At 69.3% G+C, this 56,380-nt stretch carries 54 protein-coding genes (2 of these 54 running past the window's edge); 13 read left to right on the top strand and 41 right to left on the bottom strand.

The window, feature by feature from the left end; translation table 11 throughout:
• On the top strand, positions 1-2,032 hold the 3' portion of the coding sequence (locus tag ACZ5VC_RS06845) for an FtsX-like permease family protein (RefSeq protein ID WP_469119055.1). Its footprint begins 317 nt before the window's first position; only the last 2,032 of its 2,349 coding nucleotides appear in the window; its start codon lies off the left edge, out of view; the stop codon is at positions 2,030-2,032.
• Between the two features lie 49 nt (positions 2,033-2,081).
• Here the strand turns inward: ACZ5VC_RS06845 and ACZ5VC_RS06840 are convergent, their stop codons facing one another.
• Positions 2,082-3,047, bottom strand: a complete 966-nt coding sequence (locus ACZ5VC_RS06840; RefSeq protein ID WP_469119054.1) for a LysR substrate-binding domain-containing protein — start codon at positions 3,045-3,047, stop codon at positions 2,082-2,084.
• Positions 3,048-3,166: 119 nt separating this feature from the next.
• On the opposite strand from ACZ5VC_RS06840, the gene ACZ5VC_RS06835 reads away from it, so the two are divergent.
• A complete protein-coding gene (locus ACZ5VC_RS06835) occupies positions 3,167-3,721 on the top strand; it encodes a peroxiredoxin (RefSeq protein ID WP_468711915.1) in 555 nt (184 codons plus the stop codon).
• 2 nt (positions 3,722-3,723) lie between these two features.
• On the top strand, positions 3,724-4,257 hold the full coding sequence (locus tag ACZ5VC_RS06830) for an alkyl hydroperoxide reductase (RefSeq protein ID WP_468711916.1): 534 nt from the start codon (positions 3,724-3,726) through the stop codon (positions 4,255-4,257).
• A gap of 58 nt (positions 4,258-4,315) precedes the next feature.
• On the opposite strand, the gene ACZ5VC_RS06825 is transcribed toward ACZ5VC_RS06830, so the two are convergent.
• The 5 genes from ACZ5VC_RS06825 to ACZ5VC_RS06805 form a co-directional block, all read right to left on the bottom strand.
• Positions 4,316-5,008: a hypothetical protein gene (locus tag ACZ5VC_RS06825; RefSeq protein WP_469119053.1), complete on the bottom strand. Its 693-nt coding sequence runs from the start codon at positions 5,006-5,008 to the stop codon at positions 4,316-4,318.
• Entirely contained in the window at positions 5,005-6,381 is a 1,377-nt protein-coding gene (locus tag ACZ5VC_RS06820; protein WP_469119052.1) for an AI-2E family transporter, read from the bottom strand. The genes ACZ5VC_RS06825 and ACZ5VC_RS06820 overlap by 4 nt, the downstream gene beginning before the upstream one ends.
• Positions 6,382-6,492: 111 nt before the next feature.
• Positions 6,493-7,191 carry an aggregation-promoting factor C-terminal-like domain-containing protein gene (locus tag ACZ5VC_RS06815; protein ID WP_469119051.1) on the bottom strand — a complete coding sequence of 233 codons (699 nt, stop codon included), beginning with the start codon at positions 7,189-7,191 and terminating at the stop codon, positions 6,493-6,495.
• Positions 7,192-7,606: 415 nt separating this feature from the next.
• Positions 7,607-8,929, bottom strand: a complete 1,323-nt coding sequence (locus ACZ5VC_RS06810) for a PhoH family protein (protein ID WP_468711920.1) — start codon at positions 8,927-8,929, stop codon at positions 7,607-7,609.
• 377 nt (positions 8,930-9,306) lie between these two features.
• Positions 9,307-10,068, bottom strand: coding sequence for an isoprenyl transferase (locus tag ACZ5VC_RS06805; protein WP_468711921.1), 762 nt, complete (start codon positions 10,066-10,068; stop codon positions 9,307-9,309).
• Between the two features lie 212 nt (positions 10,069-10,280).
• On the opposite strand from ACZ5VC_RS06805, the gene mgrA reads away from it, so the two are divergent.
• Positions 10,281-11,318: an L-glyceraldehyde 3-phosphate reductase gene (gene mgrA / locus ACZ5VC_RS06800; RefSeq protein WP_469119050.1), complete on the top strand. Its 1,038-nt coding sequence runs from the start codon at positions 10,281-10,283 to the stop codon at positions 11,316-11,318.
• A gap of 244 nt (positions 11,319-11,562) precedes the next feature.
• On the opposite strand, the gene ACZ5VC_RS06795 is transcribed toward mgrA, so the two are convergent.
• From ACZ5VC_RS06795 to ACZ5VC_RS06780, 4 genes are all read right to left on the bottom strand, one after another.
• Positions 11,563-11,928 (bottom strand): winged helix-turn-helix transcriptional regulator, encoded by a 366-nt coding sequence (locus tag ACZ5VC_RS06795; protein WP_469119049.1) that lies wholly within the window; start codon positions 11,926-11,928, stop codon positions 11,563-11,565.
• A 119-nt stretch (positions 11,929-12,047) separates the two neighbouring features.
• The gene (locus ACZ5VC_RS06790) at positions 12,048-13,619 is read right to left on the bottom strand and encodes a DUF2079 domain-containing protein (RefSeq protein ID WP_469119048.1); all 1,572 of its coding nucleotides are present in this window, start codon (positions 13,617-13,619) and stop codon (positions 12,048-12,050) included.
• A gap of 28 nt (positions 13,620-13,647) precedes the next feature.
• Positions 13,648-14,046 carry a cupin domain-containing protein gene (locus ACZ5VC_RS06785; protein ID WP_469119047.1) on the bottom strand — a complete coding sequence of 133 codons (399 nt, stop codon included), beginning with the start codon at positions 14,044-14,046 and terminating at the stop codon, positions 13,648-13,650.
• Between the two features lie 54 nt (positions 14,047-14,100).
• Positions 14,101-15,153: a prepilin peptidase gene (locus ACZ5VC_RS06780; protein WP_469119046.1), complete on the bottom strand. Its 1,053-nt coding sequence runs from the start codon at positions 15,151-15,153 to the stop codon at positions 14,101-14,103.
• 70 nt (positions 15,154-15,223) lie between these two features.
• Here ACZ5VC_RS06780 and ACZ5VC_RS06775 point away from each other — a divergent pair, with 70 nt between their 5' ends.
• On the top strand, positions 15,224-15,577 hold the full coding sequence (locus ACZ5VC_RS06775) for a DUF192 domain-containing protein (protein ID WP_469119045.1): 354 nt from the start codon (positions 15,224-15,226) through the stop codon (positions 15,575-15,577).
• 66 nt (positions 15,578-15,643) lie between these two features.
• Here ACZ5VC_RS06775 and ACZ5VC_RS06770 read toward each other — a convergent pair whose 3' ends face one another.
• The 8 genes from ACZ5VC_RS06770 to ACZ5VC_RS06735 all read right to left on the bottom strand — a co-directional run bounded on the left by ACZ5VC_RS06770 (position 15,644) and on the right by ACZ5VC_RS06735 (position 21,643).
• Positions 15,644-16,435: a hypothetical protein gene (locus ACZ5VC_RS06770; protein WP_469119044.1), complete on the bottom strand. Its 792-nt coding sequence runs from the start codon at positions 16,433-16,435 to the stop codon at positions 15,644-15,646.
• An 83-nt stretch (positions 16,436-16,518) separates the two neighbouring features.
• Complete coding sequence (locus ACZ5VC_RS06765; RefSeq protein ID WP_469119043.1) at positions 16,519-17,625, bottom strand: hypothetical protein; 1,107 nt, start codon at positions 17,623-17,625, stop codon at positions 16,519-16,521.
• 19 nt (positions 17,626-17,644) lie between these two features.
• Complete coding sequence (locus tag ACZ5VC_RS06760) at positions 17,645-18,127, bottom strand: hypothetical protein (protein WP_469119042.1); 483 nt, start codon at positions 18,125-18,127, stop codon at positions 17,645-17,647.
• A 19-nt stretch (positions 18,128-18,146) separates the two neighbouring features.
• Entirely contained in the window at positions 18,147-18,416 is a 270-nt protein-coding gene (locus ACZ5VC_RS06755) for a hypothetical protein (RefSeq protein WP_469119041.1), read from the bottom strand.
• A 120-nt stretch (positions 18,417-18,536) separates the two neighbouring features.
• Complete coding sequence (locus ACZ5VC_RS06750) at positions 18,537-18,977, bottom strand: hypothetical protein (protein WP_469119040.1); 441 nt, start codon at positions 18,975-18,977, stop codon at positions 18,537-18,539.
• Positions 18,978-19,003: 26 nt separating this feature from the next.
• Positions 19,004-20,440: a polymorphic toxin-type HINT domain-containing protein gene (locus ACZ5VC_RS06745; protein WP_469119039.1), complete on the bottom strand. Its 1,437-nt coding sequence runs from the start codon at positions 20,438-20,440 to the stop codon at positions 19,004-19,006.
• Between the two features lie 174 nt (positions 20,441-20,614).
• Positions 20,615-21,142 (bottom strand): hypothetical protein, encoded by a 528-nt coding sequence (locus tag ACZ5VC_RS06740; RefSeq protein ID WP_469119038.1) that lies wholly within the window; start codon positions 21,140-21,142, stop codon positions 20,615-20,617.
• Between the two features lie 138 nt (positions 21,143-21,280).
• A complete protein-coding gene (locus ACZ5VC_RS06735) occupies positions 21,281-21,643 on the bottom strand; it encodes a hypothetical protein (RefSeq protein ID WP_469119037.1) in 363 nt (120 codons plus the stop codon).
• A gap of 367 nt (positions 21,644-22,010) precedes the next feature.
• Between ACZ5VC_RS06735 and ACZ5VC_RS06730 the strand changes: the two genes are divergently transcribed.
• From ACZ5VC_RS06730 to ACZ5VC_RS06720, 3 genes are all read left to right on the top strand, one after another.
• Positions 22,011-23,906 (top strand): hypothetical protein, encoded by a 1,896-nt coding sequence (locus ACZ5VC_RS06730; protein WP_469119036.1) that lies wholly within the window; start codon positions 22,011-22,013, stop codon positions 23,904-23,906.
• Between the two features lie 11 nt (positions 23,907-23,917).
• The gene (locus tag ACZ5VC_RS06725; protein WP_469119035.1) at positions 23,918-24,511 is read left to right on the top strand and encodes a hypothetical protein; all 594 of its coding nucleotides are present in this window, start codon (positions 23,918-23,920) and stop codon (positions 24,509-24,511) included.
• Between the two features lie 82 nt (positions 24,512-24,593).
• Entirely contained in the window at positions 24,594-25,049 is a 456-nt protein-coding gene (locus ACZ5VC_RS06720; protein ID WP_469119034.1) for a DUF3592 domain-containing protein, read from the top strand.
• 77 nt (positions 25,050-25,126) lie between these two features.
• Here ACZ5VC_RS06720 and ACZ5VC_RS06715 read toward each other — a convergent pair whose 3' ends face one another.
• The 16 genes from ACZ5VC_RS06715 to ACZ5VC_RS06640 form a co-directional block, all read right to left on the bottom strand.
• Positions 25,127-26,173 carry a hypothetical protein gene (locus tag ACZ5VC_RS06715; protein ID WP_469119033.1) on the bottom strand — a complete coding sequence of 349 codons (1,047 nt, stop codon included), beginning with the start codon at positions 26,171-26,173 and terminating at the stop codon, positions 25,127-25,129.
• Between the two features lie 19 nt (positions 26,174-26,192).
• The gene (locus ACZ5VC_RS06710) at positions 26,193-28,718 is read right to left on the bottom strand and encodes a Flp family type IVb pilin (RefSeq protein WP_469119032.1); all 2,526 of its coding nucleotides are present in this window, start codon (positions 28,716-28,718) and stop codon (positions 26,193-26,195) included.
• Between the two features lie 988 nt (positions 28,719-29,706).
• Positions 29,707-30,357: an OmpA family protein gene (locus ACZ5VC_RS06705; protein WP_469119582.1), complete on the bottom strand. Its 651-nt coding sequence runs from the start codon at positions 30,355-30,357 to the stop codon at positions 29,707-29,709.
• An 8-nt stretch (positions 30,358-30,365) separates the two neighbouring features.
• Positions 30,366-30,962 carry a hypothetical protein gene (locus ACZ5VC_RS06700; RefSeq protein WP_469119031.1) on the bottom strand — a complete coding sequence of 199 codons (597 nt, stop codon included), beginning with the start codon at positions 30,960-30,962 and terminating at the stop codon, positions 30,366-30,368.
• 28 nt (positions 30,963-30,990) lie between these two features.
• Entirely contained in the window at positions 30,991-31,665 is a 675-nt protein-coding gene (locus ACZ5VC_RS06695; protein WP_469119030.1) for a pilus assembly protein TadG-related protein, read from the bottom strand.
• Positions 31,662-31,910, bottom strand: coding sequence for a hypothetical protein (locus ACZ5VC_RS06690; protein WP_469119029.1), 249 nt, complete (start codon positions 31,908-31,910; stop codon positions 31,662-31,664). Before ACZ5VC_RS06690 ends, ACZ5VC_RS06695 begins: the two co-directional genes overlap by 4 nt.
• A 242-nt stretch (positions 31,911-32,152) precedes the next feature.
• Positions 32,153-33,265, bottom strand: coding sequence for a response regulator (locus tag ACZ5VC_RS06685; protein ID WP_469119028.1), 1,113 nt, complete (start codon positions 33,263-33,265; stop codon positions 32,153-32,155).
• Positions 33,266-33,305: 40 nt separating this feature from the next.
• Positions 33,306-34,646, bottom strand: coding sequence for a sensor histidine kinase (locus ACZ5VC_RS06680; protein ID WP_469119027.1), 1,341 nt, complete (start codon positions 34,644-34,646; stop codon positions 33,306-33,308).
• 61 nt (positions 34,647-34,707) lie between these two features.
• A complete protein-coding gene (locus ACZ5VC_RS06675) occupies positions 34,708-35,592 on the bottom strand; it encodes a DUF5936 domain-containing protein (RefSeq protein WP_469119026.1) in 885 nt (294 codons plus the stop codon).
• Positions 35,593-35,606: 14 nt separating this feature from the next.
• Positions 35,607-36,545 carry a type II secretion system F family protein gene (locus ACZ5VC_RS06670; RefSeq protein ID WP_469119025.1) on the bottom strand — a complete coding sequence of 313 codons (939 nt, stop codon included), beginning with the start codon at positions 36,543-36,545 and terminating at the stop codon, positions 35,607-35,609.
• Positions 36,546-36,555: 10 nt separating this feature from the next.
• Complete coding sequence (locus ACZ5VC_RS06665) at positions 36,556-37,890, bottom strand: CpaF family protein (protein WP_468714527.1); 1,335 nt, start codon at positions 37,888-37,890, stop codon at positions 36,556-36,558.
• A 42-nt stretch (positions 37,891-37,932) separates the two neighbouring features.
• Positions 37,933-38,307 carry a TadE/TadG family type IV pilus assembly protein gene (locus ACZ5VC_RS06660; RefSeq protein ID WP_469119024.1) on the bottom strand — a complete coding sequence of 125 codons (375 nt, stop codon included), beginning with the start codon at positions 38,305-38,307 and terminating at the stop codon, positions 37,933-37,935.
• Positions 38,308-38,310: 3 nt separating this feature from the next.
• The gene (locus ACZ5VC_RS06655) at positions 38,311-38,745 is read right to left on the bottom strand and encodes a TadE family protein (protein ID WP_469119023.1); all 435 of its coding nucleotides are present in this window, start codon (positions 38,743-38,745) and stop codon (positions 38,311-38,313) included.
• Positions 38,746-38,748: 3 nt separating this feature from the next.
• On the bottom strand, positions 38,749-40,032 hold the full coding sequence (locus tag ACZ5VC_RS06650) for an AAA family ATPase (RefSeq protein ID WP_469119022.1): 1,284 nt from the start codon (positions 40,030-40,032) through the stop codon (positions 38,749-38,751).
• Between the two features lie 7 nt (positions 40,033-40,039).
• Positions 40,040-40,744, bottom strand: coding sequence for a Flp pilus assembly protein CpaB (cpaB, locus tag ACZ5VC_RS06645; RefSeq protein WP_469119021.1), 705 nt, complete (start codon positions 40,742-40,744; stop codon positions 40,040-40,042).
• 154 nt (positions 40,745-40,898) lie between these two features.
• Positions 40,899-41,747: a hypothetical protein gene (locus ACZ5VC_RS06640; RefSeq protein WP_469119581.1), complete on the bottom strand. Its 849-nt coding sequence runs from the start codon at positions 41,745-41,747 to the stop codon at positions 40,899-40,901.
• A 481-nt stretch (positions 41,748-42,228) separates the two neighbouring features.
• Between ACZ5VC_RS06640 and ACZ5VC_RS06635 the strand changes: the two genes are divergently transcribed.
• Positions 42,229-43,953, top strand: a complete 1,725-nt coding sequence (locus ACZ5VC_RS06635; protein WP_469119020.1) for a chitinase — start codon at positions 42,229-42,231, stop codon at positions 43,951-43,953.
• A 112-nt stretch (positions 43,954-44,065) separates the two neighbouring features.
• Here the strand turns inward: ACZ5VC_RS06635 and ACZ5VC_RS06630 are convergent, their stop codons facing one another.
• Positions 44,066-44,617: a hypothetical protein gene (locus ACZ5VC_RS06630; RefSeq protein WP_469119019.1), complete on the bottom strand. Its 552-nt coding sequence runs from the start codon at positions 44,615-44,617 to the stop codon at positions 44,066-44,068.
• Between the two features lie 71 nt (positions 44,618-44,688).
• On the bottom strand, positions 44,689-46,620 hold the full coding sequence (locus ACZ5VC_RS06625; RefSeq protein WP_469119018.1) for a hypothetical protein: 1,932 nt from the start codon (positions 46,618-46,620) through the stop codon (positions 44,689-44,691).
• 253 nt (positions 46,621-46,873) lie between these two features.
• Between ACZ5VC_RS06625 and ACZ5VC_RS06620 the strand changes: the two genes are divergently transcribed.
• Positions 46,874-47,326, top strand: coding sequence for a DUF3592 domain-containing protein (locus ACZ5VC_RS06620; protein WP_469119017.1), 453 nt, complete (start codon positions 46,874-46,876; stop codon positions 47,324-47,326).
• Positions 47,327-47,406: 80 nt separating this feature from the next.
• Here ACZ5VC_RS06620 and ACZ5VC_RS06615 read toward each other — a convergent pair whose 3' ends face one another.
• Positions 47,407-48,684, bottom strand: coding sequence for an Nramp family divalent metal transporter (locus ACZ5VC_RS06615; RefSeq protein WP_469119016.1), 1,278 nt, complete (start codon positions 48,682-48,684; stop codon positions 47,407-47,409).
• A gap of 329 nt (positions 48,685-49,013) precedes the next feature.
• Between ACZ5VC_RS06615 and ACZ5VC_RS06610 the strand changes: the two genes are divergently transcribed.
• Together ACZ5VC_RS06610 and ACZ5VC_RS06605 are read left to right on the top strand one after the other, a co-directional pair.
• Positions 49,014-50,348, top strand: coding sequence for a M14 family metallopeptidase (locus ACZ5VC_RS06610; RefSeq protein ID WP_469119015.1), 1,335 nt, complete (start codon positions 49,014-49,016; stop codon positions 50,346-50,348).
• A 146-nt stretch (positions 50,349-50,494) separates the two neighbouring features.
• Complete coding sequence (locus ACZ5VC_RS06605) at positions 50,495-52,444, top strand: serine/threonine-protein kinase (protein ID WP_469119014.1); 1,950 nt, start codon at positions 50,495-50,497, stop codon at positions 52,442-52,444.
• 60 nt (positions 52,445-52,504) lie between these two features.
• Here ACZ5VC_RS06605 and ACZ5VC_RS06600 read toward each other — a convergent pair whose 3' ends face one another.
• The 4 genes from ACZ5VC_RS06600 to ACZ5VC_RS06585 all read right to left on the bottom strand — a co-directional run bounded on the left by ACZ5VC_RS06600 (position 52,505) and on the right by ACZ5VC_RS06585 (position 56,230).
• Positions 52,505-53,962 (bottom strand): GntP family permease, encoded by a 1,458-nt coding sequence (locus ACZ5VC_RS06600; protein WP_469119013.1) that lies wholly within the window; start codon positions 53,960-53,962, stop codon positions 52,505-52,507.
• Positions 53,963-54,053: 91 nt separating this feature from the next.
• On the bottom strand, positions 54,054-54,464 hold the full coding sequence (locus tag ACZ5VC_RS06595; RefSeq protein ID WP_469119012.1) for a RidA family protein: 411 nt from the start codon (positions 54,462-54,464) through the stop codon (positions 54,054-54,056).
• Positions 54,465-55,223 carry an IclR family transcriptional regulator gene (locus ACZ5VC_RS06590; RefSeq protein WP_469119011.1) on the bottom strand — a complete coding sequence of 253 codons (759 nt, stop codon included), beginning with the start codon at positions 55,221-55,223 and terminating at the stop codon, positions 54,465-54,467.
• Positions 55,220-56,230, bottom strand: coding sequence for a sugar kinase (locus ACZ5VC_RS06585; RefSeq protein ID WP_469119580.1), 1,011 nt, complete (start codon positions 56,228-56,230; stop codon positions 55,220-55,222). Before ACZ5VC_RS06585 ends, ACZ5VC_RS06590 begins: the two co-directional genes overlap by 4 nt.
• 126 nt (positions 56,231-56,356) lie before the next feature.
• Between ACZ5VC_RS06585 and ACZ5VC_RS06580 the strand changes: the two genes are divergently transcribed.
• A protein-coding gene (locus ACZ5VC_RS06580) for an amino acid deaminase (protein ID WP_469119010.1) crosses the window boundary here: on the top strand, positions 56,357-56,380 show its 5' portion. Its footprint extends 1,299 nt past the window's final position; the window shows 24 of its 1,323 coding nt (coding positions 1-24); the start codon lies at positions 56,357-56,359; the stop codon falls past the right edge of the window.

The raw sequence follows: 56,380 nt of genomic DNA, 5'->3' as shown, positions 1-56,380 counted from the left end.
CGCGGCCGCCATGCCGGGCCCCGGCGAGATGGTCGTCTCACCCGCGCTCGCGCGCCTGCTCGACTCCCCCGAGGGCGCCCTGCTGAAGGACCGCCTCCCGTACGAGACCGTCGGTCGCATCGGTGACGCCGGGCTCATCGGGCCCGCCGAGCTGTCGTACTACGCCCACACCCCCGCCCTCACCGGGACGACCGCCGAGGGCCGCAGCGACACCTTCGGGCACAACGTGGGGGCCGACCGGATCTCCAGCGCGTATCTGCTGCTGCTCATGGTGATGGCCTGCGTGGTGCTGCTCCTGCCGGTGTTCGCCTTCGTCGCGACCGCCGTGCGCTTCGGCGGCGAACAGCGCGACCGGCGTCTGGCCGCGCTGCGCCTGATCGGCGCCGACACGGCCATGACCCGCCGGATCGCGGCCGGCGAGGCCCTCGCCGGGGCGCTGCTCGGACTGGCGGTGGGCGCCGCGCTGTTCGCCGTGCTGCGGCAGTTCGCCGGCCGGGTGACGGTGTGGGACGTCAACGCCTTCCCGTCCGACCTGACCCCCGACCCGCTGCTCTGCGCGCTGGTCGTGACGGCCGTTCCGGTGTCGGCCGTCGTCGTGGCGCTGATCGCGCTGCGCGGGATCGCCATCGAACCGCTCGGTGTCGTACGGACCGCGACGCCGCGCCCGCGCCGGGTGTGGTGGCGGCTGCTCCTGCTCGCCTCCGGGCTCACCCTGCTCGCGCTGGCCGGTCCGGTCGACTTCTACGACACCTCCCTCGCCGTCCAGCAGGTGGCGGCCGGCGCGCTGCTGGCGCTGACCGGTGTGACGACGCTGCTGCCATGGCTCGTCGAGACGGCGGTGGCGCGACTGCGCGGCGGGCCCGTGCCATGGCAACTCGCCGTGCGCCGACTTCAGTTGAGCAGCGGTACGGCCGCCAGGGCGGTCAGCGGCATCGTCGTCGCGGCGGCCGGCGCCATCACGCTGCAGATGCTCTTCGGAGCCGTACAGAGCGACTTCATGCGGCCCACGAACATGGACGAGGCGCGGGCGCAGCTGTCCATGTCGACGTTCCGGGGCGACGGGCGCGGGGCAGACGCCGCCGGCGCGGCGCGGAAGCTGATCGACGCCCTGTCGGCGGCGAAGGGCGTCACCGGTGTGACCGCGACGACGACCGGTTCCGCGCAGCGCCCCGGCCCCCGGCGCGGGAGCGAGGACTTCGTCCCCATGACCGAGCTCACGATCGCCGACTGCCCGTCGCTGCGCGAGCTCGGCGACCTGCCGTCCTGCGCGGACGGGGACGTCTTCATCGCCCGGGCCCACGGCCGCGAAGGTCCGGACGACGAGTACCTCGCGCAGACGGCCCGGCCGGGCGCGCAGGTCGACCTGGGCATCACGGCGGGCTCCCGGCCGCGGCTGTGGCGCATCCCGGCCACGGCGCGCACGGTGGAGGCACGGCGCGACCCGATGGGCTGGATGGCGTTCGGCATCCTGGCCACGCCGTCCGCGGTGGACGCCTCGTGGCTCGACGCCCCGACGACGACGGCCATGGTCGTGCTGGACCCGGCGGTTGCGGACGCCGCGGAGTACGCGCGGAACGCCGCCGCGCGCGTCGACCCGCTGATCGATGTCCGCACGATCCAGAACCTGGAGCGGGACGAGCACTTCACCAGCGTGCGCAAGGGGGTGTTCGCCGCCGCGACGGCGACGATGGCCCTGGTCGCCCTCTCGCTGCTGGTCACCATGGTCGAGCAGCTGCGCGACCGCAAGCGGCTGCTGTCGATGCTGGTCGCCTTCGGGACCCGCCGCTCGACGCTGAGCTGGTCGGTGCTGTGGCAGACCGCCGTGCCGATCGGGCTCGGCATGGTGCTGGCGGTGGCCGGCGGCCTGGGTCTGGGGCTCGTACTGCTGCGGATGATGGGCAAACAGGTGGCCGACTGGTGGGCGTTCCTGCCGGTGGTCGGTGTCGGCGCGGGGATCGTCCTGGCGGTGACGGTCCTCAGCCTGCCGCCGCTGTGGCGGATGATGCGGCCGGACGGTCTTCGAACGGAGTGACCGACGCGGAACGACCGGAGCGGCCGGAACGCCCTGCGCGGAACCACCCTCACGCGTTGGCGGGCACCATCCGCACCGGGAGCGTGGCCATCGCCTCCCGCAGCGAACGGGCGAACTCCTCGAACTCGGCGTGCCGGGCCGCTCCCGTGCGGATGGCGAGGGCGATCCGGCGCGAGGGCGCCGGGGCCGCGAACCAGCCCGTGAACAGGGCGGCGTTGCGGGCCGTCTCCACCGTGACCGCGGTCCTCGGCAGCAGCGTCACGCCGAGGCCGCCCGCCACCAGTTGGACCAGGGTGGACAGGCCGGCGGCGGTCGTCGTGACCGGCGCCCCCTCCGTACGGCCCGCCTCCCGGCAGATGTCCAGAGCCTGGTCGCGCAGGCAGTGGCCCTCGTCGAGCAGGAGGAGGTTCAGCTCGCGCAGCGCGTCACGGGGGATGTCGGTGCGGCCGGCCAGCTCATGGCCGTCGGGGGTGACCAGGACGAAGTCCTCGTCGAAGAGCGGGAGTTCGGTGACGCCGGGGACGCCCAGCGGGACGGCGAGCAACAGCAGGTCGAGGCGGCCGGCGGCCAGGCCCTCCAGCAGCGAGGAGGTCTGCTCCTCGTGGACCTGGAGGTCCAGCTCCGGATAGCGGGTGTGGACCAGGCGCAGTACGGTCGGCAGGAGGTAGGGCGCGACAGTCGGGATCACGCCGAGGCGCAGCACGCCGGTGAAGGGCGCCTGTGCGGCCTCCGCCTCCTCCATCAGCTCGCCGACGGCGTCGAGGACGGCCTTGGCCCGGGCCGCGAGCCGCTCCCCCGCCGGTGAGAGCAGGACCTTACGGGTCGTACGCTCAAGCAGCTGGACACCGAGTGCCTCTTCGAGTGCCGAAACCGCGCCCGAGAGCGCGGGCTGGCTCATCCCGATCGCGGCCGCCGCATCCCGGAAATGGAGATGCTCCGCCACTGCCGCAAAGGCTCTGAGCTGGGCCAGGCTGGGTTGCTTCACCCTCTGTGACGGCATGACTGATAACCCCATTCGATCAACTTGACCCAGTCTAGCTATTTCACTGATCAATGCACTCCGTGCCATGCTGATCTCACGTCCAACCCCCACGGAAAACCCCACGAAGGATTTCCGCTGTTCAAGGAGAGCGTGTGCTCACTGTCGGTGACAAGTTCCCCACCTACGACCTGACCGCCTGCGTGTCGCTGGAGAGCGGCAAGGAGTTCGCGCAGATCGACCACAAGTCCTACGAGGGCAAGTGGCGCGTGGTGTTCTTCTGGCCGAAGGACTTCACCTTCGTCTGCCCCACCGAGATCGCCGCGTTCGGCAAGCTGAACGACGAGTTCGCCGACCGCGACGCCCAGATCCTCGGTGTCTCCGGCGACTCCGAGTTCGTCCACCACGCCTGGCGCAAGGACCACGCCGACCTGCGTGACCTGCCCTTCCCGATGCTGGCCGACTCCAAGCACGACCTGATGCGCGACTGCGGCGTCGAGGGCGCGGACGGCTTCGCCCAGCGTGCCGTCTTCATCGTGGACCCGAACAACGAGATCCAGTTCACGATGGTGACCGCCGGCTCCGTCGGCCGTAACCCCAAGGAGGTCCTGCGGGTCCTCGACGCCCTGCAGACCGACGAGCTGTGCCCGTGCAACTGGAAGTCCGGCGAGGACACTCTCGACCCGGTCAAGCTCCTGGCCGGTGAGTGACCATGGCCCTCGATGAGCTGAAGTCCGCCATACCGGACTATGCCAAGGACCTGAAGCTGAACCTCGGTTCGGTCATCGGCAACAGCGAGCTCCCGCAGCAGCAGCTCTGGGGCACGGTCCTCGCCTGCGCGATCGCCTCGCGCTCCCCGAAGGTCCTGCGTGAGCTGGAGCCGGAGGCGAAGGCCAACCTCTCCCCCGAGGCATACACCGCTGCCAAGTCCGCCGCCGCGGTCATGGCGATGAACAACGTCTTCTACCGGACGCGCCACCTGCTGTCGGACCCGGAGTACGGGACGCTGCGGGCGGGCCTGCGGATGAACGTCATCGGCAACCCGGGCGTGGAGAAGGTCGACTTCGAGCTGTGGTCGCTCGCCGTCTCCGCGATCAACGGCTGCGGCCAGTGCCTCGACTCCCACGAGCAGGTGCTCCGCAAGGCCGGCGTGGACCGCGAGACGATCCAGGAGGCGTTCAAGATCGCCTCCGTGCTCCAGGCGGTCGGCACGACGCTGGACGCGGAAGCGGTCATGGCCGAGTAGGTCGCGTACGAAAGACAAGGGCCCCGGGGGACATCGTCCCCCGGGGCCCTTCTCGTCCTCACTTCTTCAGTGCGGCCATCAGCGCCTTCATGTCCTGCGTGAGGAGCTGGTCGACATCCGACAGATCGGTCTTCTTCGTCCGCTGGACCGGCTCCGGGACGCCTGCCTGATACGACTCGCTCGCGGTCAGGGAGATCTCCAGCACCGCCTGGCCGTCCAACACACGCAGCCACGCACCGGAGTTGTCCTCGTCCCGGCCGAAGAACGCCGTCTCTCCGATCCCTTCGACCCGCTTCTTGGCCCCGAAGACGCTGTCGGCCATGAGCGCCTCGAACTCCTCACCGGGGTCGGTCACCTTGTGCCGCGTGTACGAGACGTAGACGGAGTAACCGGTCTCCGGCGGCCCCAGCGTCACCGAGCAGCTCGCCTGGTCGAGCGCGCTGTGCTCCCTCGTCTCCGGAGCGGTGTCCGTCGCCTTCTCGCCCAGGCCCGCCGACAGGGCCTTCAACTCCGCGGCCGCGCACACATCGCGGCTGATCCGGTAGCCGCCGAGGTCCGGGCCCCGCTGCTCGTGCGCGTACAGCCCGCCGGCCCACACCGCCGAGGCGACCACCGCGCCGCCGAGCGCCCACAGCCAGGGGCGCGAAGGACGCGGGGGACGCGGGGAGGCCGGCTCGGTGGTCAGGGTCTCGGCCCCGGGGCGCGGCGCCGGGAAGTCGACGCCTCCCACCAGCTCAGGTTCGGAGATCATTCGGCGTCCTTCACGGAGGGGCCCGGCGTGAGCCGGGGCGCCACGTCCAGGGCGCTCGCCCCGCGTGGTTCGGGAGCGAGGCGCAGCGCCTGTTCCTGGCCGTACGCGCGGAGGTAGCCGACCACCGTGTTGGTCACCGCCACAAGCGGCACCGCCACCACCGCGCCGCCGATCCCGGCGGTCAGCCCGCCGGCCGCGACCGCGAGGACGACGGCGAGCGGATGCACCCGGACCGCCCGGCCCAGGATGAACGGCTGGAGGACATGGCCCTCGATCTGCTGCACGGCAAGGACGACGGCCAGCACCATCAGGGCCGTGAACACCCCCTGGGTGACGAGGGCGACGACCACCGCGAGCGCGCCCGAGATGACGGCGCCGACCAGCGGGATGAAGGCGAAGAGGAAGATGAAGACGGCGAGCGGGACGGCCATCGGGACATCGAGGAAGTAGATGCCGAGGCCGATGAAGACCGCGTCGATCAGGGCCACGATCACCGTGCCGCGCACATAGGCGGTCAGGGTGCGCCAGGCACGCGGTCCTGCTCCGGCGACTCCGGGCCGAGCCTGGGCGGGCACCAGTTTCAGCACCCACTGCCAGACCTTCTTCCCGTCGTGCAGCAGGAAGAGCGTCGAGAACATCGCGAGCAGTATGCCCGTCAGCGCCTCGACGACGACGGTCACGCCCTGCAGGCCCGCGGTGGTGATCTGCTCGGTGTTGGCGCCGATGGTGTCGCTGAGGTTCTTGGCGATGTCGTTGATCTGCTGCTCGGTCACATGGAAGGGACTGTCGAGCAGCCAGCGCTTGAGTTCCTCGATACCGTCCCGGACGCGGTCCGACAGGTTGTCGATGTTGTCCATGACCTGCCAGACGACGAACCAGCCGACCAGCCCCATGATGACGAAGCCGGCCACCGCCGTGACCGCCGTGGCGAGTCCGCGCGGCAGCCCCAGGCCGCGCAGCCGGGTCACGCTCGGCTGGAGCAGGGCCGTGATCAGCAGGGCGGCCACGAAGGCCAGTACGACGAGCTGGACCGCGCTGATGACCTTCATCAGGACCCAGAGGGTCCCCGCCAGGACCAGCAGACGCCAGCCGGCCTCGGCGGCGACGCGCATCCCCCAGGGGATGGCGGCGACGGGGTCGGGCCGGGCCGCGACGGCGGGGGCGTAGGCGGGCGGGGGCGGTACGCGGGCTTCGTCGTCCTCCCCCTCCTCGGCCTGGAAGGCGGCGACCTTGGTCCGGGACGGTACGAGCGGCGCGGGCGGGCCGACGAGGTCGTCGTCCGCCTCGGCCTCGGCCCTGCGCTCGTCCAACCGGCGGCCCATACGGGACAGTCCGGCACCCAGGCGGTCCAGCCACCCTGGCAGTCTCGACATGCTCTTCTCTCTTCCCCCCACCACTCCCCCGGGAGTCTGGGGACCCCTGACCGTACACGCACGGAGCCCCTCACCGTAGGACGGTGAGGGGCTCCGATGAGTTGAGCGGGCCTAGTACCAGTGGTTGGCCTGCCAGAACGACCACGCGCCACAGGGGCTGTCGTAGCGGTTGTTCATGTAGTTGAGGCCCCACTTGATCTGGGTGGCCGGGTTGGTCTGCCAGTCGGCGCCGGCCGACGACATCTTGGAACCCGGGAGAGCCTGGACGAGACCGTAGGCGCCGGAGGAGGCGTTCACGGCACGGTAGTTCCAGCCGGACTCGTGGTCCACGATGTTGCTGAAGCACTGGAACTGGTCGCCGGCCATCATCTGGCGGGCCATCGCCTTGACCTCGGCGACGCTGTAGGAGCCCTTGGCGGCGAAGCTCGAAGCGTCGCGCACGGAGGAGCGGTTGGCACGCTCCTTGGCGTCCGCCTCACGCTTGGCCTTGTCCTCGGCGGCTTCCTTCTTCGCCTTGGCGTCCTTGGCGGCCTGGAGACGGGCCGCTTCCTCCGCGGACTTCTGCGCGGCCGAGTCGGCAGCCGCGGCCTGCGCTTCGGCCTGCTGCGAGAGCGACGAGACCTGTACCTGGGCCTGCTGGCCCCCGGGGATGTCCGCGAGGAGCGTCGTGTCGGCTGCGGTCGCCTCGAAGGTGTCGCCCTGGGCGTCCGCGGCCTGGGTGTTGCCGGCGGCAACGCCCACTACAGCTCCGACAGTGGTGACCGCAGTGGCAGATGCCACGGCGAATCCCCGGACCGAGATCCGGCTCACACGGTTTCCTTCCAGCATCGCCCACACGGGTGACCTCGCGGGCGAAATCGTGCCCCTGGCGCTGGTCTCCGACGTACATGGGTCACTGAAGACACGGGCCCGTGGGAACTTCCGCAGAACGGAAGCGCCGCGTGGTGCTTCGGGCGGCATACGGCGATCGGTTGTTGAGTTGTGTGGTGCCACACCTCTGGAGGTGCACGTGTGCCGTATGCGGGGCCTGACGGAAGCAAGACTCTGCCGGAAGGCGACGCCGCAAGGCAATTATTCGTTGCGTGTGAAAGCTCACACGCCGTTCGTCACAGGGATTTTGGGGAATGGGGCGCGCAGCACGGCGCCGCCCGGCTAAGCTCCTGCGCTTCGCCGGGCGGCGCCAACTCCCATAGCGGGCTTGCCCTGTCGGACCGGGTGATATCCGTCAGCCGGTGACGTCCTCCAGCATTTCGGTCACGAGCGCGGCGATCTGCGAGCGCTCGGAGCGGGTGAGGGTGACATGCGCGAAGAGCGGATGTCCCTTCAGCTTCTCCACGACGGCGACGACGCCGTCGTACCGGCCGACCCGGAGGTTGTCACGCTGGGCCACGTCGTGGGTCAGAACGACCCGGGAATTGGCCCCGATCCGGGACAACACGGTCAGCAGCACGTTCCGCTCCAGTGACTGCGCCTCATCGACGATGACGAACGCGTCGTGCAGCGAGCGGCCCCGGATGTGGGTGAGCGGCAGCACCTCCAGCATCCCGCGGCCGAGCACCTCCTCGATCACTTCACGGCCCGCCACGGCGGACAGCGTGTCGAAGACCGCCTGGGCCCAGGGGCTCATCTTCTCGGCCTCGGTACCCGGCAGATAGCCGAGCTCCTGGCCGCCGACCGCGTACAGCGGTCTGAAGACCATCACCTTCTGGTGCTGCCGGCGCTCCAGGACCGCCTCCAGGCCGGCGCAGAGCGCCAGCGCGGACTTGCCGGTGCCGGCCCGGCCGCCCATCGAGACGATGCCGACGTCCGGGTCGAGGAGCAGATCGAGCGCGATGCGCTGCTCGGCGCTGCGGCCATGGATGCCGAAGGCCTCGCGGTCGCCCCGCACCAGCCGGACGTTCCCCTCGGGGGTGATCCGTCCGAGGGCCTTGCCGCGCTCGGACTGGAGCACCAGACCCGTGTGCACGGGAAGCTCGGCGGCCTCGGGGACGTACAGCGTCTCCTGGTCGTAGAGGATGTCCACCTGATCGGCGGACAGGGCCAGCTCGGACATACCGGTCCAGCCGGAGTCCGTGATGGCGAGCTCGGCGCGGTACTCCTCGGCGAGGAGGCCGACGGACGAGGCCTTGATCCGCAGAGGCAGGTCCTTGGAGACGACCGTGACGTCGTACCCCTCGGCCTGGAGATTGCGCGCTACCGCCAGAATCCGTGAGTCGTTGTCCCCCAACCGGTAGCCGGCGGGGAGGACGCCGGGATCGGAATGGTTGAGTTCGACGCGCAGGGTCCCGCCCAGGTCCCCGATGGGGAGGGGGGCGTCGAGGCGGCCGAACCGGATCCGGAAGTCGTCCAGCAGGCGCAGTGCCTGCCGGGCGAAGTATCCGAGCTCCGGATGGTGCCTCTTGGCCTCCAACTCGGTGACCACGACGATCGGGAGCACGACCTCGTGCTCGTCGAAGCGGGCCATCGCATTGGGGTCGGCCAGCAGGACGCTGGTGTCGAGAACGTAGGTGCGCCTGTCGGGCATGCGGCGCTTTGTGCTGGTCACCACGGAAGGACAGACCCCCTCTGATAGAGGCGCTGAGGTCGTGCTGCGACTGCGACGGTGTCGCAGGGGGATGGGGCCGGGCTCGGGCCACGATGCGCGGGCCGGGCGCCGGCCCTCCGCTTCATCCGTACATGTCCTGCACGGTCGTCCTGGTGCAAAGGGCCTCCCGGGTGGGCGGACTCCGTGCCGCTCACTCTGGAAGGGGTATTCCCTCGAACGAGCTCCGCCATGCCATGGCATATGACGACGCGTTGGTGAACGGACGGTGACCTGCGCCGCGGGGGACGCTCCGGGGCCCGTGGAGGCGGTCGTGCCGGTGGTGACGGCGGTTCCGATGGTGACCGGTGGTAACGGTGGTGGCAGTGGTGCGCCGGGGGCTGTCAGGTGCCGTAGCGGCGGTGGCGGGCGGCGTAGTCGCGCAGGGCACGCAGGAAGTCGACCTTACGGAAGGCCGGCCAGTGGACCTCACAGAAGTAATACTCCGAATGCGCGCTCTGCCACAGCATGAATCCGGACAGCCGCTGCTCACCGCTGGTGCGGATCACCAGGTCCGGGTCGGGCTGGCCGCGCGTGTAGAGGTGCTCCGAGATCCGGTCGACGTCCACGATCTCGGCGAGCTCCTCGAAGCTCGTCCCCTTCTCCGCGTGCTCCAGCAGCAGTGAGCGGACCGCGTCCGCGATCTCCTGGCGGCCGCCGTAGCCCACGGCGACATTGACGAGTATCCCGGTGTTGCCGCGCGTGGACTGCTCGGCTTCCTTCAGTACGGACTGCGTGCGGGCCGGCAGCAGGTCCAGGGTGCCGACGTGGTGCACGCGCCAGCGGCCGTCGGAGGCCAGGGCGCGCACGGCGTCCTCGATGATGCCGAGCAGGGGCACCAGCTGCGCCTCGGGCCGGTTCAGGTTGTCCGTGGAGAGCATCCAGAGGGTGACGACCTCGACGTCCGTCTCGGCGCACCAGCCGAGAAGCTCCTGGATCTTGCTCGCGCCGGCCTTGTGTCCCTGCTCGGGGGTGCCGCCGGAGGCCTTCGCCCAGCGGCGGTTGCCGTCGAGGATGACGCCGATGTGCTTGGGCACCTGGGCGTGATCCAGGCGGCTCTCCACCCGGCGTGCGTAGAGCCCGTACACCAGGTCGCGCAAGTTCACTGAGTTCACCTCTCGGTCCGTGCGGGCCCGCCCCGCCCCCTGCCGGGCATCGGGTCCGCCACGCGATGGTGGGCTGCATCGTGCCCTCGGGGGGATGCGGCACTGGTCCGGCCCCTCATATGCCGCTGCAGTCCCCGAAGCCGCCACATTACTGCGCAGGGGCGGCAGCCACCCAACCCGGCCTGTCACAAGTCCGTGATAAGCAGGGTTGCGTGACTGATTCCCCTTCGTACCGCGCCGCCGCCGACCGCTACGACTCCATGGAGTACCGCCGCAGCGGCCGCAGCGGGCTCAAGCTGCCCGCCATCTCTCTCGGCCTCTGGCACAACTTCGGCGACGACCGCACGCTCGACTCGCAGCGCGCGATCCTGCGCCGGGCGTTCGACCTCGGGGTGACCCACTTCGACCTGGCGAACAACTACGGACCGCCGCCCGGGTCGGCCGAGCTGAACTTCGGCAAGATCTTCGCCCAGGACTTCGCCGCATACCGGGACGAGCTGGTTCTTTCGACCAAGGCCGGCTATCTGATGCACGCCGGGCCGTACGGCGAGTGGGGATCCCGCAAGTATCTGATGTCCTCCCTCGACGCCTCCCTCAAGCGCATGGGCGTCGACTACGTCGACATCTTCTACTCGCACCGCTTCGACCCCCACACTCCCCTCGAGGAGACGATGGGTGCGCTGGCCTCCGCCGTCCAGCAGGGCAAGGCGCTGTACGTGGGTGTGTCCTCGTACAACAGCGAGCAGACCGCCGAGGCGGCCCGGCTGCTGATGGACATGGGCGTGCGGCCCCTCATCCACCAGCCCTCGTACTCGATGATCAACCGCTGGACCGAGGACGACGGCCTGCTCGACACCCTGGAGGAGGCCGGCATGGGCTGCATCTCCTTCGTGCCCCTCGCCCAGGGGCTGCTGACCAACAAGTACCTCGAGGGCATCCCGGAGGGCTCGCGGGCCACCCAGGGCAAGTCCCTCGACCCGAACCTGCTCTCGGACGAGGTGCTGCGCAGGCTGCGCGGCCTCGGCGAGATCGCGCAGCGCCGGGGCCAGTCGCTGGCGCAGCTGGCGCTCACCTGGGTGCTGCGCGACGAGCGGATGACATCGGCGCTGATCGGGGCGTCGAGCGTGCGCCAGCTCGAGGAGAACGTGGCGGCGCTCGCCGGACCGCCGCTCACCGCCGAGGAGTTGAAGGAGATCGATTCCTTCGCGGTGGACACGGCCGGCACCAACATCTGGGCCGGACGCGGCTGAAGACAGAAAACGGGCCGGTCCGTGGGGGGGATACGGACCGGCCCGAGGGGGGGTTTCCACCATAACCCTTCATAAGTGATGCTGCGTGCCACCGTGCGCCGTCAATACGCTCTGGTTGGGGCACGGGCCCCTGCGCACAAGGCGTTCCGGGCCTGGAAGAGGGACCCGCGCCGGGCGTGGCGGGCCGTTCGTACCTCCCAAGAGGGACCCGCCGCGATGGGCGCGCTGTTGACGGCCGGATACCTCAGAGCACCGGCTCGGCGACCTGCTCCTTCTGCTTCGCCGCGATGATCTCGGCCATGAAGGTGTCGCCCCACAGGCCGAGCGGCTCCAGGGCCCTGTTGAGCGCCTCGCCCAGCTCGGTCAGGGAGTACTCGACGCGGGGCGGGACCTCCCGGTAGACCTCGCGGTGCACGACACCGTCGGCCTCCAGCTCCCGCAGCTGCTGGATCAGCATCTTCTCGCTGACCCCGGTCATGTGCCGCCGCAGCTCACCGAAGCGCATCGTGCCGGTGTGCAGCACCCACAGGATCATCGGCTTCCACTTGCCGCCGACGACATCGACCGCCGCGTCGAGACCGCATGTGTACGCGACCTTGCCCTTCGCCATCCTCAACTCCCCTGTGTGCGAATGCGCTTACCGAATCGACAGTACGGCAGCGGGTGGGCGTACGACGCAGGCTCCATGGAGGGCGCCGGGGTACGGGCGGGTGCCGGGCCGGGCGGCGCTCAGCGGGCGGTGCGCCGGAGCAGGGTGATGCCGTCGCGGCGGGCGACGACCCGGTAGCCGTACTTGTGGCGGGCGGCGGCGAGCTCCGCCTCCTGCCGCTCGATCGGGTAGGGCCAGTGCCCGGTTCTGTACGGCCAGGCTTCCGGGGCCTCCCGGTCGTGGACGATCCACTCGGTGGTCGGCGGCGGGAACTGCTTGAGGTCGTAGCGGTAGAGCTTGCTGTCGACCGGGAAGGTCGGGAAGACGACCACCGTGCAGCGCGAAGTCAGCTGCGGCACCAGGTGGTTGGAGGCAGCAACGCTCGCCCCGTCGGGGATCTTCGCCAGCAGCGCGCGGGCCGCCACGATGTGCGGGGTGGTGCGCCAGGTGGCCCGCTGGGCGAGCTGGGCCAGCGGGAACGACGGCAGCGTGACCAGCGTGACGCCGAGGACCGTGGCGAGCGAGGCGCGGATGTGACGGACGGCGAGCGGATGACGGGTGCGGCGCCATCCGCTCAGCGCGTCGATGAGCCCCGCGAAGACGATGGGCATGAGGATCGCGCTGTAGTGGAAGGCCGTGCCCCAGTGGAAGGCGTTCTGCGACACCATGCGCCAGCCGAGGGTGGGGATCGCGATCAGGGAGAGCGGTGAGCGCAGCGCGAGCAGCGCGGACGGGGCGAACACCAGTACCAGGGTCATGGCCTTGATGTCGGGGCGGAGCGCGTCCAGCGGGGCGTGGGCCACCATGCTCAGGAACGAGCCGTAGTGGTCGGAGAGGTTCTCGCCGTGGGCGTACGAACCACCGGGGTTGAAGGCGGGCAGCAGGAGCTCGATCTCCACGAGTGAGCCGAGCAGGCCGGCGACGGCGGTCGCGATGCCCAGCAGGCGGGGACCCTTGGGCCCGCCGGGCCGGCGTGCGGGACCGCCCGCCTTCAAGGCGATGTAGACCCCGATGGCGGCAAGGGTCAGCCCCAGGTCCTCCTTGACGAGAAGGAGCGGCGCCGCCCAGGCGACGGCGCGCCCCCACCGCTGCCGGCCGAGCGCTTCGAGGGCGAAGGCGACGAGGGGTACCGCGAGGGCCACCTCGTGGAAGTCGAAGGCGACGGCCGAGGCGATGCCCCAGCTCAGTCCGTACCCGGCGGCGACGGCGTGGGCGGCGCGGCGGCCGAGTACCCGGGCGGCCCAGCGGGCGAGCGGGACGACGGCCACGGCGAACAGCGCGGACTGGGCGGTGAGGAGACAGAGCGGGGACGGCCAGACGCGGTAGAGCGGAGCGAGAACCGCCAGCAGAGGGTGGAAGTGGTCGCCGAGGAGATTGAATCCGTCGCCGCGCAACGGGACGACGGGCGCGCGGAGTTGAGAGTAGGCGCGCACGGCCTGCTCGAAGATGCCGAGGTCGTAGCCGGTGGTTCTGAGCAGGAGGTGGCGGCGTACGGCGACGGTCGCGTACAGCGCGAAGAGCAGGGCGGCCCATCCCCAGGGGAGGAGGGCCGAGGAGAGGCGGGCGCCCGGACGCTTCGAGGGGGAGCGCGGGGCGGGCGCTGTGACGACCGCCCCGCTCGGTTCCGCCTCTTTGTCAGTAAATGTCCGCATACGCCCCGATGCTATGCGGGCGGCTCCCTCAGATCAGTTCATGTCCCGTGGTGCTGTCCACATTGGTCGGAATCTCCCCCTCGTGGCGGTCCCCGGTGGACACCGTCCCGGACGGTTCGAACATCAGGATGGAGGCGCCTTCCGGGGCGGACGGCTTGTGCTCGGTGCCCTTCGGTACGACGAAGGTGTCACCCTTGTGGAGGCTCACGGAGGTCTCCGTGCCGTCGGCGGCGCGCAGCGCGATGTCGAAGCGGCCGTCGAGGACGAGGAAGAACTCGTCGGTGTCCTCGTGGACATGCCAGAGGTGGTCGCCCTTGGCGTGCGCGACCCGCACGTCGTAGTCGTTCATCCTGGCGACGATGCGCGGGCTGTAGATGTCGTCGAACGTGGCGAGGGCTTCGGCGAGGTTCACGGGCTTGGTGTCCATGATCCGATCCTGCCCCGGGGCAACGCCGGACGTCGCGGGAATTTCCCGCGCGGGCTACGCGGAGGGGAGCGCCGAGAAGGCGCCGAGGAGCAGCCCGGCCAGCGCCCCGCCGAGCATGAAGGGCCCGAAGGGGATCGCGCTCTTGCGGTTCGCCCGGCGCAGCAGGACCAGGCCGAGCCCGTACACGGAACCGAACACGAACCCCGCGAAGGCGCCGACGAAGAGGATGCCCCAGCCGTACCAGCCCAGTACCGCGCCCAGCGAGAGGGCGAGCTTGACGTCGCCGAAGCCCATGCCGTTGGGGTTGATCAGGAAGAGCACGAAGTAGGCACCGCCCAGGGCGAGTCCGCCGAGCAGCGCGTGCACCCACGATCCGGCCTCGGCCGGCAGCAGTTCGGTCGCACCGAGGAGTGCGGGGGCGGCGACGGCGAGCGGGAGCGTGAGCTGGTCGGGCAGCCGGTGGACGCGGCGGTCGATCACGGCGAGCAGCACGGCGAAGGGCGCCAGCAGCAGCCAGACGGCCAGCTCGGGGCGGGGCCCGGTGGCGGCGGCGAGGGCGGCGCAGGCCAGTGCGGTGACGAGCGGGATGAGAAGGGAGGGGGTGAGGGCGGCCTCGGGGGCGGGGGCCGCGGTGTCCGGCATGGCCTCGGGGGCGGCCGGGTCCGGCGTGGTGACCGTCGCGGCGGGGGCGTCCGGCGCGAGGGCCTCGGGAGCAGGGCCCTCGGGAGGGCTCGGCGCGGCTGCGCGGGTCGTGGGGGTGTGCGCCTCGGGGGTGTGCGTCTTGGAGGCGTCGGCCGCCACGGCGTGCGTCGCCCGGGTCTCCCCCGCGGTGGCCGGGGTCGCCGGTGCGCCGGCCGGGACCGGGGCGGTGACCGGCGCGGTGGCCTCGCAGCACGCGCAGCGCGCGCGGCCGAGCCAGCCGCGCGCGGGCCCCGCGAACGGATGCCCGGCGGGGCACGTGTCCCGCCACCGGTCCTCCGGCTCGACGGAGAGCCGGTACGCGGCGCGGGGAACGAGCAGCCCGGTGGCGGCGCCCCACAGGGCGGCGGCGGCGATCAGCGAGACGTACACATGACCGACCCTAGACGGGGTCGCACCGCAGGTCATGGGCCCAGGGGCCCACTCCCCGCGGACCGGGGCCCAGAGCTTCCGACCGGACCCGCTACCTTCATCACCCATGGGTACTTGGCGCAATGGCATGGGCACGATGACCGTTCCGGGACGGGACGAGCCGGTGAAGGTGGAGATCGCGGCGTCCTACCGGGCCCGCACCCGGGGCCTGCTGGGCCGTGACGGGATCGACGGGGCGATCATGCTGACCCCGTGCAACAGCGTGCACACCTTCCGGATGGGCTTCACCATCGATGTGGCCTACCTGGACAAGGACTTGCGGGTCCTCGGCGTCGTCACGATGAAGCCGGGCAGGCTCGGCATGATCCGGCTGCGCTCCCGCCATGTGCTGGAGGCGGAGGCGGGAGCGATGGCGGAATGGGGCCTGCGGCCGGGCGTCCAGCTCACGATCGAGCCGTGAGCCGTGAGCCGTGAGCCGTGAGCCCTGAGCCGTAAGGCGTTGGGCTTGCGGCGGACCGACCGAGTGCTACTTCTTCAGCTTGGTGACCTGCGCGGTGACCAGGGCGACCGGGATCACGGGCGTGGCCGGGCCCTCGAAGTTCGCCGTGTAGAAGGTGGCGACGGTCGGTCCCGAGCGGACGACCTGGAAGACCAGCGGCACGGCCTGACCCTCGAAGTCCGCGGTGAGCTGGTACGCGAAGCTGTCGTCACCCGCCTTGGGCAGCGGCAGTTCCTTCACGGCCTTGTACGTGGAGGTGGTGGAACCGTCGCGGGTGAGGAAGCCTCCCTCGCACGCCGTCGCGGCGGCGCGGAGCCGGCTGAGGACCGTCGCCGCGCTCGGCCCGTGGCTGGTGAGGAACTCGGACACGGCGGGCCGGCCGTTCTTCACTCCGACGGTCTGCCGGTACGCGGACGCCTGCGCGAGCGGCTCCGGCTTGCCGTTGAGCACGGCGATGAGCGGCGCGCACTCGGCCTTCTCGGAGATCTCACCCTCGCCGGGCGGACCGTCCATGGGCGTGACCGTGTAGCCGGGCACGTCGGCGGCGGCGAGAACGGCCTTCTCCAGCTCGGCCTTTGTCAGGGGCTTCCCGGTGGGAGCGGCCACCGGCGTGGACGGTGCCGCGGCGGGGGGTGTCGAGGAGGCGGGGGGCGCGCTGGACGGCTTCCGCTCGGCGGCGCCCTTGCCGCTGTCGCTCGTACCGGCGGCGTTCTCCTTGTCGTCCCCGTCCTCGCAGCCGGCCGTGAGCCCCATGGTGAGCGCGACGGCCACGACCGCCGTGGTGATCCGTGTCGTCATGGTGGTCATGCGTCGTGTCATACGTGGCACGCTAACAGCGGTGCTCACGCCGGTGCATGGGTCCACGGACCCATCCTCCGCGCCCTGCCCCGTGTGGGGGTCCGTCAGGGCGGCCCGGAGCCGAGCAGGGTGAACGCCCCGTACGCCCCCGATGCGAGCGCGAGACCCGCGAGGACCAGCAGCCGGACGCGCGGGCGGAGCCGTACCAGCGCCACCGCCGGGGGCAGCAGCAGGGAGAAGGCGGGCATCATCAGGCGCGGCCGGGAGCCGAAGTAGGCGGCGCCGATGAGCGAGATGACGACGATGCCGATGGTGTAGATGAGTACGGGTAGCGGCTGCCCCTGCCGTGCACAGAGCACCACCAGCCACACGAGCAGCGCGAGCGCGGCGCAGAGCCCGAGCGCGGCGAGGGGCGGCAGGCCCCAGATGAAACGGGCGAGGGCGACACCGCCATCGATGCTGTTGCCCCAGGCGGCCTGGACGTCGAAGTAGGCGGTGGGGCTGCCCTGCCGGACGCCGACGTAGACCACGTACGCGAGCCAGCCCAGCGGCGCGAGCAGTACTCCGGCCGCCATCCGCGCGGAGACCCGGCGTTCCTCGACCACGGTCGCGAGCGCGGTGATCCCGAGGGCGGCGATGAGCGCGGCGGCGGACGGACGGGTGAGACCGGCCAGGGCGCAGAGGGCTCCGGCCCAGATCCAGCGCGCGCGGAGCACGGCGTACAGCGACCAGGCGGCGAGCGCGGTGAAGAGGGTCTCGGTGTACGCCATCGACTGCACGAACGCCGTCGGACCGACCCCCCAGAGCACGGCGAGCACGACTCCGGCGGGCCGCCCGGCGACATGGACGCCCACCGCGTAGATCCCCCAGGCGGCGCCGAGCGAGGCCGCCCAGGACACCAGGAGCCCGGCGGTCGAGGCGTCGACCCGCAGGACTTCCGAGAGCCCGCGCTCCAGGGCGGGCAGCAGGGGGAAGAACGCGAGGTCGGAGTGGACGCTGCCGTCGGCGAGCGTGATCTGGTACCCGTATCCGTGCTCGGCGACCCGGACGTACCAGACGGAGTCCCAGCGTCCCTTGAGCAGACGCAGCCCGTCCTTCCCGGCGACGGCGGCGGCGACCGCGAACACCGCCATCCCGACACCCCGCACCGCGGCGTACCCGTACAGCGCGGGCGCGGCTCGGCGGAGGCTCGGTGCCTGGTCGTGGGACATACGGTCGATTATGTCGGGGTCACACCCAGGCCCCGCCCCGCCCCTCGGGAAACGCGACCACCCGAGCCCCGGGCAGCTGCGGAACCGGCGCGCCCACGGCCTCGACCGTCAGAACGGGCTCCTCCTCGTCCGACTCCTCCAGCCGTGCGCGGGTCACCGTCCCCTCGGGGGTGGCGGCCCAGTAGGCGGAAGGCGCCGGCGCATCCACCGCCGGATACAGGACGGTCGTCCCGGTGGCCGCCGCGACCAGCAGTGCGGCGATCGGCTCGTCGGGCGCGTCCGGTACGGCATCGGAGACGTACACGTCCCAGGACAGAGCGAGATCACCGGTGACGGGCCGGTGGCCACACAGGACGGGCGCCTCCCAGTCGCGCTCCTCCGGATCGACCTCCGGCCCGGCCGCGTCGACCCGGTCGACCGGCACGCCCACCGCGAGAGCGAGCGCCTCGGCGACGGCGCGGGGGGCGGGACGGTGGACGGTCAGGAAGTTGTAGACGCGCACAGGCCGGTGCGACCTCTCCTCATTCGACCGGGGTCTTCCCGTAGTAGGGCCGGACGGTCTTCCCCAGCTTCCGCTGGATGGACCGCAGGGTGCTGAGGGTCCCCGCGTCGTCGAACCCGGTGGCCGTCCGCCATTCGGATCCGGTGCCCGCGAGGTCGCTGACGAAGACGATCTCGGTGGCGAGGAGGGTGCGGGCCCAGTCGACCGGGGCGAGGGGGGCGTCTTCGGCGAGCGCGGCGCGCAGTCTCCGTCCCTGGTCGAGCAGGTCCTGCATGGACGCGAATCCCATGCCGACGGCAAGCTGATCGCCGCACCGCGCCGGCCCGCCCCACTCCAGGAGCGCCCGCCGCAATAGTCCGACCTCGTCCGCCGTGAGCAATTCGCTCGGTACCACTGCTTCTCCCCGCAGTCAGAGAGCGGCGAGCCGGTCTCGGTAGGCGGTGTACTTATGGGCTTCGCCCGGCAGCAGCCGTTCGAGCTCTTCGAAGAAGAGAGTGCCCGCCCGCCCCAGGGCGGGCAGCAACTCAGCAGCAGGAGCCATGGCCTTGTTCTCCCCGCAGGCGACCAGAATTCGCTCGCCCATGCGCTGCATGGAGAACTCGAGCGGCTGGTCGGGGAACGTCGTCGAGACCTTGGCCGACGCCCCCTCCAGCTGCTCCGCGAGGTCCGCCAGGTAGGCCCACAGCTGGTCCACGAGGTCCCATTCCTCGAACCCCACGACCTCTTTCCCGTCCACGACCAGTCGAATGCATCCCTCGATGTAATGAGGGTTTTCGGGAGCCGTGACGCAGTCCTGGACAGCGGTGAACCGCCCGTCGCCGCTCTTCAGGAAAGATTGGACTTCTACCATTGCCGGCACTCCAGTGATGACACTCGTTACTTCTTCGGGTACAGCTGGCCGATACGTCCGTGGTTCAGGCCGACCGAGTACCGTACCCCATTGACCACACCTTCGACGTTGTAGATGGCGTTGGTCCCCTTTTGGGCCAGCTCCGCCCGGTTCTGATTGACGATCTGCTGCACCACGTCCGCCACGTCATCGACCGTCATGTTCTTGCCGAAGAAGGTCTGGTCCTTCTTCACCGAACCGTCCCAGTACTTGGGGTGGTGACGCTTCAGGAAGTGGTCCATACCGTCCTTGTCGAGCTGGAAGTTCTCATTGCCCACCTTGAAGGTCTTGCTCTTCCACTTCGCCAGCGCGTTCTTCCGGTCCTGGGCAGCCGTCTTGGAGGGCTTGGGGCACGGGTCGTTGTTGTGAACGAGGGCGCTGCTGAAGCCGACACCGACGTAGTAGCTGTGCAGTCCGCCGACGGCCAGATCGTGCGTGGTCTGCCGCTGGGTGTAGCCGTGGACGGCGAGGACGTCGAGCGCCTTGCCCTGCTGGGTCCGGAGCACGGCACCGGGGCGAATGTCCCCCGCGTCCACCCAGCGCCCTTGGCCGACGAGCCAGAAGGGATGCGTGTCAGTGGCGGTGACGGTACCGGCCGAGGTGGTCAGCCGGGTGAAGTCCTTGTCGTCGTAGGTGGTGAAGGTGCGGGTCACGGTGCGGAGCGTGGTGAGCCCCCTCGCCGGGTCGGTGGCGACGACCTGGTCGCCCAGGCGTACGGACTCGATCGGCACGCTCAGCCCGCCGGCGACGAGGACCCGGGTGCCGGGCGGGAAGCTGTGACCGACCGGGCATGTGGTCTCGTCCGGCTTCTTCTCCTTGGGCGGGTCCTTCTTCTCCGTGTCGAGTTTCTTCTTCGCGTCCTCGAGCTTCTTCTCGGCGTCCTTGACCTTCTTACGGTTCTTGATCAGACCCGTCAGACCGTCATAGAGCTTCCCGCCGTGCTTCTTCAGCTTCCCGATCAGCTCGGCGGCCTTCTTCCACTTCCACGGCGCCCCGTACTTCGCCGCCAGCTTCCCGACCGCACCACCGATCAGACTGGTCAGGATGTTGATGAGGGTCTCGGTGCAGGCGCCCATGTCGCCCTTGGTGATGCAGTCGAAGGCATCCTTGATCCCGAGCTCCTCGGCCAGGATCTTCGCCAGCTCCTTGGCGGCTTCCTTCGCCTTGTCCGAGTCCGACTTCTCGGCCTTCTGCGCGTCCTCGAGATCCTTGACGGCCTTCTCGTAATCAAGCTGCGCCTGAGACTTGGGCTGACCACTGTTGTCGGAGGCCGGCTTGCCCGAACCGGGACCCTGGGCCTGGGTGTCACCGCCGCCGCCGTCCCCGCAGTCACCACCACCGCTGATCCGGCAGACCTGCGCGCTGATCTTCTCCGTCAGCTCCGCACCGATCCCCGTCGCCACCAGAGCGCCGACGATCGCCACGACAACCATGACAAGGCCCAGGTACTCCAACGCACCCTGACCACGCTGCGACTTCCGCAACCCCAACAACCGGGCCTCAGTACGGAGACCACACCCGCGCCACCGTCGACGAACCGAACGCACAACCCCCATACGCAACATGAGCCGAACGCTACGTGCACCAAGGGCAGCCGGTCATGGGCCCAAGGACCCATTCGGGCGCGGATTCAGCTCCACGGTCTCCACGGTGGCCCGGTTTCCGTACCGCTCCGTCCACCGCCGTTCGTCCGCCTCGTTGCCGGTCCTGATGCCGAAGGTCCAGGTGGGATCGAGGAAGAGCGTGTGGCCGCCGTCGAAGTCCAGGCCGAGGCACGTGGTGAGGCCCTCACCCGTCACGTACGCGCGCAGTGTCGTGCAGCGCAGCTCGTCCCGGCCGTCCCCGAAGAGCTGCTCGCCCCAGGCGGCCACGACGACCTCGTCCTCCGCCTCCGCGAGCAGCTTCACATCGTCCCAGCCGGCACCGGGAACGACTTCGGCCCCGAGGTGGTCGTACTGGCCCTCCGACGTCAGGCGCAGGAGGCCCTCGTCCAGCCTCAGCCACAACACCACCGGCTGGGGCCGGAACTCGGGCACCTCGTCGTCCCGGTCGATCCAGCCCGGCACGAGGACGTCGCGCACGCGGCGCTCCCGTAGTGCCGCGGCGGCCACACGCCACGCGCTCATTCGCGTCAGCCCTTCTTCTTCGGCACCTTCTTGGGCCCCCAGGCCCACCAACGGACCCAACCTCGGTCCCCTGCCGGCGTGGCCATCCACGGGCGGTGGTTTCCTCGACGGATCGCCGGGGCGCGGAACCGGGCTCGTTCATCCCGACGGCCGGATCCTCCTGAACCCCGCCGCCATCACCGGCCCGAGGTGGTCGATGAGGTCGTAGCCGGGCTGCCCGGGAAAGGGCAGGTCTTCGAGGAACGAGGTCACGATCACCGCGTCGATCCCGGCCACGCCGCGCCGGCTCTGTTCCTCCAGGAAGTCGAGGACATCACGCCAGTCCGCGGCCTCGGGAGCCTCCCCGAGGTAGGACCTCACCGTGTCGCCCACCACCTCCCAGAAGAAGACATGCGGCAGCACACCGTGCTCGTTGAACACATGCGCCTCGTAGGCGTCCTCGAAAGCCGGAAAGCGCGCCACGAGATCCTTCACCAACTGCACGCCCGGGGTGGTCGTCATCTGAACTCCGGTCCTGGTCGGTGGGAAGAGCGTGCGACCGCCCCGAAGCCGAGGGCGAGGCGCTCGGCGCGGCCATCGCCCAGGCTACGGCGGTCGTCCGGGACAGACAGTGTGCCCCAGCTCCCCGGAGGGTCGATGCCCTGGCCGCCCCGCCCGCCCGCGCCCCGCCCGCCGGTTGGGCCCGACAAGGGGTCCACGGGCCCACGCCCCGCGCCCCGCATCGCCCCTACGCTCGCGCCACGGAATCAGGGAGAAGAGGGGTCGGACCGTGAACGGTGGCAGCAGCGGGGGAAGCTGGGGCACCAGCGGGAGAAGTCACATAGCACCGGGGCACAGCCCCGACAGCCCGGGGCCGTTCTTCCCGCTGATGCGCAGCTGGGCCGCCGGCGTCATCGTCTACTTCGTCTGCGGGCTGGTCTTCTCCAAGGCCCTCCTGGAGCCGCTCGCCACCGCCGATCGGCTCGACTCCTTCGGCTGGCGGCTGGCCCTGCTGCACCTGCCCGGCATTCTCACGACCGTCCTGACCGTGCTGGCCGCCGCCCGGGTCCTGCCCGACGCTCAGCGCGAGTCCCGTTTCCTGTACCTCCTGGCCCTCTTCGCCGTACCGGTCGCCGCTCTCGTCTACGGCTACGCCGTCACCTGGGACGTCGTGGCGGCCGAGGGCATCTACATGCCGGCCGTCTCCCTCGTCACCGGCGGGGCCGTCGGCCTGGCCCTGGACCGTCTCCTCGAGGGCCGCGGAGACAGCGGCCCCGCCCCGTACCCCTATGCCTGGCGGGACAGTGGCGCCACCGCCATGGAGTACCTGGGCGTGATCGTGGTGGTCGTCGCGCTGGTCTCCGCGCTCTCCCTCGCGGGCATCGGCGGCTCGATCGGCGAGCGCATCCGCTGCGCCATCTCCTCGCTCACCGGCAGCGGGGGCGGGGGCTGCGTCACCGGCCCGGACGGCACCGCGAAGCCCAAGACCGACGCCGACTACGAGCCCAAGCTGTGCCAGGTCTCCAACGTCTCCGACACGGCCGGTGGCAAGGTGAAGATCGGCTGGTTCGAGTGGGGCGAGGAGTACGGCTTCCAGCAGAAGGTCGCCCAGGCCAAGACCGACGTCAACGGCGACGGCAAGGTCGACGGCAACGACAAGCTGGTCTACATGACCTTCACCGACGCCGCGTCCGCCGGTGTCAACGCCAGCACACCCGGCGTCAAGCTGGGCAAGCTCGGCAAGGCCGACCTGGACATCGGCGGCGGGATCAAGGTCACCAACGGTGACACCTGGGTCTTCAAGAGCGAGGAGGAGGCTCAGCAGATGCGGGACGACATCGAGGAAATGAAGATGTGGGAGACCTCGATGACCCACGGTGGCGGGTACGGCGGCGGCAATTGGTACGCCGCCAACAAGTGGGCAAAGAAGAAGGACGCCATCGAGAAGAAGATCGGCGAGAAGAAGATCTCGTACTCGACGATCGGCCTCTACGCCCAGGCGGACGGTGGCCTCGGCATCAAGGCGGGCGACGACTCCAAGCTCGGCGCCAAGCTGGGCGGCAAGGCGAAGTTCTCCCCGGACGTCACGATCACCAAGGACGACGTCAACGGCAACGAGTCGTACACCTACACCGCCAAGCTCGAGGTCGAGGGCAAGGTCAGCGCCGAGGCGGGCAAGCCCGGCTACACGGCCGGCGCGAAGGACACCCACACCGGCGCCATCACGGTCACCCGCGACCAGAAGACCGGCAAGATCGTCCGCATCGACATGACGCAGACGGTGGAGAAGACCTCGACGTCCGACAAGGGCGAGGGCAAGGGCGACAACGGCAAGACGAAGAAGGACAAGCGCGGCGGCAAGGCCAGCGGCACGGAGTCGGGCGGTCCGACGGGCATCGAGGTCGAGACCAACTCGATCGTCTTCGGCAAGGAGACGGACAAGGCCACGGAGGACAAGCGGGCCATCGCCGAGAAGTGGCTGGACGGCTCGGGCAACAACACCGCCCCCTTCGAGTACATGTTCGGCGACAACTCCCTGTCCCAGAAGCCGACGGGAACGGACCCCTTCGAGCAGCTGATGTTCCAGGACGGTCTGTCGAGCACCCTGAACTACAACGGCGAGACGGACGCGGAGGAGTTCGGCTTCGAGGTCTCGCTGGGTATGAGTCTTGGGTTCTCCATCTCCGACGAGCACAAGAAGGAGACACTGACGGACGCCAAGTTCCTCGGCGCTCCGCAGGGCGACAAGCGCTCCTACCTGCCGTACAGCTACTGCGCGAAGTAAGGAAAGCAACGATGACGTCGTACTTCCGTACGCACTCGAGGGCGCTGGGCGGCGCGGTCGCAGCGGCCGTCGGTCTGGGCCTGCTGACCGGCTGCGGCACCGGCGGCGACGCCGCGGCCGTCCCCGGCGGATGGGGCACGCTCGACACCAAGAGCCTCTCGGTCGGCTACCCGAAGGACAAGGGGTACGCCGAGCAGCCGGCGGCCGAGCGCAGCAAGAACAACGCGGCGGTCGCGCTGAAGGAGGAGGGCGGCCTGCGCACGGGCATGGTCTCCGTCCAGCTGAACTTCGCGACCGGCGTCGACGACGCGGCGGAGGCGGGGACGGCGGCGGGCGCGGTCATCGGGCTCGGGGCGACCCGGGAGGAGTCCAGTGACGTGACGCTCGCCGGTGAGGAGAGCGCGTCGCAGGCCCGCCGGATCAACTACTCCTTCACCTCGACCGGCGAGGAGCGCACCCCCGCGAAGGGGACCCGGATGACGGGTGTCATGGTGGCCGGGGTGGATTCGAAGGGCGTGCCCTTCCTCGTCCGGGTCAACGCGGTCCAGGGCGCGCTGTCGGAGGACGAGCTCGACTCGTTCGTGGAGTCCATCACCGTCAAGTAGCCGAGTAGCCGAGTAGCCGAGCCGACAGCAGGCAGCAGGCAGCAGGCAGCAGGCAGCGCAGAGAACTGGGGCTGAGACATCCATGCAGATCCTCCCGGGTGGCGAAGCGACGTTCTTCCTGCTCTTCGGGCTGTTCCTCGGCCTCTTCGCAGTACGGTCCGCGCTGCGCCTCATCACGGTGCTCCGGCTCGTACGGCGCGGTGAGCACGCGGACGGGTGGTGCGCGGAGCGCCGGGTGCGGGACCGCGGGCCGGGCAGTGAACGGGCGTACGCCACCGAGTACGTCTTCGCGTTCCGTACGCCGGGCCCGGACGGCCGCGAGATCCGCTTCACCGACCACGCCCCGGGGCCCTTCGGCTTCGAGGTGGGGGCGCCGGTCAGGGTCTCGTACGACCCGGGGAATCCGGAGAAGCACGCCACGGTGGCGGGGCCGGGGGCCTGGGGTCCGCTGCTGGCGCCGACGGCGTTCGCGGCGGTGCTGAGTGTGCTGACGCTGGTGCTGCTGTACGGATTCGTGGCCATGCGGGGATGGGTCTGATTGCGGATGAGGGCGGGGCCCCGGAGGGAGGAGCGCGAGGGGGGCGGGGCCCGGCGTGAGCCGGGGCCCCGCCCGCGTCACCGCGCCTGTTCCCTGATCTCGGGCGGCACGCCCTCGTCGGCGAGGATCCGGTCCCGGGCCTCCCTGCTGCCCGGCATCTCGTCGGCGACCCGGAGGAGCTTCACGGCGGCCTCGGCGGCGAAGTTGCTCCGTACGAAGCGTTCGGCCATATCGGGGATCCACCTCGGCCCGGAGATCAAGGCTTCGTAGTCGTTAATCAGCCAGTCGAAGACCTGCTCCGTGTGCCAGGCCGCGAGCCGCGCCGTCCAACGCTCGGCGAAGTCCTCGGGGACGTCCAGACCGTGGAGTTCGCACTCGCGCCGCGCCTCGGCCATACGCTCGCGGGTGACGTGCCCGGCCGTAGGCATCAGCGCCCACATCACCTGCCGGACATCGAGCCACTGCGGACGCTCGTCCCAGTCCTCGTCATAGTCCCCGTCCCACTCACGCGGAGGCTCGGGGAACTCCAGCGGCGCGGCCGGGAGCAGATCCTCCAGTACCGTGCGGGCCCGCGCGAAGCTCTCCGGTGTCGCAGGCACTGTCCGCTCCCACTCCCTGAGGGACTCGGGCAGCAGCGGCTCCTCGTCCGGGGTCACCGGCTGGGCCGCGCGTGCCTCGTAGCGGGGCCGCCTCAACAGACGCACCCGCTCCCGCGCCAGGAAGCGCGCGTACTCGTCCACCGAGTCGTCCGCCACGAGCCGCAGCAGAGCCTCCTCGCCGAACGGCGCACCCAGTTCGTCCAGTAGCCAGATGGCATCCGTCTCAACCACCTCGGCGCGCACATACCGCTCGGCCAACTCCGCCGCCTCGGCCGCGATCTCCGCGCCGCCCTCCTTCTCCACCTGCTCGCGCAGTGAGCGGAAGGCCTGATACGCACGGCCGGAGAGCGCTTCACGGGTGCGATGCGACCCGAACTTCTCCCGCAGCTCTTCGGTGAGCGGTAGGTCCGACTCCCGCTCGGTCCGCTCGTAGAGCTCCCAGACCTCCTCCGTCCAGCCCAAAGTGATCGGTGGCAGTGCGGCGAACACCTCGGCCAGTTCGTCCAGATGCCGTCGCTCAGTCATCGTGCCGCTCGCCTTTTCGTCAGGAGACACCCAGGTACTCCATGGCCGTCTTCGGGTCCTTCATCTTGCCCGTGTGGATGGCCTCGTACTTCTCCGTGTCGGACTTGGAGTTCCACACCGCCTCCATCCGCTTGAGCTGGGCCGGCGACACGTCCTGCCCGGCGATGCGCACACCGACGTCGTTCTTGGACATCTCAAGGGCCGGGTTACCCGGCGGCCGGACCTTCGGCTTGCCCTGCTTCTTGTCCGTCTTGCTCTGCTTCTCGTAGTTGAACTGGTCGAAGATCTGGTGCCACTTGTCGGTGCTCTCGATCTCGTAGCGGGCCTGCCGTCCCGGCTGCTCCTTCTGCCACTTGCCGAGCCGCTCGACCTGCCGTGGGAGCGACGGCTGAGTGGTCGCCTGAGCCCTGTTCTTGACCTCGACGACGTGGACCTTCCCGTCCTTGCCCCGGTAAGCCACATCGGCGTCGGGGATACCGGAGACGTCGATCTCGCCGCCCTTGCCGTCGGGCAGCTTGCCCTTGCGGTCCGGGGTCTTCCCCACCTCGTCACCCACGGCGGAGTAGACCCTGGTGCCGTCGGCCGCCTCGTTCTCCGCCACCCTGCGGACAGTGTTGACCTCGGCCAGCGCCTCGGCGAGCTTGTCCTTGTTGGTGGCGGACAGCACCTTGGAGGTGAGCATCTCGCGGCTCTGACCGTCGATGCGCTTGTCGCGCACCAGGCTGTTCAGGGCGTCGAGCGCGTCCGCCGCGTCCTTCTTGGTGTAGTCCTTCGAGTCCCAGAGCTCGCGGTCCTTGGCCCGCGACAGGAACTGGTCCACCTGCGCGTCCTGGACGTTCACCTTGTCCGGCTTCTCCAGCCTCTTGGCTTCGCGCAGGGCGTCGCGCAGCAGCGCTTCGCGGGCGTTGAGCGCCTCCTGCTGGGCCGCTCGCTCCTCCTTGACGTCATCGTCGTCGGGGCCGCAGCTGTTGTCCGTACGCAAGGCGGCGGGAAGCGTGGTCGGGAACGCGCCCGTGCCCTGGAACACTGCGTACGTCACCGCGGTGGCCCTGCCCGGTACCTTGGCGGCCGACGATGCCGTACTCATGCGGCCGGAGGCCATCGCCAGGTTCGCGCACTGCTTCTTCTGGTCCTTGCGTGCCTTCTCGGCGGCCTCGTCGGCGTGCTTCTGAGCCTCGTCGGCGAACTTCTTGGCGTTGCCGGGCTCGTTCCGCTTGAGGTACTCGCGAGTCTTCTCCGCCGCCTCGGCGGCCTTGCCCACGCGCGTGTTGGGGAAGTTGCGCTTCTTGCCGACGTCGCCCATCCGCGTCAGCTTCTTGATGCTCTTGGGCGTGAAGATGCCGACGATGCCGAGGGCGGTGTTACCGATGGACGCGCCCTTGTTGCCCTTCTTCCAGTTCTCCTTGTCGACGAACATGTCGACCGCGAAGTCGATGACGAAGTCCTCGCCCTTGTCCGCGGCCTCCCAGCCGGCGCCGAGATAGTTGCCCTTCTTCCACTTCTCGGAGACGCCGCCGCCTTCCTTCTTCCACCAGTCCTTGGTGTAGGTACGGATGCCCTCGACGGTGTCGGTGACGACCTTCTTGGGGTTGGTCGCGACGGCGTAGGTGTCGTTGATCAGGCCGGTGAAGGGTGCGACGAAGAAGCCGCGGGTGTGGTCCCAGAGGGTCCTGTCGTTCCGCTCCTCGGGAATGAGCGGCTCGTCCGGGTCCTCCTTGAAGTCGTCGTTGTCGACCTCGCGCTCGAGGGGGCCGGGGGCGACGGGAACGGTGTCGTTGTCGCTCATGGTGACGATGTCGGCGGTGCCGGTCTGCGTACCGCCGGAGCCGGTGCCGCCCGTGCCACCCGTGCCGCCGCTGCCTCCGCTGCCGCCGGTCGCGCCTCCGTTCTCCGCGGGATCGCCGGCTTCGACGTCATCGCCGCCGCTGCCTCCGGAACCACCGGAACCGCCTCCATCGCCGGAACCGCCGCAGTCACCGCCGCCGCTGATCCGGCAGACCTGCGCGCCGATCCGGTGCGACAGGTCCGAGCCGATACCGGTGGCCACCATTGCTCCGATGACGGCGACCACGACCAGGATCAGGCCGAGATACTCCATGGCCGTCTGACCCTGGTCCCGTCGCCACAGGATCATCCGCTCGATACGGAAGCCCCGCGGCCGCTCCCGGTCCTCGGGCTCCAGCTCGAACCACTCGCGCACGTCGGGGCGGCGCAGCAGCACGATCACGGCGATCGGGATCGCGGCCTGGGTCAGACCGCGGTAGTCCAGGTGGAGCAGGGAGACGAACGAGAGCCAGAGCAGCCAGCCTTGAACGATGATCAGGCCTCGCCTGGTCCGCGCTCCGCCGTGCCAGGCGCGCCGTGCGAGCCAGATGCCGAGGATGCTCGGCAGGCAGTCGTAGAGCAGGGTCCCGAACAGCTCGCCGTTGTAGTAGGTCATCATCGACAGCACCGTCAGCACGTACAACGTGCTCAGCGCGATCTGAGCCCACTGCAACACCTGGACCCACAGCAGTCCGCGGGGCAAGGGCGTACGACCGCTCACCCTGTAGCCCGGCACTCCGCCCCCGGGCCCCCATGTGCCCGCTTCCGTTCCCGCGACCCCGGCCGCTCTGGCATTGGCTGCCTGGGCCACAGACTCGGCCCATCCCCCGTACGCACCGTTCATGCTCGTACATTAATGCGGAGTGGCGAGTTCTCGCACTTGACCTTTACTCCAATTCCCCTTCGCTGAGCGGTACTTCACACCTGATCGGTCCACTCGGGATACAACGGGAGAGCCAACCCGTAGAGCTGTCGCAGAGTCGTCCACAGGGAATGCCGATCTCGGTCGTCCCAGAGACCGTTGCTCCATGAGGGAGTTGACGACGCTTGCGAGAGGTGGGTGCTCCTCACCGCGCGCACGGGAAGCGGGCTGGCCACAGGGCCGGCTTCACCGGCGGCTGCGCGCCGAGGGCTGGGAACGGCTCTGCCGAGGCGCCTGGGCCGTCCCCGGCAGAGCCGTCACCTGGGAGTGCCGCACCCGCGCCCTGCAGATGCTGCGCCCCCGCGCGGTCTGCAGTCACCGCTCCGCCGCGCTGCTGCACCGCATCGAACTCCTCGACGAGGGGAGCTACGACGGGAGCTTCCTCGACATGACGGACTCAGCCGATCCGGACAAGGACAGCCGGACGACACGAAGGGGACTGCGGGCGACGGCACCGGCCCGCACGGTGAGTGAGCTCATGCGGCGCGGCTCCCGCCAAGAGGCCGTCGTGGCCGCCGACTCGGCGCTCGCGCGCCGCACCGTACCCGGAGTCCGCAGACCCCCGCTCGTCCACCTGGACGAGCTGCAGAGGGAGCTGGCAACCCGCCGGAGCGGGCGGCACGAGCCCGCCGCTGGCTTCCCCTCATCGCCGACGCCGCTGGACCCTCATCGCAGAGAGCGGTGGATCGGTGACGACGGCGACCGTGGGGCTCACCCGCCCGCCCCCATGCGAAGGGCCCGGCACCCCCGACCAAGTCGGCGGCGCCGGGCCCTTCGCGCGGACACGTCAGCTCTGGGAGCCCGAAGTGCGCGGGAAGGAGACCTCCACGCGCCGGTTCTTCTTCCGGCCCTCTTCCGTGCTGTTGTCGGCGATTGGGTACTGCTCGCCATAGCCGCGGATCTCGAACGTGATCGTCGATCCGAGCTCCTTGGACAGCACGCCGTGCACCGCCTCGGCGCGCTGCTTGGAGAGCACGTCACCGTGGGCGGAGGAACCGAGGTTGTCCGTGAAGCCGAAGACTCGGACCTTCGTGGCGTTCTGCTTCTTGATCTCCGCGGCGATGGCAGAGATTCGCGCGTTGGCGGCGGAGCTCAGCTTCGCGCTGTCCTTACCGAAGAGCACCTCGGCCTGCAGCGCGAACTTCACGTCGGAGTTGCTGTCCTCACGACGCTCCTCGCCGCCCTCGTCCTCGATCACCTGAATGATGTCGAGAACCTTGGCCGGCGCCAGGGTGCCGCCTTCTGCCATCTTGAGGTCAGGGTCCGTAGCGTCCACCTTTACGGGCGGCTGCGCCGATGCCTCAGTGCCTGGGGGGACGCTGGGGCCGTCATCGGCTACTGCGGCCGTAACACCGAAGAGGGTCGCACTGGTCATCAGAACGGCTGCGAGCGCTGGCGCCGCCCATTGTGACCTGATCCGTGAACGATGAAGGGTCATGTCGGCCATCACCCAGAGATCTTCAGCGAGGTGACGCCAAACGACGGAAGGTTGAAATCAACCTCATTGGTGCTGCTCGGCGGTGCCGGGAACTGCATGAACACGGGAGTCGATTCTCCAGCCGCAACCGGCGTCATGGCGGTGGTGCACAGGCAACGGCCATCCGTATCACGCAGGACGTAGTAGCGCTTCTTACCGACCTTGTCGATCAGCATGGCGCCGGCAACGGAATTGGGATTCTTGGACACGATGGCCAGCTCCGAGCCTTCCATCCCATTCATGCTGCGGGACTGGTTGCCGGTATTCTTGATCTCACCGCTGACCGTGACGAAGCCTCCGGAGTCACGCTTCACCTGATTGACAACCAATACCAGCCCGACCTGCCCCTTGATCTCGGCCAGTTTCACATTCGGGTCTACCTTGTCCCCTGCTGCCGTGTCAGGCTTTGACCCTTGGTTACCCGCAGGCTTCGAGGCCGGGGCGCCCTCCTTGGGCTTGCCGCCGCCGTCATCACCGCCGCAAGCGGAAACCGCAAGGGCCAACACCGCCGCCGTGGAGACAGCTGACACTAGCCTTCGAGTCCTCGTAGTACGCCGAATGTTCATGGATACTGCTTCCTTTGTTCGTCGTTCGCTATGAGTCGATCAAGTGCACGGCGAAGAAGACTTCGGCCAACTCTTCCCAGATATCGGGATCGGTGGGGTCAAGCTTGAACTCGTCACGGCCGTCGCATTTGAACACGGGAGACCCGGGCTTGCCCTTGCCCTTGTCCTTGTCCTTGCCCTTGTCAGGACCGTCACCCTTGCCCGGCTTCTCATCTTCCGTCTTGTCGGGCTTCCAAGTGCACCGGAACTCGATGACAGCCGTGGCTGTCGCCCTGGCGTGCCTCTTCTCTGTGCCAGGAAGCACCGATTCGCCTACGGTGTAACGAGTCTCGACAGTGACCTCAAACTCATCCACACCGGGGCTGCTGGATCGCTGACATCCGTTGGGCACCACGTCAGAGCGGTTCTCTGCTGCGAAGCGCTGCGCCTGGGAACACGGACGTCCACTGATCCAGTGATTGTCGAGGAAGTCTTTGAGCCCACCGGGAAGGAGGAGTGCCGCCACGAATCCGGGGCCCATCTCGTCCCTGGCGTCTTGAGCCGCTGCGAGCGCTGCCGCGTCCGCAGCGCCCTGAGCGCCGTTGCGCACAGAAGCTGCCTTGCCGACCGTAAAGAAAGCGAACGCGAGAAAGAGCAGGCCCGCCACCATCATGATGTAGATGGGGAAGGCCTGCCCTCGATCGCTGCGAGCGTATTTGCTCACTTGCCCGCGGTGATCGTCGCAACCAGACCCTTGATGCGGTCCGTGATCGCCGAGCCGATGCCCGAGGCCACCATTCCACCGATGATCGCGACGACCACCAGGATGATGCCGAGGTACTCGAAGGCCGTCTGGCCGCGGTCCTTGGTCTCGTAGCGCTTCTGGATCTTGCTGACCGCGGTGTTGGCCCAGCCGTTGACGCGGACCTGGGTGTTGACGGCGGCCTTCAGCATGGTGTTGTTCGACATGGCGATCTCCTCCGGGTTCGGCCGACCGATTGTCGGCCGACGCGTAAGTCTCTGCTGTGTCTTCCGCGTTACCGGCTTCCTCCTGGCCGGTGCCGCTTTCGACATGAGAAACGTACGCCGGAACACCCGGCCCACCAGAGGGTCCCAGGACCCATTCCCGGGCCCAAAGAGAACCTTGGGCCCGCCCGGCCGCCGACTGGGCCCCAAGGCCCAGCTCGCGGCTCTCCGCCTGAATGCCCCGCTCAGCCATGGCTACCAGCCCCTCGCGAGCCGGGGCCCGTCTGGTCGGTGGCCGGCGCCGTGCCGAGCCACCTGGCGATCGCCTCGCTGCGGCTTCCGCTCTGGAGCTTGGTGAAGATGCGGTTGATGTGGTTCTTGACCGTCTTCTCACTGATGAAGCAGGTGGCGGCGATCTGCTGGTTGCTCATTCCGGATGCAATCAGCTCCATGACCTCCACCTCCCGTGAACTCAGCCCGAAGGCATCTTTGTTCGGGGCCCGGTTCGAGCCCCCCATCGTTGAAGACTGTGCCATAAAAGGTTGCAGTTGCGAAAGTCCCTCGGCCTGTCGAACCGGCTCGGCCATGGGTCGCGGCATCTCCGGAAGGGGACTGCGGGACTGCCCTCCGTGCCCCTGAACGACCACGGGAACGTGCACGTCAGAGCCGGGGATCTGGTACGGAACTCCGGACGTCAGTGCGGCGCCGAGCCCCTCGGGGAGGGGCTGGCCGCTTCCCGAACCGGGTGGGCCCTGACGCATGTGCTGCAGCAAGGCGTTCGCCGCTGTGGCCGTGAAGTGGGCGCGGCCGAGCTTGATGTCCCGTACGGCCTGGACCAGCTGGTCGGCGGTGAACTCACCGTGGACCAGATAGCCCCCCGCGCCCAGGCGCAGCGCCTCGTGCACGATCTCGCTTTCGCGGCTGTACGTCAGCATCATCACGGGTGCGACCTGCACCAGATGCGGCAGCGCGGAGATGCCGTCCACGCCGGGCATACGGACATCGAGCAGGACCACGTCCGGCCGGTGCCGCACGGCGGCCTCGTAGGCCGCTCGGCCGTCGGCGGCCTCGCCCACGACTTCGATGTCCTGGCGGCCGGAGAGCAGTACCCCCAGACCGGCCCGCACCACCGGGTTGTCGTCTGCCACGACGACCCGCAGTGGCGTCGGAGCCGGCATCTGGGGCGTGGCGGGGAAGGCGGGCATCGCTCCGGGTGCCGCGGTCGGTGGGGGCACGGGCTGGTAACCGGCTGAGCTGTGTTCCGAGTTGAGCGAGGTGCCGTGCGAGGACGTGTGCTGGGAAACGTGGGTCTGCTGGGCCCACTGCTGTCCCGATGCGCGGGAGATGTCGTCCGGCATTCTGCGGCCTCCTCTCAGGGTGTTGGGGACGATGGAGCGGTCAATGGAGCTGTGGTGCCTGGGTAGCGCTGTCCGGCACGGCGGTCGGGGTGGCCAGCAGGGCGGCCACGGGGAGGTCCAGCCGGACCTCCGTGCCCGTCGCCGCGTGGCCCCGCCCGATCCGGATCCGTGCGCCGATCGAGGCTGCGCGCTCGACCATCCCCACGAGTCCGAAGTGGCCGGCCCGCTTGAGTTCGTCGAGCGTCGTGCCGACGGGCAGCCCGCGGCCGTCGTCGTACACGCTCACCCGCAGGACGTCTCCGACGACCCCGACGGAGACATCGAGGTAGGTGGGATGCGCGTGCCGGTGCGCGTTCTCCATCGCTTCGGAGGCGATGGTGAGCAGTTGCCGGGCGACCACCTGCGGCACCGGCGGCAAGGGGGTGTCGCCGAGGTGCCGGAAGTTGGCCGGCATCCCGTGGCGGCGTGTGAAGTCGGTGGCCCTGGCCGACAGTTCGCCGGTGATATCGACGCCACCGTCCAGGCCGGAGTCCCGGCGCAGATCGGCCAGGAGCTCCCGGGACTCGGCCGCGGCCCGCCGGGCGGACCGGGCGACCAGCTCGGCTTGGTGCTTGACGGTGAGCGGGTCCATCCGGTCGGCGGAATGGGCCAGGCCGTCGGCTGCCAGCGCGAGGCCGTGGAGGGTCTTGGCCACTGAGTCGTGCATCTCGCGGGCGAGCCGGGACCTTTCGCCCTCAACGGCGTCGTTGACCGCGAGGCGGGCGCGGGTCTCGGTCAGCGCCTGGCTCGCCGCGCCGAAGCGGAGAAGCAGATTGCGCAGGGTGACGCCGACCGCGCCCGCGATGACGCAGAAGCCGGGGAGCAGGAGGACGGTCGCGTCGTCGGCCTCCAGCGTCTTGTCGGCGCCGTAGATCAGGAAGACGATCAGTGTCTGGAGTGCCGCGAAGACGGCCGCTCCGCGCCAGCCGTAGACCAGTCCGGCCAGGAGCGGCGTGCAGACGGTGACATAGGCGAGGGTCGACTCGGGCGTTCCCGTGATGAGCAGCAGTGCGCCGAAGACGGCGTCCACGGCGAGGAGCCAGGGGTGGCGCAGCAACAGGGGGCCGAATCGCTCCCAGTCGCGGAAGAGGGCGTACGAACCCATGAAGGTGACGAGGATGGCCGCGCCGATCAGCCACATGGCCAGACCGGCGGCGGTGTTGTCGAGCGCGAAGGGGGCCGCGACGGCGATCATGGCGAGGCGGAAGCCGAAGACCTGGCGGCACATCGCCTGGAGGGCGTTGACCTGGATGGTGAACGCCGGCCGGAATCCGGGGCCCGCCGAAGGCTGTGCTGCCTCCGGTGTCAGACCGCCCTGAATATCGCCCAGCTGAAATGCCATCGCACTGTCACCTCCTCCTGCTCGTCACAACCGCCGTCCCAGGCCGCTCTGCTCATCCCCGTCATCCACCCAGGAAGCTGAAGTCGACGTTGGCGCCATACACGAAGCCGACGGTGAGCATCACGAGAGTTCCGGGCAGCAGGAAGGACGTCACCGCGAAGGTGGCCTTCGGGACCGCCTTGGCCGCCTTCCGGCGGGCGTTCTGCGCGTCGGTACGGCGCATGTCGTTCGCGATCTGGATGAGCGTCTCGACGATCGGGGCGCCCAGCTCCTCGCCCTGCTGGAGCGTCGTCACGAACATCGCCACCTGCTCGGAGTCATTGCGCTTGCGCAGCTCCTCGAAGGCCTGTCGGCGGCTGACGCCCATGTCCATCTGGCGCAGGGTGATGCGCAGCTCGTCGGCCCAGGGGCCCTCGTACTTCTCCGCGACACGCTCCAGCGCCTGACGGAAGCCGAGGCCGGCGGAGACGACGACCGCGAGGACATCGAGGAAGTCGGGGAGTGTCCGCTCGATGTGCTCCTTACGGACCCTGATGGCCGACCAGATGCCGACCTCCACCCAGAAGAACCCAAAGGCGAGCAGGATCAGGGTCATGAAGACCTGACCACGCATCAGGGTGGACAGGGCGCCGAAGAGGCCCAGCGCGCCGTAGACCGCGCGCCGCGCGGCGTACCGGTCGATGGTGAGACCGCCCGGATTACCCGCCAGGTCGATCTGGCGGCGCTTCTTGTTGACGGCCTTGGGCCCCATCATCTTGAGCACACTGGGAGCCCAGCGCATACCCATCCGGTCGATGCCGGAACCCACGGCACTCGTTCGAGTGGAGCCGACTTCGAGCGCGATGGCCAGGTCACCGGGAAGCTTGGCATCCGCCCGGTACATGCGGATGCCGTGGATGATTCCGTACAGAGCGAGGCCGAATACGGCCGCAAGCAGCAGGTCCATGTCCGTACTCCCCCTCAGACGTCGATACGGGACAGGCGACGGATCACGAGGAATCCGATCGCGTAGAGGACGAGGGAGACGATGACCGCCGCCTGTCCGATGAGCGCGCCCGTCATACGGTCCAGGGCGCCCGGCATCACGGCGTTCATCAGGAGCATGGCGCCGAAGCCGAAGCCCGGTACGGCGTATGCGGTGACCGTCACCTGGGACAGCTGGGTCTTGACCTCGCGCCGGGTCTCCTTGCGTTCCTCCAGAGTCTCGGTGAGGTTGCGCAGGGAACTGACGACCGTACCGCCTGCCCGGTTGGACAGAACGAGCGTGGTGACCAGGACGACGAGCTCTCGCGAGGGCAGGCGCTCGGTCAGCTCGCTGAGGGCGTCCTCCAGCGATTCGCCGACCGCGAGCCGGCGGGCGACCCGTCGAAGTTCCTCACCCGCGGGGTCCTCCAGCTCCTCCGCCGCCATGCCGAGGGCGGTACGGAGGGCGAGGCCGGCCTGTGTGGCATTGGCGAGGATGCGGGAGAGCTCGGGCAGCTGGTTGATGAAGCGCTCGGTGCGCTTGGCGCGCTGCCAGTTGAGGAAGGTGTTCGCTCCCCAGAGGCCGGCGAGCGCGGCCACGGGGCCGAAGAAGGCGGCCAGGATGGACGAGGCGACGAGCCACAGGCCGGCCGTGGCGGCGATCGCGTAGACGAAGAACTCACCCGGGGTGATGTCCATGCCCGTGGCGGCGAGCTTCAGTTCGATCTTCCGGCCGAGGCCGGTCTTGCGCAGCCGGCGGTCGACGCCCTGAAAGCGCCGATGGCGCCCTACAACGGGAATCTGTCCTGTTGTCGAGAGCCGGGTGACCAGCGCTTCGCGTTCGGCCTTGCCCGTCGAGTACGACTGCAGGCCCCAGACGCCGAGCACGCAGCACAGCAGCGTGATGCCGATCGTGAGTGGTGCGAGATTGTCCATCGGGCGGTACCTAGTTGGCCTCTCGAGTTGCGAGCTGTTCGTCGGACGCGGCCACGCCGAACGCCTGGGGAATGGGCTGACTGGCCATGTAGAGGCGCTCGGCGAGACGGCGCGGAAGCGGAAGGTAGTGGAACTGGCCGTAGATCCGGCCGTCGGCGGCCATCGGCTGGGGTACGAAGCGAGCGAGGCTCACGATGCGGTAGGCATCGCGTCCGTGCGAGTCCAGAAACGCGATCTCGGTCACTTTGCGGGATCCGTCCGCGTGACGGGTCAGCTGCACGATGACGTCGAGGGCACTGTTGATCTGGTCGTGCAGCGCCTCGAACGGGATCTTGATCTCGGACATCGAGGACAGGGTCTGCAGACGCATCAGTGCGTCCTCGGTGTTGTTGGCGTGGACGGTGGCGAGCGAACCGTCGTGACCGGTGGACATCGCCTGGAGCATGTCGAGCGCCTCGCCGCCACGGACCTCACCGACGACGATGCGGTCGGGGCGCATACGCAGGGAGTTGCGGACCAGGTCACGGATGGTGATCTGGCCCTTGCCCTCGACGTTGGCCGGACGGGACTCGAGGCGGATGACGTGGGACTGCTGGAGCTGCAGTTCGGCCGAGTCCTCGATGGTGACGATGCGTTCGTCGTTCGGGATCAGGCCGGACAGCGCGTTCAGCAGGGTGGTCTTACCGGTACCGGTGGCCCCCGAGACGATGATGTTGCACTTGGCCTGCACCAGCCCGGACAGCAGAATCAGCATCTGCTCGTCGATCGAGCCGAAGCCGATCATCTCCTGAAGGGTGAAGGCGCGGGGGAAGCGTCGGATGGTGAGCGTGGCGCCCGTCAGGGAGAGCGGGGGAATGATCACGTTCACACGCTCACCGCTGGGGAGGCGGGCGTCGACCATGGGATTCGCCTCGTCGACGCGCCTGTTGACGGTCGACACGATGCGCTCGATGGTCTGCATCAGCTGCTCGTGGGAGCCGAAGCGCATCGGCAGCTGTTCCACCTTGCCGCTGCGCTCGACGAAGATCTGGTCCGGCCCGTTCACCATGATTTCGGTGATCGAGGCATCCTCGAGGAGGGGCTCCAGGATGCCGAGGCCGAGGGCCTCGTCGACGACCCGGCGGATCAGCTGGGAGCGCTCGATCGTCGAGAGGACCGGGCCCTCACGGCTGATGATGTGCCCGAGCACCCGCTCCAGCCGTGCGCGGCGGTCGGCGGCCGCCAGCGAGGACATCTCCGCGAGGTCGATCTCCTCGAGGAGCTTGGCGCGGTAGGTGGCCACCATGTGGCCGTCTTCCCGCCCGCCGTTCTCCTCGGGGGCGGTGATGCGTGCCCGCAGGCTCATGTGTGCAACTCCTCGGTCGAGCTGGGTGGTGCGTGTCTGTGATCAGTCGACGGGCATGGTGGAACTGCGTTCTGCCCAGCCCCACTTGCCGTCGAGCCCGGGGATGACCGAGGGAACCTTGACCTTGGCGGTGTAGGTCACCGCGTCGCCGTCCCGTGAGCCGTAGACGTCCGACTCGTCGGCCAGCCAGTCGCTGATGGCCGCTTTGCCGGCCTGCCTCGGGGTCAGTTCCGTCCTGTCCAGGGCTGCCGTTCGTGCCGCCACGCGGGCCGCCGTACCGGCCTGGTTCGCCGTGTACGCCGCCACCCCCAGCTGGATCGCGAGCAGCGCCACGATCAGCAGCAGCGGGATGAAGCCCACGTATTCCACGGCGACCTGGCCGCGGTCACTCCGTCGTACGCGCGCGATGTGCTTCATGTGTCAGCTCTCCCTCACGGCGGACGCCTCGGATGTGAGCGACCACTGCCAGTCGAGGGCTCCGGGCATCAACACCGGCACCGAAAGGCGCACAGTGGCCTTGATGAGTCCGTCGTGCGTGTTCTCGCACCCCGGGTCCGCGTTCTTGGCCCAGGCGTCCGGGAGGTCCTCCTTGGCCGCCTCCTTGCACTCCTCGAGCCAGCGGACGCTGTTGGACGTCGCTCCCTTGCGCGCCGCCACATCCGCCGAGTTGCTCGCCAAGCTGAACGTGTAACCGATCAGCGCGCACTGCCACAGCGCCACCAGCAGCAGAATGATCAGTGGTGTCACGCCGACGAACTCGATCGCGGTCTGCCCGCGATCCCTCGTCGCTCGTCGCGCCCGGGACAGCCGTATCGCCGCCGTCCCCTCTATGAGCCGTTCCCCCATGGTCGCCATCGCTCAGCGAGCCCCCTCCGTGTCGCCACGGCCCCCGGACTCTCCACCGCGCCTACGGCGGGGTCCGATCGAGCCTCGGTCGTTGCGGAACTTACCGCTCTTCTCTGCGCCCTCGGGGATCTTCACAAGACCCAACTCCCCTGCCAGGCCCCACAGGGCCTGCTTGACGACACTCTTCGCGTCCAGTTCGTGCATGCGGCCAGCGTCCACCGCGCCCTGGAGCTCCTTGAAGTTCGCGGGGATCGCCGTGCCGGCCAGCCGCGTGCCCGTGATCTTCTGGATCAGGGGCGGCTGGATCTCGGTGTTGCGGGAGTAGCGGTTCACCAGGGTGACCGTCTCCTCCGCCTTGCGGATCTGGAGGCGGTCCCACATCCGTACGACGCGCTTGGCGCCCCGGACGGCGATCACGTCGGGGGTCGTCACCAGCAGTGCGATGTCCGCCATCTCGATCGCCGCCGCGTTGGCACCGTGCATCTGGCTTCCGCAGTCGACGATCACGACCTCGTAGCGGGAGCGCAGGGCGCTGATGATCTGGCGGGCGGACCGGTCGCTGACCTCCTCGCCGCGTTCGCCCTCGCCCGGTGCGAGCAGCAGGGCGACGCCCGTGGAGTGGCTGAACACGGCGTCGGACAGCACGCGGGGCGAGATGTCCGAGATCGCGGCCAGGTCGACGATGGAGCGCCGGAACTGCACATCGAGGTACGAGGCGATGTCGCCGGCCTGGAGGTCCATGTCCACCAGGGCGACGTTGCGGCCCGACGCCCGTGCGGCGAGGGCCAGTTGGACCGCGGTCACCGTGGTGCCGACGCCTCCCTTGGCTCCGGTGACGGTGACGACCGTGCCGCCGGGGCCGGTGAAGACGTCTCCACCGGCTCCCAGGTGGCGGCGGACGCCGACCGACCACTGGGCCGCGGTCTGGACGCGGCTCGCCAGTTCCTCGTAGCTCAGGGGCAGCGAGACGAGCCCCCGGGCCCCGGAGTCCATGGCGGCCGAGAAGAGGCCGGGGCTGGCGTCGGCGGTGATCAGGACGACTCCCACGGCGGGGAATCGCAGGGAGACCTCCCGGATCAGCTCCAGTGCCGGCACCGGGCCGATCCGCTCGTGCACCAGCACGACCTCGGGCAGCTCGTCGAGCGACTCCCCGGCGAGGCGCGCCAGGGTGTCGATGAGCTGCGTCGAGTCACCGACCGGAGACGCGGGCTCCGCGTCGGGGAGCTGGCTGAGCAGCGTGGTGACGGAGCGAGCCGCGTCGGCGTCACCGACGGCCGGGAGGATCCTGGTGGTCATCCAATCCTCACTTGTCCTTGTCGAGCGTGTACGTGCGGTCGCTCGGACGGATGGTCGTGTCGCTGCCGGGAGCGACCAGCGCGAGGCGTACGTGCTGAGCGAAGGACTCCGCGTAGGCGACGCGCTGTGTGTTCAGGGTGTTCAGGGCGAAGGTGATCGGTACGGCCTCGGTGGCCTGGTTCTTGCTGTCCTTGCCGGGCTCGAGGGCGGTGAGCTTGCCGACATCGAGCACCTTGGCGTTGGAGACGATGACCTTCGACTGGGACGGCTCGCCGTCGCGCTCGCCCGCGAAGGTGGCGTAGATGTTCACCGTCGCGCCGGAGGTGATCTTGCCGGCGACACCGGTCGCCGCGTCGATCATGATCGCGATCTCCTGCTCGCCGGGCTGCAGCGCCGGGCGCTTCACGATCATGTCGTTCTGCAGGAGCGACCCCTTGCGGAGATTGGTGACCGCGATCTTGCCCTTGATCTCAGCAATGTCGGTCACCGCATTGTCCGAAAGCCACCGCTTCGGCATGGAAACCTTCTCGAACTGACCGGCGTTCAACGCCGTATAGGGCGCCACGTCGGACTTGAGCTCGTACGCCGAGACCTCGGGGCCGACCTTCGAGTTCACATCGCTGATCACCGAGAGCACGCCGGCGAAGGCGGCGAACGCGCACAGGACGGACAACAACAGGAGTATGACGCCGCGGCGCTGACGGGAGTTCATGGGCCGGACAAACCTCGTTCGGATGCGTGGGGCGGAACGGACAGGGGATGCGCGGTTGCGTAGGGGTGGTGCGTTGGGCATGGATCGGCCGTGACGTGCGCTGACGTACAGGCGAGCGGAGGAACATGGGGAACCCGGGCGGTGCGTGGTCGGGCTAGGACCCGGGACGCGCCTGAGCCCCTTGATTCAGGACACCCGAGGCGCTCGGTTGGTTCTCGGTACCGGGAAGTGGTGACGAGCAGAATCCGCAGCGGTCGCCGATCAGCTCCATGCCACACCAGTGGCACTTCTCACGCCGCACGGACGCGATGAGTTGATACAGGACGGAGATGTCCGGAAGGTACGCGACAAACTCGATCAGCTTCTGCGTACCCCACCAGCGGGCCGAGTCGGAGGGCAGCGCGGCCTCCTGCACACCCTGGACCTGCCAGGACGGGACGAGGGTCGACGCGACCCAGTCCGACTGCAGCTGGCCTTTCGCCACCAGCAATTGGGTGCCGAATTCGGGGCCCGCCAGCGGTCCGGATCCGGGGCCGATCTTGATGAGCTGCGGATTCGGTCCGGCCAGTACGGCGAACTGTGATCCGGGCACCCATGACTTGGCGTGTGACTTCAGACTCACCGGAACGCGGTCGAGCTTGGCGACCGAGTTCAGCACCGCGCCCGCGTACACATAGTGGGCGAGCAGCCGCGCGGCGGAGGCGATCACACCCGGGCTGAAGTCACAGATGGACAGCTGCCGCAACTGGCGGACCAGCACGGCGACACCGAGCGGCGGCAGATCCGCGCGCAAGAGCGCAATCCGATCGCTTTCGAGCATACCTCGCACCGCGTAGAGGCGTTGCTCCAACGCCGGTGACACGGACGAGGGGTAGACGACGATCACATAGCCGTGCTGTTCCAGCAGGATGTGCATCTCCGTCAGGGCGTCGTCCAGACGCTGGGCGTCGGTCGACTGGAAGACGGCTGCGGTCGGTGTCTGTTGATCCGTTGGCGGCAGCACCAGGTCAGCGCTGGTGACCGCGATCGCTGTCGGCACTTTGAGTTCCCCGTTCACTCCGGTCTCCGGCTCCCCGGAAACCGCAGATCACTTACTGCAGGATGCAGCTGCCCCGGCAGCTTATCCGCGACTTACTGACCGGTGAAACACCCCTCCTTTGATCCCACAGGAGAGCACGCCGACCAACCGTCACCAAACGCCACATATCGGACAGCACGTTCCCAAACATTCACGCTTTCCAAGATCGGCGCCGAAAGGTGCAGCTACAACGATTCGCTAATGCGGCGAGGTGAATGGACGTCACCTTCACGCACTCCTACAATTCGCGCCCTCAATTTCGCCCCCATTACGGCGGCAGGTCCGGGCCCGGACGAGCGGCGTCAGAGGTCTTGACAACCCGATTGGTCTGGACCACCTTGTTGCCCCAGCGGTGGCCACCGTTCCGTACTCCTCCACACCCCCAACTCCCGCACCGGAGGCAGCAGTGGACCGCACCACCACACAGGCACACAGACCTCGCCCACGCCGACGGCGGCTGGTCGGCAGCGTCCTCGCTCTCGCCGTCGGGGCCGGGATCGGGCTGGTCGGCGGGGTCGGCAGTGCGCAGGCGGCCGATGTCAACGTGGCCAGGAACCCCGGGTTCGAGTCGGGGCTCGCCAACTGGAGCTGTTCGGCCGGCAGCGGGGCCGTCGTGGGCTCGCCCGTGCGCACCGGGGCCGGGGCGCTGAAGGCGACGCCCGGGGGCCAGGATCATGCCAAGTGCACCCAGGCCGTGGCCGTGAAGCCCAACTCGCGGTACACGCTGAGCGCCTGGGTGCAGGGCGGGTACGCGTATCTCGGGGCCGGCGGCACCGGGACCACGGACGTCTCGACCTGGACGCCCGACAGCTCCGGGTGGAAGCAGCTCACCACCACCTTCACCACCGGGGCGAACACCACCTCGGTGACCGTCTACACCCACGGCTGGTACGGCCAGAGCGCCTACTACGTCGACGACGTGTCCGTCTTCGGGCCCGACGGCGGCGGCGGGCAGGACCCCGACCCGGTCGTCCCGGCCACCCCCGCCGGGCTCGCGGCCGGGGCCGTGACCACGTCGTCCGTCGCGCTCAGCTGGAGCCCCGTGACCGGCGCCACCGGCTACAACGTCTACCGTGACGGCGCGAAGGTCCAGTCCGTGACCGCGAGTTCGGCGACCGTAACCGGGCTCGCGGCCGGCACGACCTACCAGTTCCAGGTCTCCGCGACCAACGCGGCCGGCGAGTCCGCGAAATCCGCCGCCGTGTCCGGCAGGACGAGCGACACCGGCACCCCGGGCCCCGGCCCCGCCGTCCCCAAGCACGCCCTGACCGGCTACTGGCAGAACTTCAACAACGGCGCGGCCGTGCAGAAGCTGCGGGACGTCCAGTCGCAGTACGACATCATCGCCGTCTCGTTCGCCGAGTCCACGGCCACGGCCGGCCAGATCACCTTCGCGCTCGACCCGGCGGTCGGTTACTCCTCCGTCGCCGACTTCAAGGCGGACATCGCCGCCAAGAAGAGCGCCGGCAAGTCCGTCATCCTCTCGGTCGGCGGCGAGAAGGGGAACGTCACCATCAACAGTGACGCCTCCGCGACCGCCTTCGCCGACAGCGCCTACGCGCTGATGCGGGAGTACGGGTTCAACGGCGTCGACATCGACCTCGAGCACGGCATCAACTCCACCTACCTGACCAAGGCGCTGCGCCAGCTCTCCGCCAAGGCGGGGACCGGGATGGTGCTCACGATGGCGCCGCAGACCATCGACATGCAGTCGACATCGACCGAGTACTTCAAGACGGCCCTGAACGTGAAGGACATCCTCACGGTCGTCAACATGCAGTACTACAACAGCGGCTCGATGCTCGGCTGCGACGGCAAGGTCTACTCGCAGGGCTCGGTGGACTTCCTCACCGCGCTCGCCTGCATCCAGCTCCAGGGCGGCCTCGCCGCCTCCCAGGTCGGGATCGGGGTGCCGGCCTCGACGAGGGGCGCCGGCAGTGGCTATGTCGACCCGTCCGTCGTGAAGAACGCGCTGGACTGCCTGGCCCGGGGCACCGGATGCGGTTCCTTCAAGCCGGCCACGACCTACCCGGGCCTGCGGGGCGCGATGACCTGGTCCACCAACTGGGACGCGACCGCCTCGAACGCCTGGTCCAACGCCGTCGGACCGCACGTCCACAATCTGCCCTGACCAAGCGCCCGTCAGGCAGAACAGACAGACAGCCGGAGAGACAGAGACAGACAGCAGCGCCGCCACTTCCCCGGCGGCGCTGCCGTCTGCCCGCGTTCCGTCCGGGCCTCTGCTATGACACCTTGATCGTGTCCACGATCTTCCGCAGCTCGTCGTCGGAGAGCTTCCCCTTCGGAGCGATCACACGCACGTCCCACGGGTGGTCCGCGGCGTCCAGGCCGACCACGTCGACCGCCGTCATCCGGGTGCCCTTGGCCGGCGCGTCGCCCTGGCCGCTGGAGGCGAACTCATGGGTGACCTGCCGGGCCTCCTTCGCCCCGGGGATCTCGACGTCCTTCTCCCCCTTGGGCGTGCCGCCGACCTCGTACGCGCTCTCCGCGACCAGGACGGCCATGTCGAGGCGCGAGGTCGCGGCGAAGTCAACGGCGATCGAGATGCGCACGGCGGCCCTGCCGTCCTCCGTCAGGACGGCCTCGGCGTCGGTGTTCCCGCTCCGCTTGCCGTCCGGGAGTTCCTTGTAGCCCTCCGGGTAGCCGACCTCGACCTTCTTGGCGTGCAGCGTCTGCCAGCCGGCCGGGGTGGCCTTCTCCTCACTGCCGCAGGCGGTCAGCAGCAGCGTGGAGGCCAGGGAAGCGGCCAGGGCGGCGGAAAGGGTCTTGCGCATGAGCTTCATTTCTCTTTCGGAGACACTGGGACAAGGATCTGAGACACGGATCCGAGGCCTGCGGTGTGCTGTCACTTGGAGCACAGTGACATGGGAACATCACTGCGCTTTCCGTCGTGCGGCGCCCCCAGGAATGTGGCGTCCTTCTTCTTCAGCGTCTCGTGCTTGCCCTCGAGGCTCAGGGTGTAACCGAACGAGGCGGCGCCGAGGTTCAATTCCGCCCCGAGTTCGGCGGAGTTTGTCAGGCCGTCGTAGACAGTTTTCGAGGATGATCCGTAGTCGAACATCATCTGCCCGAACGGGTCACCGGAGCCCGGCGCCTTGGTCGGGGCTATGTCGGTGAAAAGGTTCGTGACGGGGGCGGTGTACGCGCCCGAGCCGTCGAGCCACTGCTGCGCGATGCGCTGCTTCTCCGGGGTGTCGAGTTCGATCATGTTGGTGACGACCTCGGTCTGGGTGGCCTTGGAGCCGGCGGTTCCGGTGGCGCCGTGCTTCGACTTGCCCGCGTTCTTGTTGTCCTTGCCCTTCTTGTTCTTGTCGTCGACCTTTTCCTCGTCCTCTGCCTTGCCCTTGCCGCTGCCCTTGTCGCTCGTCTCCACCGTGCGGGTGATGACGATCCGCTTCAGGGACTTGTCCTTGTCCTTGTTGCGGGTGACGGTCAGCGCCACATTGCTGCTCTCGCCGAACTCGGCGGAGGCGGAGGTGCCGCCCGCCTGACCCTTGGCGGAACCCGACCCCTCGACCTTGTAGGCGAACGACTTCGAGGTGGTGCCGTTGATGGAGTCGTCGATGATGGACGCCGTCGACGAGCCCTTCACCTTCACGCCGGTCTCGGCGGTCAGCTCCTCCGTCGCGTTGCCGGACAGCTTGACCTCACCGGCGGCCTCGACGCCGACGCTCATGGACGAGATGCGGTCGCCCTTGACCTTCTGGTCGATCTCCTTGCTCAGCTTCATGTACCGCTCGGCGCTGCGGATCGACTGGAAGTCACGCCCGTACTGGTAGCCGGCCTTCGCGCTCTCCAGCTGCTCGAACTTCTCGCGGAATTCGTCGGCTTCCTTCTGGGTGTTGAACTGGAAGGTGTCGCCGGCGTCGATCTTGACTCCGCCGCCGACCTCGACGGTCGACTTTCCGTCCTCGGTGAGCTTTCCGACCTTGGCGCCGAACTTCGGCTCCCAGGCCACGCCCGCCTTCCCCGCCTCGTTGAACGTCAGACGAATGCGGTCCTTGTAGACCGTCTTTCCGTCCTTGTCCTTCTCCGCGACCTTGAACTTCTGCTGCTGGAAGCCGTACTCATTGCCGATCTTGAACCAGGCGATCTTCACTTCCTGGCCGGCCGTGGAGGAGGAGTTCTCCGTGTTGCACATCTTCGGGGCGAAGTCGGCGTCGTTCGTCGGCTTGGCGTTCTTGCCCGCCTGGTTCTCGAGCGTGCAGGAGCCGCCGGTGAGCCGGCAGATGGCGGCCTTGATCTGGGCAGTGATCTGCTGGCCGACGCTCGTCGCCATGATCGCGCCGATGACGGCGGTGACGACCACGATCGTGCCCATGTACTCGGTGGCGGTCGCGCCCCGGTCGGCCCACCGGTAGGAGGCGGTGGGCGGGGGGTAGACGGGCACGGCGTCGTCCTCGCCGCGGTGCTCGCGCAGCCGGTCGAGCACGAGGCCGAGCGCACCGCCGGCGACCAGCGCGGCGGCGGCCATGGCGATGCCCTCGGGCCGGATCATGTCCCGGGCGACGACGAGCATCCGGACGAGAGCGGCGACGGGGACGGCGAGCGCCGCCGTCAGGTGGAGTACGGCCCGCTCACGGAAGGGCTCACGTATCAGCCAGGCCGAGGCCATGACGGCGAAGGTGACGCTGAGGACGTTGGGGACGTGGATCAGGCCGAGACGCCAGGCGTAGCTCTCCAGGCGCTGCGGGTCGGCGAGGGTGTCGAAGAGCAGCCTGCCGAGCAGGTAACCGGAACCGTACAGGGCGACGATTCCGGCGGCCCAGGAACGCATGAGAGCGAAGAAGAGGCGGGGTTGGCGGGTGTCCGACGGACTGTATGTCCCCGATCGGCCGTTTCTCTGATGTTGCACAGTCTGTGACCAACTACCGGGTGCCCCGCTCATCGCTTACGCGCCTTGCCTCTCGTGCCAGTGGTGCCTCCGACACGCTAGAGGGCGGCGTATATGCAGGTCATGGGCCCGTGGACCCATGCCGGGCCCAAGATCGCGGTCCGGAACAGTCGACAAGTCGGCTTAACGTAGTGCCATGCTCACTGCGATCGTCGTTCTCGTCGTCACCGCCGGTATCGGCTGGCTGTGGTTCTCACTGACCCGCCGGCTGGCGCGGCAGCTGGGTTCCCTGCTGCGCGGCGAGCGCGCTCAGGGGCGCTGCGTCCGCCGCTACCGGAGCGGGACGCGGAACGATCCGGGCGAGTGGACGCACGTCTTCGAGTTCACGGACGCGGCCGGAAAGGCCGTCCGCTTCGAGGAGTCGGTGATGGTGATGGCGGAGGGCCAGGAGGCGACCGTCCGCTACCAGCGGCGCGATCCGGCCGGCACGGCGACCGTGGTCGGGCCGGGTGGCGCGTGGTCTCCGCTCTTCGGCCAGATCGGCGGCGTGCTGGTCGTCGGGGCCTTCGTGGCGCTCGGACTGTTCATCTCGTACCGGATGATCGCCACGCAGGTCTGCGGCGGAGGGCCGTACGCCACCGGCTGTTAGGTCGTGTCTTGCGGATCGTGCCGCGCCGGTCCCGCCGCTGCGTCGGCGCGGCACGCGCCGCGCTCACCGGGACGCCTCGCTCACCAGGGCAGTTCCCGCACCTGCTGCGCGCACAGCACCACGAACAGCAGCCCGGCCGCGGCCAGCATCACATTGCTGAGCAGGCCGTTGCGCCACTCGGCCGGGGTGCGGGAGGTGTTGAGCAGCCACAGCAGCGTCAGCGCCAGGAACGGCATGAAGAACGCGCCGATCACCCCGTAGACGATGACGAGCCCGAAGGGCTGGTCCAGGAAGAGCAGGCTGATGGGCGGGAAGGTGAGCCAGAGCAGATACGCCCGGAAGGGCAGGGACTTCTCGCGGCTCCTGTCGGCCGGGACGAGTGAGGGCCGGTACGCGGTCACGAAGTCGGCGAACATCAGGCTCACCCCGTGCCACACGCCGATCAGCGATGTGAAGGACGTGGCGAAGAATCCGATCAGGAAGAGCTTGGCGGTCGCCGTTCCGTAGCGGTCCGCCAGGACGCCGCTCAGGTCGAGCAGGCCCTTGTCGCCCTTGGCGAGGGCGACTCCGGAGGAGTGCAGCAGCTCGGCGCCGACGAAGAGCATCGCCACGACGAAGATGCCGGTGGTGAGGTAGGCGACGCGGTTGTCGAGGCGCATCACCTTCATCCAGCCCGCGTTCGTCCAGCCCTTGGCGTTGACCCAGTAGCCGTACGCGGCGAGCGTGATCGTTCCGCCGACTCCGCCGATCAGTCCGAGCGTGTAGATCAGCGAACCGTCGGGCAGGACGGGCGCGAGCCCGGCGAAGGCGTCGCCGAGGTGGGGTGTGACCCGGATCGCGAGATAGACGGTGACCACGAACATCACGCCGACCAGGACCGTCATGACCTTCTCGAAGACGGCGTACTGGTTGAACCAGACGAAGCCCAGTCCCACCAGGCCGCACAGAACGGCCCAGCCCTTCAGGTCCATCACGCCGGGGAACAGCGCGGCCAGCGGGAGGGCGCTGGAGGACATCGCGGCGGCGCCGTAGACGAAGCCCCACACGACGACGTAACCCACGAAGTAGACGGTGGTCCAGGCGCCGAGGCCGCGCCAGCCGTCGAAGAGGGTGCGGCCGGTGGCGAGATGCCAGCGTCCGGCGGCCTCGGCGAGGGAGATCTTGACCAGGCAGCCGATGACGGCCGCCCAGAGCAGCGTGTAGCCGAACTTGCTGCCCGCGATCAGTGTGGCGACGAGGTCACCGGCTCCGACCCCGGTCGCCGCGACGACGATTCCGGGCCCGATGTAGCGCCAACTCGGCTTGCGCGGGCGGTGGTTCTCGCTCTCCCCGGCGTCGATCCGGGTGGTGTCCGCCATCCCTGGCCGCCTTCCCGTTCTCCCCTGTTGTGGCCCAGGTCACCAAAGCGGCTCGGCGACGGTCGCGCAAGGGGCCGTACCTCCCGAGCGGTTCCACGGGCCGCCCCGGTGGGCAGGTTGGCCGAACCTCGACCCTTGACCGGGGCATGTCAGCCATTCACCATGTGCCCGGACACCGCACGCCCGTTCACCGCCCAGCGGACACCCGCAACACCCGCAGACGAACACCGCGCGGAAACCCGCATCACCCGGACACCGCATCACCCGGTCACCCACCGGGAGTCATGTCGCACTGAGCCGACCCCCACGCTCCCCACCCAGGAGACAGCATGCGACTTCGCACACGAGGAGCAAGGACCGCCACTCTCGCGGCCGTCCTGGCGCTCGCCCTGGCAGCGCCCCTCACCGCTACCGCCTCGCCCGCCGGACCAGGTCCGGCGCCGACCGCCGCCGCCGAAGAAGTCATCCGGCAGTACGAGATCCAGGGCCCGTCCACGCCCGCCGCCCGTACCGCCGTCACCGCCACCGGAGTCTCGATCGACGAGGTCGACGCCCGCGCGATCGTCGTCAGCGCCAACGCCGCGCAGCTCAAGAGGCTCAAGGCGCTCGGCTACACCCCCAAGGCGCTCCCCGCGCCGCCCGCCCGGACCGGCGCGCGCGCCGTCGAGCCGTTCGACTTCCCGTCCGCCGACGCGCGCTATCACAACTACGCCGAGATGAACACGGAGATCAACCAGCGTCTCGCGCAGTACCCGAACATCATGAGCAAGCGCGTGATCGGCAAGAGCTACCAAGGCCGCGACCTCATCGCCATCAAGATCAGCGACAATGTGGCGACGGACGAGAACGAGCCCGAGATCCTCTTCACCCACCACCAGCACGCACGCGAGCACCTCACCGTCGAGATGGCGCTCTATCTGCTGCGTGAGCTCGGCGCGGGCTACGGCAGCGACAGCAGGATCACCAACGCCGTGAACAACCGCGAGATCTGGATCGTGCCGGACCTCAACCCCGACGGCGGCGAGTACGACATCGCCAGCGGCTCGTACCGCAGCTGGCGCAAGAACCGGCAGCCCAACACCGGTTCCTCGTACGTCGGTACGGACCTGAACCGCAACTGGGACTTCAAGTGGGGCTGCTGCGGCGGCTCCTCGGGATCGTTCGGCTCCGAGACGTACCGGGGCAGGGCCGCCGAGTCCGCCCCCGAGGTGAAGGTCGTCGCCGACTTCGTCCGCTCCCGGGTGGTCGGCGGAAAGCAGCAGATCAAGGCGGGCATCGACTTCCACACGTACAGCGAGCTGGTCCTGTGGCCGTTCGGCTACACCAACGCCGACACCGGCCCCGGCATGACCCAGGACGACCGCAACGCCTTCGCCGCCGTGGGCAAGAAGATGGCCGCGAGCAACGGCTACACGCCCGAGCAGTCGAGCGACCTCTACATCACCGATGGGTCGATCGACGACTATCTGTGGGGTGCGCAGAAGATCTTCGCGTACACCTTCGAGATGTACCCGACCGGCTTCGGCGGCGGCGGTTTCTACCCGCCCGACGAGGTGATCGAGCGCGAGACCAGCCGCAACCGCGACGCGGTGCTCCAGCTCGTCGAGAACGCCGACTGCATGTACCGCTCCATCGGCAAGGAGCAGCAGTACTGCACCGGCTGACGCACCGGCCCTGACCTCGGGCCCCCGGGTCTCCCTGTCCCAAGCGCTGTCCCAAGTGCTGTCCGGGACGGGGAGACCCATGGTCTGTCCGCCCCCGCTCTGGCACTGTGGATACGCACTCGTGCACCAGGGGGAGGTGCGTTCGTATGGCAGGAGCACGTGTCCAGCCACTCAGCGGGGACGACCCACAACGGCTCGGACAGTACCGGCTGATCGGCCGGCTCGGCTCCGGCGGTATGGGCCGGGTCTACCTCGGCCGCACCAGGGGCGGGCGGCTCGTGGCCGTCAAGACCCTGCTCTCCGAGGGCGTCGTCGGGGACACCGACCGCCGCCGCTTCGCCCGCGAGGTGGCGCTCGCCCAGCGGGTGAACAGCATCTTCACCGCGCGGGTACTGGACTCCGACGCCGCGGCCGACCGGCCGTGGATGGCGATCGAGTACATCGCGGCGCCGCCGCTGTCGGAACTGGTCCGCTCGGAAGGGGTGTTGCCGGCCTCGGCCGTACGGTGGGTGGCCGCCGGGACCGCGGAGGCGCTGGTCACGCTCCACGCGCAGGGCATCGTGCACCGGGACGTGAAACCGCAGAACATCCTGCTGCCGCTGGGCGGGCCCCGGCTGATCGACTTCGGCATCTCGCACGCCACCGACATCACGCGCACCCAGCTCACCCTGGGCACCATCGCGTTCACCTCGCCCGAACAGGCGCGCGGCGAGGAGTCCACCACGGCCGCGGACGTCTACTCGCTGGGCGCGACCCTCTTCCACCTCGCGGTGGGCCGGCCCCCCTATCCGGAGGACGGGGACACACTGCGGCTGCTGTCCCGGGTGCAGCGCGGTGAGCTCGACCTGACCGGCCTGCCGAAGGAACTGACCCCGCTGATCCCTCCCTGTCTGGCCGCGGATCCGGAGGGGCGGCCGCGCCCGGACGATGTCATGGACCAGTTCGTCAGCTCGCTCTCGGGTCTGCCGAACTCGCCCGGCGGCGGCCGGTGGCTGCCGCCGCGCTGGACGGAACTGATTGCCGCGTACGAGAACCAGGGCCGCGAGTTCGAGCGGGCCGCCGTGCAGGGGCGGGAGGCCCCGACGTTGGACCAGCGGACGGGCGCGGTACCGCCACCCGGTCCGACTCGGCCGTACACGGCGGACCAGGCACAGGTCGGCGGCAGCGAGCGGGAGCGGTTCGCGAACGCCATGGCCGAGAGGGCGCGCGCAGCGCGGGAGGAGGCGGAGCGGGCCCGCGCCGAGCAGGAGCGGCGACGAGCGCGGGGCGGCCCGGGAAGGCCCCCCGGGCAGCCCGGGCCCCAGGGGCAGCAGCGCGCCCGCGCGGGGTCGGCCGCTCCGCCGCCCCGGCCTCCGCGCGCGCCCGCTGCGCCCGCCCGGCCCGCACCGGCGCCCGCACCCGCGCCCGCTCCGTCGTCGTCGTCGTCGTCGAGCAGTGTGGGTTCCGCCCTCGGGGCGCTGCTGATCCTCGCGCTCGTCGTCTTCCTCGTCTACAACGGGACGAAGTCGGACGACACCACCCCCACCACGGGCAGTTCCTCGTCGACCGGCGGCTACCGGTACACCCCGCCGCCGAGCCCCACCCCCGACGTGAAGGACCTGGCCTTCCGGGCCGTGAACAGCGGCGACTGCCTCAGTACGTACGACGACGGGTACGGCCAGTGGTCCAGCAGTACGCCCCAGGTCGTCCGCTGCGGCGCCGCCAACGCCTATCTGCGCGTCACGTCCGCCCGCCCGAGGCTCGCCTTCGCCGACTGCCCGACCGGGAACGGCCGCGGGTACTGGTACCACTCCGGCTCCCGCTACGACTTCTCCACGTCCCTGTGTGTGGAGCGGCAGTTCCACACGGGCGAGTGTTTCGTCGCCAAGCGCGACGACCGGAACAATGTCACCGCTTCGCGGATCATGGCCGTCTGGAGCTGCGACGCGGGCAAGGTGCCTTCCGGCTACAACACGATTCTGCAGATCACCGGTTACCACAAGGCGCAGTCGTCGTATCCGAACGGCTACTGCTCCCGCTCCCAGGGCGACCGGAGGATCTACTGGACCTACGAGGTCGACGGCGGAAGGAACGTCCTGTGCACGACGGCGGTCTGACCCGGCCACCGCCGGTGGGTGCGACGACGGCCCGGGCCGGGCACCGCTCCCACCGGCCGGTCAGACGAGCAGGCTCAGCGTCGCCGCGACCGCGAAGCCGGCGAGGGAGAGCACCGACTCCAGCACGGTCCAGGACTTGAGGGTGTCGCGCTCGGAGATCCCGAAGTACTTGGCGACGATCCAGAAGCCGCCGTCGTTGACGTGCGAGGCGAAGATCGAGCCGGCCGAGATCGCCATGATGACGAGGGCCAGGAACGCCTGCGAGTGGTCGCCGCCCTCCACCAGGGGCAGGACGATCCCGGCGGTGGTGACGATGGCGACCGTCGCCGAGCCCTGCGCCACGCGCAGGACCAGCGAGATCAGATAGGCCAGCACGACGACCGGCAGACCGACGTCGTTGAAGGTGTCCGACAGGGCCTGGGCCACACCGCTCGCCTTGAGCACCGCGCCGAAGACACCGCCCGCCCCGACGACCAGCAGGATGTTGCCCACCGGCTTCAGGGACGAAGTGGACACCTGCTCAAGGGACTTGCGGGACCAGCCGCGGCGGAAGCCGAGCAGGTAGTACGCGAGCAGCAGGGCGATCGTCAGGGCGACGAAGGGACTGCCGAAGAACTCGACGACCGAGCGCAGGGTCGACTCGTCCAGCGCGATGGAGGAGAAGGTCGCGGCGAGGATGAGGACCAGGGGCGTCCCGATGATGAACAGGACGGTGGAGAGTGCGACGGGCGTCTCGGCCGCGCCGCCGTTCCTCGAGGTGCGTTCGGCGGCGACAGCCGCCCTGGCGTCCTCGGCGGCCTCCAGCATGTCCTGCGGGACGTCGACGAAGAGGCGCTTGCCGATCCAGGCGGCGTACACCCAGGCCGCCAGGACCGCGGGCAGTCCGACGACGATGCCCATGAGGACGACCCAGCCGAGCGAGACATGGAGCAGTCCGGCGGCGGCGACGGGGCCGGGGTGCGGCGGCAGGAAGGCATGGGTCATGGACAGGCCGGCCAGCAGCGGCATCGCGTACAGCAGGATCGACTTGCCGGACCGCTTGGCGGCGGCGTAGACGATCGGCGCGAGGACGAAGATGCCGACGTCGAAGAAGACCGGGATGCCGAAGATCAGGCCGGTGAGGCCCATGGCGAGCGGGGCGCGTTTCTCGCCGAAGAGGTTCAGCAGCCGGGTGCTCAGCACCTCGGCGCCGCCGGACACTTCGAGAATCGCGCCGAGCATGGTGCCGAGACCGATGATGATCGCGACATGGCCGAGGATGCCGCCCATGCCGTTCTCGACGACGGAGACCGCGGCGGACTTCTGGACCGTGCCGAAGAGTTCCGTGACGGACAGGCCGGCGGCGAGGCCGACGGATATGGAGACGGCGAGCAGCGCGACGAACGGCTGGAGCCGGACCTTGATGATCAGGAAGAGCAGGAGCGCGATGCCGAGGGCGGCGACGGTCAGCAGACCGGCGGTGCCGTCGATGAGCAGGAGCAGTCCACCGGTGTGGGGCGGGGGCGGCGTGGGTGGCATGGGGACGACCTCGTTTTTGGGTAGGGGGGATCGCGGCACGGCGCTCGGGGGACGAGCGCCGCGCCGTACGGCGGGTGGGGATTCAGAGGGATCAGTCCAGGACTGCCAGGGCGTCGATCTCGATGAGCAGTCCCGCGGGAAGGCCGACGTAGACCGTGGTGCGGGCGGACGCGGGGGCCTTCAGGCCCTGCTCCTCGAAGTACGCGTTGTAGATCTCGTTCATCTCGGCGAAGTGGTCCACGTCGGTGAGGTAGACGCGCATCATCATCACGTCGTCCCAGCTCGCGCCGCCCTCTTCGAGGATCGCCTTGACGTTGGCGAAGGTCTGGAGCGTCTGCTCGCGCAGGCTGGGGCCCGCGACCGTCGGCGCCCGGCCCTCGACGGCGGGGAGGAAGCCGACCTGCCCGGCGACCTGGAGGATGTTGCCCTTGCGGACGCCGTGGGAGAACTTGGCGGGCGGGGTCGTGTGCGTGGCGGGGGTGAGGGCGGTCTTCTCGGTCATTCACTGGTCCTTGGTCGGGGCGGTGCCTGAGTACTCGCGGCTGATGGCGTCGGCGGTGCGCCGCACCAGCGGGAGCAGGGTGAGGAGTTCCTCGGCCGTCACCACGACGTTCGGCGCGGACACCGACATCGCCGCGACGACCCGGCCGTCCGCGCCCCGGATGGGGGCCGCGACGCAGTTGATGGACTCCTCGTGGCCACCGAGGTCAGTGGCCCAGCCCTGTTCGCGTACGGTCGCCAGCTCCTTGAGGAAGGCGGACGCGTTCGGGATCGAACGGGGCGTGTACATGGGGTAGTCGAGCTTCGAGGCGAGGGCGGTCCGCTCGGGCTCGGTGAGGTCGGCGAGAAGCAGCTTCGCCACGGCCGCGACGGTGATGGCGACGGGCTTGCCGATCCGCGAGTACATCCGGACCGGATAGCGGCTCTCGACCTTGTCGATGTAGAGGACTTCGCTCTCCTCGTACACCGCGAGGTGGACGGTGTGCCCGATCTTCTCGTTGAGGGCTACGAGGTGGGGGTGGGCGATCTCACGGACGTCGAGGTTCTCGACGGCCTCCTGGGCGAGGGCGAAGAGGCGGGCGCCGAGGCGGTAGCGCTGGTCCTGCTGGCGGTAGACGAGTCCGTGCTCGTGGAGCGTGCGCAGCAGCCGCAGCGCGGTGGACTTGTGGACGCCGAGCCGGTCGGCGACCTGTCCGAGGTCGGCGGGTCCCTCGGCGAGCAGCGGCAGGATGCTGAGCGCGCGGTCGACGGTCTGGCTCATGGTGTACGTACCTCCTGGTCGTCCCCCGTCCACCCGGGGCCGAGACGCAGTCTCCCCCAGGCGTCGTCGTCGAGCCGCGCCAGCCGGTCGGCGTGTGCGGCGCGGGGCGGGGCGCCGAGGTCGCCGGGGACGGTGAGTGCGGCGGCGGCCATGAGGTGTCCGTGCCGGATGCGGTCGCGGACGGGCAGGGCGCGCAGGGTCGCGGAGAGGAATCCGGCGGCGAAGGCGTCACCGGCGCCGACGGGGGCGACGACGTCGACGCGGGGGGCGGGGACGAAGGTGACGGTGTCGTCGGCGGCCGGGCCGCCGTCGCCGTCGCCGGCGCCGGCGCGGCGGGTGTACGCCACCGCGCCCTTCGCGCCCTGCTTGACCACCACCGTCCGCGGCTCCGGGAGCGCCGAGCGGATCGCCTCGGGGCCCATCAGCCCCCAGGCGTCCTCGGCCTCGTCCGCGCCGACGAAGACGAGGTCGGCGCCGCGCGCGAGGTCCAGCAGGATCCGCCCGCCGCACGTCCCCGCCCACAGACCGGGCCGGTGGTTGACGTCGAAGGAGACGACCGGGCGGCCGGGCCGGGCGCCGGTGAGCTCGCGCATCAGGGCCAGGCAGTCGGCGGAGAGCGCGGCCGTGATGCCGGACAGATGGAGGATGCGGCCGCCGGCCACGTCCTCGTAGGGGACGGTCCGCGGCGACATCGCGGAGGCGGCGGAACCGCTCCGGTAGTAGACGACCTCGTGGGCGTCGGTGGACCGGTCGGTGGCGGTGCGGAAGTAGACGCCGGTGGGCCGGTGCGGGTCGCGGCCGACGGCGGAGACGTCGACGCCGTACGCGGCGACGGCCCGGGTGAGATGGTCGCCGAAGCCGTCGGCGCCGACCCGGCTGACCCACTTCGCGGTGTGTCCGGCGGCGGCGAGGGCGCAGGCCACGTTGGACTCGGCGCCGCCGATCGTGCGGGCGAAGGAGGGGACGTCGGCGAGGCGGCCCGGGCGGGAGGGCAGGAACGTGACCATGGATTCGCCGAGGCAGACGACGTCCACGGCACCAGTTCCGCTCACCCGGGGGGCTCCTCTTCGCTCGTGCGGGTCCATTGACCCGGCGTTGGCCCGGATGTTAGACAGCATCAAGCGATATACGCAATGGTCGTTGCACATAATGCAACG

It is taken from the genome of Streptomyces sp. NPDC033174 (assembly GCF_055577795.1).
Note: the sequence above shows the minus strand (reverse complement) of the source record. Positions and strands in the feature narration are given on the sequence as shown.

Bases quoted from the DNA above. Each gene is read 5' to 3' on its own strand.
- ACZ5VC_RS06840 (WP_469119054.1), bottom strand. From the start codon at position 3,047: ATGGGGTTATCAGTCATGCCGTCACAGAGGGTGAAGCAACCCAGCCTG.
- ACZ5VC_RS06830 (WP_468711916.1), top strand. From the start codon at position 3,724: ATGGCCCTCGATGAGCTGAAGTCCGCCATACCGGACTATGCCAAGGAC.
- ACZ5VC_RS06825 (WP_469119053.1), bottom strand. From the start codon at position 5,008: ATGATCTCCGAACCTGAGCTGGTGGGAGGCGTCGACTTCCCGGCGCCG.
- ACZ5VC_RS06820 (WP_469119052.1), bottom strand. From the start codon at position 6,381: ATGTCGAGACTGCCAGGGTGGCTGGACCGCCTGGGTGCCGGACTGTCC.
- ACZ5VC_RS06795 (WP_469119049.1), bottom strand. From the start codon at position 11,928: ATGGCGAAGGGCAAGGTCGCGTACACATGCGGTCTCGACGCGGCGGTC.
- ACZ5VC_RS06790 (WP_469119048.1), bottom strand. From the start codon at position 13,619: ATGCGGACATTTACTGACAAAGAGGCGGAACCGAGCGGGGCGGTCGTC.
- ACZ5VC_RS06785 (WP_469119047.1), bottom strand. From the start codon at position 14,046: ATGGACACCAAGCCCGTGAACCTCGCCGAAGCCCTCGCCACGTTCGAC.
- ACZ5VC_RS06780 (WP_469119046.1), bottom strand. From the start codon at position 15,153: ATGACCTGCGGTGCGACCCCGTCTAGGGTCGGTCATGTGTACGTCTCG.
- ACZ5VC_RS06775 (WP_469119045.1), top strand. From the start codon at position 15,224: ATGGGTACTTGGCGCAATGGCATGGGCACGATGACCGTTCCGGGACGG.
- ACZ5VC_RS06770 (WP_469119044.1), bottom strand. From the start codon at position 16,435: ATGACACGACGCATGACCACCATGACGACACGGATCACCACGGCGGTC.
- ACZ5VC_RS06765 (WP_469119043.1), bottom strand. From the start codon at position 17,625: ATGTCCCACGACCAGGCACCGAGCCTCCGCCGAGCCGCGCCCGCGCTG.
- ACZ5VC_RS06755 (WP_469119041.1), bottom strand. From the start codon at position 18,416: ATGGGATTCGCGTCCATGCAGGACCTGCTCGACCAGGGACGGAGACTG.
- ACZ5VC_RS06750 (WP_469119040.1), bottom strand. From the start codon at position 18,977: ATGGTAGAAGTCCAATCTTTCCTGAAGAGCGGCGACGGGCGGTTCACC.
- ACZ5VC_RS06740 (WP_469119038.1), bottom strand. From the start codon at position 21,142: ATGAGCGCGTGGCGTGTGGCCGCCGCGGCACTACGGGAGCGCCGCGTG.
- ACZ5VC_RS06735 (WP_469119037.1), bottom strand. From the start codon at position 21,643: ATGACGACCACCCCGGGCGTGCAGTTGGTGAAGGATCTCGTGGCGCGC.
- ACZ5VC_RS06730 (WP_469119036.1), top strand. From the start codon at position 22,011: ATGCGCAGCTGGGCCGCCGGCGTCATCGTCTACTTCGTCTGCGGGCTG.
- ACZ5VC_RS06725 (WP_469119035.1), top strand. From the start codon at position 23,918: ATGACGTCGTACTTCCGTACGCACTCGAGGGCGCTGGGCGGCGCGGTC.
- ACZ5VC_RS06720 (WP_469119034.1), top strand. From the start codon at position 24,594: ATGCAGATCCTCCCGGGTGGCGAAGCGACGTTCTTCCTGCTCTTCGGG.
- ACZ5VC_RS06715 (WP_469119033.1), bottom strand. From the start codon at position 26,173: ATGACTGAGCGACGGCATCTGGACGAACTGGCCGAGGTGTTCGCCGCA.
- ACZ5VC_RS06705 (WP_469119582.1), bottom strand. From the start codon at position 30,357: ATGACCCTTCATCGTTCACGGATCAGGTCACAATGGGCGGCGCCAGCG.
- ACZ5VC_RS06700 (WP_469119031.1), bottom strand. From the start codon at position 30,962: ATGAACATTCGGCGTACTACGAGGACTCGAAGGCTAGTGTCAGCTGTC.
- ACZ5VC_RS06690 (WP_469119029.1), bottom strand. From the start codon at position 31,910: ATGTCGAACAACACCATGCTGAAGGCCGCCGTCAACACCCAGGTCCGC.
- ACZ5VC_RS06685 (WP_469119028.1), bottom strand. From the start codon at position 33,265: ATGCCGGACGACATCTCCCGCGCATCGGGACAGCAGTGGGCCCAGCAG.
- ACZ5VC_RS06680 (WP_469119027.1), bottom strand. From the start codon at position 34,646: ATGGCATTTCAGCTGGGCGATATTCAGGGCGGTCTGACACCGGAGGCA.
- ACZ5VC_RS06675 (WP_469119026.1), bottom strand. From the start codon at position 35,592: ATGGACCTGCTGCTTGCGGCCGTATTCGGCCTCGCTCTGTACGGAATC.
- ACZ5VC_RS06670 (WP_469119025.1), bottom strand. From the start codon at position 36,545: ATGGACAATCTCGCACCACTCACGATCGGCATCACGCTGCTGTGCTGC.
- ACZ5VC_RS06665 (WP_468714527.1), bottom strand. From the start codon at position 37,890: ATGAGCCTGCGGGCACGCATCACCGCCCCCGAGGAGAACGGCGGGCGG.
- ACZ5VC_RS06660 (WP_469119024.1), bottom strand. From the start codon at position 38,307: ATGAAGCACATCGCGCGCGTACGACGGAGTGACCGCGGCCAGGTCGCC.
- ACZ5VC_RS06655 (WP_469119023.1), bottom strand. From the start codon at position 38,745: ATGGCGACCATGGGGGAACGGCTCATAGAGGGGACGGCGGCGATACGG.
- ACZ5VC_RS06650 (WP_469119022.1), bottom strand. From the start codon at position 40,032: ATGACCACCAGGATCCTCCCGGCCGTCGGTGACGCCGACGCGGCTCGC.
- cpaB (WP_469119021.1), bottom strand. From the start codon at position 40,744: ATGAACTCCCGTCAGCGCCGCGGCGTCATACTCCTGTTGTTGTCCGTC.
- ACZ5VC_RS06630 (WP_469119019.1), bottom strand. From the start codon at position 44,617: ATGCGCAAGACCCTTTCCGCCGCCCTGGCCGCTTCCCTGGCCTCCACG.
- ACZ5VC_RS06625 (WP_469119018.1), bottom strand. From the start codon at position 46,620: ATGCGTTCCTGGGCCGCCGGAATCGTCGCCCTGTACGGTTCCGGTTAC.
- ACZ5VC_RS06620 (WP_469119017.1), top strand. From the start codon at position 46,874: ATGCTCACTGCGATCGTCGTTCTCGTCGTCACCGCCGGTATCGGCTGG.
- ACZ5VC_RS06615 (WP_469119016.1), bottom strand. From the start codon at position 48,684: ATGGCGGACACCACCCGGATCGACGCCGGGGAGAGCGAGAACCACCGC.
- ACZ5VC_RS06610 (WP_469119015.1), top strand. From the start codon at position 49,014: ATGCGACTTCGCACACGAGGAGCAAGGACCGCCACTCTCGCGGCCGTC.
- ACZ5VC_RS06605 (WP_469119014.1), top strand. From the start codon at position 50,495: ATGGCAGGAGCACGTGTCCAGCCACTCAGCGGGGACGACCCACAACGG.
- ACZ5VC_RS06600 (WP_469119013.1), bottom strand. From the start codon at position 53,962: ATGCCACCCACGCCGCCCCCGCCCCACACCGGTGGACTGCTCCTGCTC.
- ACZ5VC_RS06595 (WP_469119012.1), bottom strand. From the start codon at position 54,464: ATGACCGAGAAGACCGCCCTCACCCCCGCCACGCACACGACCCCGCCC.
- ACZ5VC_RS06590 (WP_469119011.1), bottom strand. From the start codon at position 55,223: ATGAGCCAGACCGTCGACCGCGCGCTCAGCATCCTGCCGCTGCTCGCC.
- ACZ5VC_RS06585 (WP_469119580.1), bottom strand. From the start codon at position 56,230: ATGGTCACGTTCCTGCCCTCCCGCCCGGGCCGCCTCGCCGACGTCCCC.